Below are 56,460 nucleotides of genomic sequence, written 5' to 3'. Positions count from 1 at the left end.
GCGCCGTCCACCGCCGCGCGCCACGCCGGACCTCCGATGCCGGGCTCCTCGCGCAGCGCGCCGAGCAGGGCGCGCCGGACGCGGCCGGGGAGCGGCGCGCCGGGGAGGAGGAGCAGCTCCGCGGCGCGGTGCGGATCGCGCGGCGCGAAGGCGAGCGCGAGCCGCAGCGGGAGCACCTGGAGCTGCGGCCGGAACCGCGAGGGGGCTCCCGCGCCGAGCGTCGGCAGGCCGTGCCGGGCGAAGGCCGCGTCGAGCGCGCCCTCCTCGGCGGGGACGACGCAGGTGGCGCGCGAGAGGGAGCGCGTCCGCGCGTAGGACGCCAGGAGCTCGGCCGTCTCCACCGGGGTGTCCGCCTCGAGGACGAGCACCGTGCCGTCCCCGGCGAGCGCGGCCTTCGCCTCGCCGCCGGCGAGCAGCGCGCGCTGGAGCCGGCCGAGGTCCGTCGTCTCCGCGGCGCAGGGAGCGTCGGCCGGAGCGTCGCGCACCTCCGCGCCGAGCCGGGCGAGCGACTCGAGGAGCTCGCGGAGGCGCGGCGCGTAGGCCCCGCGCGGCGCGGTGAGCGCGATCGCGAGGGGGCAGGGGAGGCTGGTGCGCGCCGAGGCCGCGGCGGCGAGCGCGGCGAGCACGTCGGCGAGGCCCGGCGGCAGCGCCGGCTCGAGCGCCTCGAGCGCGGAGAGATCGGCGAGGCGCGCCGAGCCGCCGAGGGCCGCGCCGTCCCAGCCCGCGAGCGCGAGCCGGTCGCGGAGCGCGAGGAGGAAGCTCGCGACGCCGAAAGGATCGGCCGCGCGCGAGGCGGAGTACGAGCGGCGGCCGTCGTCGTGCGCCGCGATCCGCCGCCCGTAAGCGGCGAGCCGGTCGGGCTGAGGCGCGGGCTCGGCGCGCAGGCCGAGCATCCGCCCGAGCCGCTTCGCGAGGCCGAGCGGCCCCACCGGCTCGAAGCCGGCGCGCGCCTCGCCCGGCGCGAGCGCGTGGCGCCAGGCCGTGCCGCCGTCGGTGGGTGACAACAGGATGCCGAGCATGTGGAGCGCCCCCGCGAAGGGCGCATTGTAAGCCGGCGGGCGGACACGGACGGAGCACCCGTCCCGCGGCACGCGGATCGTGACGCACCGCGAAAGGTTCCTCGATCCGCCCCGGCCGCTTTGAAAGACTCGGCGCGGTCCGGCTCACCACGTCTCAGGGAGGAGACATGCGCTCGCTCGCACTGCTGCTCACGCTCGGTGTTGCGCTCGGCCCGGCTTCCGGGGCGGCGAAGGAGGATCTGCTGAAGGCCGCGCGCGCTCGCTTCGAGCCCATCCCCGCGAAGCCGCCGGCCCTGAAGAACAACCCGTCCACGCCTGCGAAGGTCGAGCTCGGCCGGATGCTCTACTTCGACCCGCGCCTCTCCTCGTCGCAGCTCATCAGCTGCCAGACTTGCCACAACGTCGGGCTCGCGGGCGCCGACCTGCAGGAGACCTCGACCGGCCACGGCTGGCAGAAGGGGCCCCGCAACGCGCCGACCGTGCTGAACGCGGTGTTCAACAAGGCGCAGTTCTGGGACGGGCGCGCCGAGGACCTCGCCGCGCAGGCGAAAGGACCGGTGCAGGCGTCGGTGGAGATGAACAACACGCCGGCGCGGCTCCTCGAGACCTTGAAGAGCATCCCCGGCTACGCGGCGCCGTTCAAGAAGGCCTTCCCGGGCGAGGCGGACCCCATCACCTTCGACGACGTCGCGAGAGCGATCGAGGTCTTCGAGGCGACGCTCCTCACGCCCGACTCGCGCTTCGATCGCTTCCTGCGCGGCGACCGAAAGGCGCTCTCCGCGAGCGAGCAGGAGGGGCTCGCGCTCTTCCTCGACAAGGGCTGCGTCGCCTGCCACGAGGGGGTGAACGTCGGCGGGCAGGACTACCACCCGTTCGGCGTCGTGGAGGCGCCGGCGGAGGCGGTCCGGCCGGCGGGCGACGTGGGGCGCTTCAAGGTGACGAACACCGAGGCCGACCGCTACGTGTTCCGCGCGCCTGCGCTCAGGAACGTCGCGATCACCCAGCCCTACTTCCACTCCGGCGCGGTGTGGAAGCTCGAGGACGCCGTGAAGATCATGGGCTCGGCCCAGCTCGGCATCGCGCTCTCGGCGGAGGAGGCGGCGAAGATCACCGCCTTCCTCCAGTCGCTCACCGGCAGGCAGCCCGTCGTCGAGCACCCGGTCCTGCCGCCGAGCTCGGACGCGACGCCGCGGCCGGAGCTGAAGGTGGCCGCCGCGAAGTGACCGCGGGCGGCGGAGCCGCCCGATGAACGGTCGTCGCCGCCCTGCGCACGCACGCCCGGTGCGAGCGAGCGTCCCGGGCCGGATCTCGTTGCTCCTCCAAGGGATTGGGGTCTTCGCCGGACCCGCCCCGGCCGGGAACGCGCGGCGCCTCCGGACCCGCTTGGACTTGGCCCCCGACCGCGAGTAGGGTGTCGCCGTCTTCCGCAGGCGCCGCCTCGATCGGGCGGCAGGAGGAGGTCGCGTGGCTCACGTCGACGTCCGTGAGAAGCCGGTGCTCCACGAGGAGTGCTGCAAGGGCTGCGGGCGATGTCGGGAGGCCTGCGCGCGCGGCTGCATCGCGCCCGGCGCCGACATCAACGAGCTCTCGGGCCTCGTCCCCATCGTGCTGAGCCTCGACGCCTGCAACGGCTGCGGGCTGTGCGCCGAGGCGTGCCCCGAGCCGTACGGGCTCGAGATGGCGGGCCCGGAGGCGGAGCGCGAGGCCGCCGCCGTGGCGCCGCGCGCGAGGTTCGTCGCCCCCGCGGACGTTCCCGACGCGCGGGTGCCGCTGCCGCACGCGCGCCCGCTCGTCGTGAAGGGCACGCACGCGTCGGCGATCGGCGCGCTCCTCGCCGGCTGCCGCCACTTCTTCGGCTACCCGATCACGCCGTCCACCGAGGGCGCCGAGCTCATGGCGAAGCTCCTGCCCGCGCTGGGCGGCAGCTTCGTCCAGGCGCCGAGCGAGGTCGCGGCGGTCAACATGATGTACGGCGCGGCGGGCGCGGGGCGGCGCACGATGACGTTCACGTCGTCGCCCGGCTTCAGCCTGATGCTCGAGGGCGTGTCGTACCTCGTCGGCGCGGAGCTCCCCACCGTCTTCGTGAACGTGATGCGCGCCGGGCCCGGGCTCGGGAACATCGGGCCCGAGCAGTCGGACCTGAAGCTCGTCTGCCGCGGCCTCGGCCACGGGAGCACGCACGCGATCGTGCTCGCGCCGGCGACGCCGCAGGAGATGCTCGACTTCACCATGCTCGCGTTCGAGCTCGCCTTCCGCTACCGGAACCCGGTCGTGGTCGCGGCCGACGGGCACCTCGGCCAGATGACCGGCAAGGTGGAGCTGCCCCGCGCGCTCGTGAAGCCCGGGCTCCCGGGCTGGGCGGTGTCGGGTGACGCCGCGCACCGCGGGAACCTCCACTCCTCGATCCTCCTGCGCGAGGCGGACCAGGAGGCCCACAACCTCCACCTCTTCGACAAGTACGCGCGCATGACCGCCGCGGAGCAGCGCGCCGAGGAGCTCCGCTGCGAGGACGCCGACACCGTGGTCGTCGCGTGCGGGACGCCGGCGCGCATGGCCGCGGGCGCGGTGACCGCCCTCCGCGCCGAGGGCGTGCGGGTCGGGCTCTTCCGCCCGCAGACGGTCTGGCCGTTCCCCGTCGCGGCGCTCCTCCCGCTCGTCCGGCGGGCGCGCCGCATCGTGGTGGTCGAGGCGAGCGACGGGCAGCTCGAGGACGAGCTCCGGCTCGCGCTCAGCCATGCGGGCGCCGGTGGCGAGGTGCCCATCGCTCACGTGCGGCGGCACGGCGGGATCCTGCCGTCGCAGCGCGAGATCGCCGACGGCGTACGGAAGGCCGTCGCGGGAAGGGGGGTGACGGCGTGAGCGTCTTCTACGAGCGGTTCGAGCGGCACGACCACGCCGAGGGCATCAAGGGCCGCAGCACCCACTACTGCCCCGGCTGCGGCCATGGCCTCGTGCACCGCTACCTCGCCGAGGCCATCGAGGAGCTCGGCATCCAGGACCGGACCATCGCGGTCTCGCCGGTCGGCTGCAGCGTGTTCCTCTACTACTACCTGGACGTCGGGCACACGCAGGCGGCGCACGGCCGGGCGCCGGCGGTCGCGCTCGGCCACAAGCTCTCGAACCCGGACAGCGTGGTCGTGAGCTACCAGGGCGACGGCGACCTCGCCTCCATCGGCCTCACCGAGATCCTCCACGCCGCCCAGCTCGGCGTGCCGCTCTCGGTCGTGTTCGTGAACAACGCGATCTACGGCATGACCGGCGGACAGACCGCGCCCACGACCCTCATCGGCCAGAAGACCACCACCTCGCCGTACGGCCGCGACGCGAGCATGGGCCAGCCGCTCAAGATGGCGGAGCTGATGGCCCAGCTCGACGGGCCGGTGTACGTGGAGCGCGTCGCGCTCTTCGACGCGAAGCAGCGGGTCCGCGCCTCGAAGGCGGTGAAGAAGGGGCTAAAGCTCCAGGCGGAGGGGAAGGGCTTCTCCTTCGTGGAGGTGCTCGCCGAGTGCCCGACGCACCTGCGCATGGGCGCCGAGGAGGCGGAGCGCTGGGTGAAGGAGAAGATGGTCCCCGTCTTCCCGCTCGGGGTGAAGAAGGACGTCTCGGCGACGGCGAGCTGGGGCGCGTGGCACACGCCGACGTACGAGACGGGCGCGGTGCTCGAGGCGATCGACGCGCGCGAGACGGAGGCGCAGCGCTTCGCGAAGGGCTTCCCCGAGACGCCGTTCGGCGGCGACGAGCTCGGCCTCAAGTTCGCCGGGTCGGGCGGCGACGGCGCGCAGACCGCCGCGATGCTGATGGTCCACGCGGCCGTGAACGAGGGGCTCGACGCGACGCACATCCCGAGCTACGGCCCGGAGTCGCGCGGCGGGACCTCCTACGCCGACGTGCGGATCGCGCGCTCGCAGGTGCTCTCGCCCGACGTGCCGTCGCCGCACGCGCTCGTCGCCTTCAACGCGCCGAGCCTCGCGAAGTTCGGGCCGTCGGTCGCGCCCGGCGGGATCGCCCTCTACGACCGCTCGGTGATCCGCGAGCCGCACGCGCTCCCGCCCGGCGTCCGCGCGGTGGGCGTGCCCCTCTCCGAGATCGCGGCCGAGCTCGGCCAGCCGCTCGTGAAGAACGTCGTCGCGATCGGCGCGCTGCTGGGTGCGACCGGGATCTTCCCCGCCGAGACCGTTCTGGCCGTGATCCGCCAGGCGCTGCAGAAGCGCCCCGCGCTCGTCGGGGTGAACGCCGAGGCGTTCGCGCGAGGCGCCCGCGCCGTCGAGCGCGGGTGGGGCCGGGCGGGGTAGTCGACCCACCGCGCCGGATCAGAGCGCGCTCGGCGCCGGCGCGTCGCCCGCGGCGCTCTCGTGCGCCGGCGCGCTCGCGTCGAGCAGCCCGAGCGCGCGCATCCGCCGCCAGAGCGTGCTGCGCGAGAGGCCGAGCGCCTTCGCGGTGTCCGCCCGGCTCCAGCGGTGGGCGTCGAGCGTCGCCTGCAGGGTGGCGCGCTCGTCGTGCGCGTCGGCGCGGTGCCCGGCGGCGGCGGCGAGGAAGGCCGCCGTCGTGGCGGAGGGCGCCAGCGGCGCCGCGACCGGATCGCGGGGCGGGGCGCCCGCGCCGAGCTCGGGCGGCAGGTCCTCGGGCTGGAGCGTCTGGCCCTTGCACACCGTCGCGGCGTACTCGAGCGCGTTCTCGAGCTCGCGCACGTTGCCGGGCCAGTCGTGCGAGAGGAGGACGCGGAGCGCGTCCGGCGAGAAGCGCAGCGCCCGCGCGGTCCGCGCGCCCACCCGCCCGAGGAGGACCCGCGCGATGGGCTCGATGTCCTCGCGCCGCGCGCGCAGGGGCGGGAGCTCCACCGGGAACACCCGCAGCCGGTAGTAGAGGTCCTCGCGGAAGGTGCCGGCCGCGACGGCGCGCCGGAGATCGCGGTGGGTCGCCGCGATGATCCGCGCGTTCGTCCGGCGCACCGCGTCGTCGCCGACGCGCTCGTAGGTGTGCTCCTGCAGGACGCGCAGGAGCTTCACCTGCACCGCCAGCGGCAGGTCGCCGATCTCGTCGAGGAAGAGCGTCCCGCCCTCGGCCGACTCGAACCGCCCGGTCCGGTCACGGATCGCGCCGGTGAAGGCGCCGCGCACGTGCCCGAAGAGCTCGCTCTCGAGCAGCTCCGCCGGGAGGGCGGCCGCGTTCACCGCGACGAAGGGCCCGTTCCTGCGCGGGGAGTGCGCGTGGATGATCCGCGCCATCACCTCCTTGCCGGTGCCGCTCTCGCCCGTGACGAGCACGGTGGACTCGCTGTGCTGCAGCGTCTCGATGAGCCGGAACACCCGCGTCATCGCCTGCGAGCGGCACATGACGCCGAACCCGGCGACGGGCGCGCAGACGTCGGGGGTCTCGTCGTCGGCGGGGCGGAGGATGACGAGGTAGACGGCGGAGGGGTCGCAGACGCCGTGCGGATCGTGGAGGAGGGGCGCCGCGGTGACCGACAGGAGGCGTGGGCCCCGCTCGCACTGGAGGTAGGCGCGCCAGCCCTCGCGCCGCTCGCCCGCGAGGAGGGCCTGACGGAGCGGGCCTTCCGGCCCGAACAGCTCTGCGCCGAGCACCGTCTCGACCGGCGCACCCGAGATGCGGCCGGCCGCGCCCGGCCCGAGGAGCGCCTCGACGCGCTCCGAGGCGTGGCGGATCCGGAACTGGCCGTCGAGGGCCATGCAGATGCGGCCGAGCGAGCCGAACGCGGCGTTCACGGCGGCGAAGGCGACGTCGCGGTTGGTGGTGGGGCTCTCGGCGGGACTCATCGTGACCTCCGTATCGACGCCACACCCTGGCACGCCGCGTGTCACGTTGAAACGCGGTGTGTCGTCGCACGCGAAACGTGGAGTCGCGTCCGTGAGCCAAACCCGCGATTCGTCGTGCTGCCCGGATGGGCACGCGGCGCGCAATGCCCTCCTGCGACGAGACCTGCCACGGCGTGCCGCCTGGCGACGGACCGCGCGCCGGCTCGGCCGGGCGCGAACGAACGGAAGGGAACCGCCATGAAGAAGAACCGGATCGCCTCGCTACTCGCGGCGCTGTCGCTCCTGGCGCCGGCCGCGGCGCACGCCACGAACGGCATGCGGATGATCGGCTTCGGCGCCGTGCAGGACTCGATGGGCGGCGTCGGCGTCGGCGCGACGCTCGACGGCGCCTCGCTCCTCACGAACCCGGCCGGCATCGCCGACCTGGGCCGGTGCCTCGAGCTCGGCGGCTCGTACTTCAAGCCGTCGGTCAGCTACAGCGCGACGGGGAGCATGCCCGCGATGTTCGTCGCGAACGACGGCGCGTCGCTCGACTCCGGCCGCGGCGCCTCGCCGATCCCGGTCATCGCCTACGTCCAGCCTGTGACCGACCGGATCTCCGCCGGGCTCGGCGTGTTCGGCGTCGCCGGGATGGGCGTGGACTACGCGACGAACCTCTACTACGGGCCGACGCTCACCTCGTACATGCAGGGCCGCTTCACGCCGGGCGCGTCCTACCGGGTGAACGACCGCCTCACCCTCGGCGTCACCGCGAACGTGATGGTGGCGCAGATGAAGTACGACGTCGCCTCCGGCGCCGGCCAGGCGGCGCACGACACCTCGACCACCGTGGGCGGCGGCGCGACCTTCGGCGTCAAGTTCTCGCCGGTGAAGCGCGTCACCCTCGGCGCCGCGTACGAGACGCGCAGCTGGTTCCAGGACTTCTCCTTCGACGTCCCGGCGCGCCCGAACCCGATGGCGCCGGGCACCACCATCCCGGGCGGCACCGACACGCTCGCGTTCGACCAGCCGCAGAGCGCGACGATCGGCGTCGCCGTGACGCCGGTGGACGCGCTCCTCGTCGCGGTGGACGTCCAGTGGATCGACTGGTCGAGCACCATGGGCGCCGGGCTCCCCGCGTACACGAGCGATCCGAACGCCACCGGCGCGATGCCGTTCGACATGCGCTGGAGCGACCAGTGGGTCGTGAAGGTCGGCGCCCAGGTGAAGCCGACGGCGCGGCTCGCGCTCCGCGCGGGCTACAACTACGGGAAGATGCCGCTCGACCCGGACCGGGCGTTCGAGAACATGGCGTTCCCGGCCGTCTCCGAGCACCATGTCACCGCGGGCGCGGGCTATGCGCTCGGCGAGAAGCTGAACGTGAACGTCGCGGCGGTCTACGCGCTGAACGCGAAGCTCGAGGGCGCGAACGCCGCGCCGCCGCCGCCGATGGGCAGCGGCCAGGGCATCGCCGCGTACTCGACGGAGATGTCGCAGCTCCAGATCGACGTCGGGCTCGCCTACCACTTCTAGCGCGCCGGCGCGCGAGGACCTCCTTCCCAGGAGCCGTCAGCGATGACTCTCACCCGCAGGAAGTTCATCCAGATCGGCGGCGCCGCGGCCGGCGGCGCGGCCCTCGCCTCCGGGCTCACCACGCGCTGGTGGGGCCTCGACGCGGATCGCGTGGAGGATCCCGCCACCGAGGGCGACCGCGTCGTCGCCTCGTACTGCGAGCTCTGCTTCTGGGGCTGCGGGGTGAAGGCGCACGTGAAGGACGGGCGGGTGACGAAGGTGGTCGGCAATCCCGACCACCCCCTCTCGCGCGGCATGCTCTGCCCGCGCGGCGCCGGCGCGACCGGCCTCCTCTACGATCCCGATCGCCTGAGGAGGCCGCTCGTCCGCACGCAGAAGCGCGGCGAGGACGTGTTCGAGGAGGTGAGCTGGGACGCTGCCCTGAACCGCGTGGGGGAGGGGCTCCTCGAGGTGAAGCGCCGGCACGGCCCCGAGGCGGTGGCGCTCTTCACGCACGGCTCGGGCGGGACCTGGTTCAAGCACTTCATGAAGGCGTGGGGCTCGCCCAACGTCGGCGCGCCCTCCTACGCGCAGTGCCGCGGGCCGCGCGAGGCGGGCTACCTCCTCACCTTCGGCACGCCGCTCGGCTCGCCGGAGCCGATCGACCTCGCGAACGCGCGGGTCATCACGCTCATCGGCAGCCACCTCGGCGAGAACATGCACAACACCCAGGTGCAGGAGCTCGCCGAGGCGATCGGTCGCGGTGCGGAGCTCGTGGTGGTCGACCCGCGCTTCTCGGTCGCCGCGAGCAAGGCGCGCTACTGGCTGCCGATCAAGCCCGGCACCGACATCGCGCTCCTCCTCGCCTGGATGAACGTGATGCTGGCGGAGAACGCCTACGACGCCGAGTACCTCGCGAAGCACGCGGTCGGCCTCGAGGAGCTCCGCGCCCACGTGGCGGACAAGACGCCGGAGTGGGCCTATCCCATCACCGGCATCCGCCCCGAGCTCATCCGCGACAGCGCGCGGCTCATCGCGTCGGCGCGGCCGGCCTCGCTCGTCCACCCGGGCCGCCACACCACCTGGTACGGCGACGACACGCAGCGCGCCCGGGCGATGGCGATCCTCGCGGCGCTGCTCGGCAGCTGGGGCCGGCGCGGCGGCTACGTGAGCCACTCGAAGCTGTCGCTCCCGCCCTACCCGGTGGCGGCGGAGGCCCCGCACGGCGCGAAGGGCGCCGCCGACCGGCCGAAGAAGGGCGGCTACCCCGTCGCGACCGAGGTCATCGCCTCGGGCCTGTGCGACGCGAGCGTCTCGGGCCAGGCGCTCTACGACCTCAAGGCCTGGATCGTCTACGGCTGCAACCTCCTGCAGGCGCTGCCCGACCGGCGCCAGACGGTGAAGGCGCTCGAGGGGCTCGAGCTCGTCGTGTCGATCGACGTCCTGCCCGCCGAGATCTGCGGGTGGAGCGACGTGGTGCTCCCCGAGGCGACCTACCTCGAGCGCGACGACGACGTCGCCGCGCCGGCGCACAAGCGGCCGTTCCTCGCGGTGCGGCAGGAGGTGGTCCCGCCGCTCCACGACTCGAAGCCCGGCTGGTGGATCGCGAAGGAGCTCGCCGGGCGGGTCGGGCTCGCGGAGCACTTCCCGTGGAAGGACGCGCGCGAGTACGTGGACGCGCGGCTCCGGGCGGGCGGTCACGACGTCGCCCGCGCGCGCGAGACCGGCGTCGTGATGGGCCGCGAGGTCGCGACCTGCGAGGAGGAGGGGCTCGCGGTCGAGGTGTCCCACGAGTCCGGGAAGATCCAGCTGCGCAGCGAGGAGCTCGCGAAGCTGGGGTTCGACCCGCTCCCGCAGTACTACCCGCACGAGGAGCCGCCCCCGGGCCAGTTCCGGCTGCTCATGGGGCGCGCCCCGACCCACACCTTCGGCCGCACCGTGAACAACCGGCTCCTCGCCGAGCCCTACCCGGAGAACGAGGTGTGGGTGAACGCGGACGTCGCGCGCGCGCTGCCCGGGTTCGCGGAGCCGCTCGAGGACGGCGAGCGCGTGTTCCTCGTGAACCAGGACGGGGCGCGCTCCGGGCCGGTGCGCGCGAAGGTGACGCAGCGGATCCGCGGTGACTGCGTCTACCTCGTGCACGGCTGGGGACAGACCGCGAGGCGGCTCGGCTACGCGTACGGCCGCGGCGCCTCCGACAGCGCGCTCGTCACCCGCTACGCCGTCGACCCGATCATGGGCGGCACCGGCATGAGCGTGAACTTCGTGCGCCTCGAGCGCGCCGAGAGGGCGGCATGAGGAAGCGCTACGCCATGGCGGTCGACACCGCCCGCTGCGTCGGCTGCAGCGCCTGCGTCATCGCCTGCAAGACCGAGAACGCGCTGCCGAGCGGCGGGTTCCGCGACTGGATCGCCGAGGAGACGCGCGGCGCGTTCCCGGCGCTCTCGATGGAGATCCGCTCCGAGCGCTGCAACCAGTGCAGCCGCCCGTCCTGCGTCTCCGCCTGCCCGACGGGCGCGAGCCACGTCGCGGACGGCGGGGTGGTGGGGGTGACGCGGGCGAAGTGCACGGGCTGCAAGGCCTGCGTCGCCTCCTGCCCCTACGGCGCGCGCTACGTCCACCCGGAGGGCTTCGTGGACAAGTGCACGTTCTGCCTGCACCGCGTGCGCGAGGGGAAGCTCCCCGCCTGCGTCGAGACCTGCCCCACGCGCGCGCTCACGTTCGGCGACCTCGCCGATCCCGCGAGCCGCGTCGCGGAGCTCACCCGCTCGCGGCGCGTGAAGGTGCTCCAGCCCGGGTCGGGCAACGAGCCGAACGTCTTCTTCCTCACGTAGGAGGCGCCGATGCAACGGAACCCCGACAAGTTCTGGAACCCGTACCTCGCCGGCGTCGCGCTCGGCCTCGTGCTCCTCACCTCGTTCCTGGTGATGGGCTCGGGCCTCGGCGCCTCCGGCGCCTCGCTCCGCGCCGGCATCGCCGCGCTCGACCTCTTCGCGCCCGGGCACGTCGCGAGCACGCCGCCGCTCGCGCGCGCCGCGGCGAGCCCGCACGTCACCTGGCTCGTGTTCGAGATCTTCGGCGCGCTGCTCGGCGGCGTCGTCGCGGCCTACACCTCCGGCCGGCTGCGGGGTGAGGTGCTGAAGGGGCCGCGCATCGGCAACGGCGCGCGGCTCGCGCTCGCGCTCCTCGGCGGCGTGCTCATGGGCGCGGCCGCCAAGATGACGCGCGGCTGCACCTCCGGCCAGGCGCTCTCGGGCGGCGCGCTCCTCTCCGTCGGCGCCTGGGCCTTCATGTTCTCGGTGTTCGGCGGCGGCTACGCGCTCGCCTGGTTCGTGAGGAGGGAGTGGCGATGACCTTCCCCGTCCTGCCGCCCCTCGAGCTCGGGCTCGTCGCCGCGGTCCTCATCGGCTTCGGCTTCGGCTTCGTGCTCGAGCGCGCCGGCTTCGGGCGCGCGAACAAGCTCGCCGCCCAGTTCTACGGGCACGACATGACCGTCTTCAAGGTCATGTTCAGCGCGATCGTGACGGCGATGCTCGGGGTCGTGCTCGCCTCCGCGCTCGGGCTCGCCGATTTCCGCGCGCTCGCCGATCACGCGACGAGCGGCACCTACCTCGTGCCGATGATCGCCGGCGGGTTCCTGCTCGGCGCGGGCTTCATCGTCTCGGGCTACTGCCCCGGCACGTCCTTCGTGGCGATGGCGTCCGGCAAGCTCGACGGGCTCATGACCGTGCTCGGCGTCATCGTCGGGCAGGTGCTCTGGGCCGAGCTCGAGTGGCGGCCCGGGTTTGCGAGGTTCCACGGCGCGGGCGATCTCGGCAACTTCTACCTGTGGGAGCTCTTCCGCCTGCCGGCGCGGTCCGGCCCGTACGTCGTCGCGCTCGCCGTCACCGTCATGGCCGTCGGGTGCTTCGTGGGCGCCGAGAAGCTGGAGCGCGTCCTCGCCGGCCGCTCCGACCCGAGCGCGATGCCGACGCCGGCGGGGCGGCCCGGGCGCTTCGTGTTCGCGGGGCTCGCCGCCGCGGCGGCCCTCGGCCTCGTGGGCCTCGCGACGCCGACCGGGGCGCGCGAGAGCGGGCGCGTGGCGACCGGTCTCGCGCCGCTCGCGCTGGCCCGGCGCGTGTTCGACGAGCCCTGGAAGCTCCGGATCGTCGACTTGCGGTCGCTCGAGGCCTGCTCGGCGAAGCGGATCCCCGGCGCCGAGTGCGTGCCGCAGGACAGGCTCGGCTCGCTCGGGCTCGCCGACGCGAGCCCGGGGCGCGACCTCGTGCTCGTTTCGGACACCGCGCTCGACGGGGTGCCCGCGGCCGCCGCCTCGTATCGAGGCCGGGTGCTCGCGCTCGAGGGCGGCTGGGCGGCGTGGGAGGCGTTCGCGCTCACCCCGCCGGCGCCGCCCACGGCGGGCGCGCCCGCCGCCGAGCTCGAGGCGTACCGGCTGCGCGCCGGGATCCACGCGGCGATGACCGGCATGAAGGCCGCGCCGCCACCCCCCGTGCCCGCCGCCGCGCCGGGCGCGCCGCGCAAGGCGGGCGGCGGCGGCTGCAGCGGCTAACCGCGAAGGGAGACACCATGACCGAGCTCGACATCGCGCGGCACAGCCGGCTCATCGATCCGCAGCTGCACATCTGGGGCTGGGAGATCCCGGTCTACCTCTTCCTCGGCGGGATGGCGGCGGGGCTCATGATCGTGACCTCGCTCCTCGCCGCGCGGCGGCCGGAGCGCTCCGCCGCCGCGCGCTGGCTCGGCTTCGCCGCGCCGTTGCTCGTGTCGGTCGGCATGGGCGCGCTCTTCCTGGACCTCGCCCACAAGATCCACGTCGCGCGCTTCTACCTCGCGCTCCGCCCGACCTCGCCCATGTCGTGGGGCGCGTGGATCCTCGTCGCCGTCTACCCGATGAGCCTGCTCGTCGCGCTCGCCGGGCTCGACGACGCGCAGGCGGAGCGGGTCGCGGCGCTCGCGGGCCGCGCCGGGCTGGGCGGCCTCGTCCGCGCCGCGCGAGCCTACGCGCTCCGCCACGCGCCGGCCCTCCTCCGCGCGAACCTGTGGGTGGGCGTCGCGCTCGGCGTGTACACCGGCGTCCTCCTCTCCACCCTCGGCGCGCGCGCTCTCTGGAGCTCCGCGCTGCTCGGCCCGATCTTCCTCGTCTCGGGCCTCTCCACCGGGGCGGCGTTCCTGCTCCTCTTCGCGCTCGACGCCGAGGAGCGGCGGCTCGTGACGCGCTGGGACCGGGCGGCGATCGCGGTCGAGGCGGCGCTGCTCGTGCTGTTCCTCGTCGGGCTCTCGACGAGCGGCGCGGCGGGCCACGCCGCCGCCGGGCTCCTGCTGGGCGGCCCCTTCACGGCGGAGTTCTTCGCCCTCGTGGTCGTCGCCGGCCTCGCGGTGCCGCTCCTCATGGAGACGCTCGAGTCCCGCCTGCACCTCGGCGCGACCCGGATCGCGCCCGCGCTGGTCCTCGCGGGAGGGCTCGCGCTGCGCTGGATCCTGGTGGTGGCGGGCCAGGCCTGAACGACGCCTCGCGATTCGCGCTCACCTTCGGTGACGCGAATCCTCGGCATTTTCGGAGCACCGCGCCGGCGCCGGGCTACCCCTGCCCGTCCGCGCCCGCCTTCGCCGACGCCTCGACCGTCGGACCCGCGAGGCGGAACGGGTGCTCGAAGCTCAGGTACAGGAAGACGGCGCGCTCGCCGCGGCTCGGCCCGACGCCGAGCGGGACGCTGACGCCCGGGACGATCTGCAGCCCGCTCGGGAAGTCGATGGCGCCTCGCACGCCCGGGTTGACGGTGAACGTCTCGGCGCGGTCGTTCGCGCCGGGACGCGCCGTCTCGGAGCGCGTGTAGAGCACCTCCGTCAGGACGTTGAAGCGCGAGTGCGCCAGCCAGATGAGGCTCTCCCCGGCCGAGAACGAGCCGAGCGGCCCGTGCCCGCCGTCGGAGGCGAGCGCGGACGGAACGTACGTTCCGCCGAAGTTCACGTGCGTGACGAAGTGGCGGCCGAGCATCGCGGAGAGCGGCAGGTTCACCTGGATCCCCGCGCCGCCCAGCCCGAGCCCACGGCTCGCGTCGCCGGTGGGGACGAGGACCGAGAGGCGCGGCGCCAGCGCGACCTCGGTCTCGCCGCTCCCGACCGCCTGCCAGCGGTAGTTGAGCGCGAGGTCGCCGATCCCGGTCGGGCCGCGCTTCTCGAGGCCGGCGTAGTTGAGCGTGACGCTCGCCTGGTGGGTCTGCCCGAGCACCGGCCACTCCTCGGTGAAGGAGTAGAGCCACGCGCCCGTGCCGCCGACGCGGCTGAACGTGCTGATGTGCTGGATGACGCCCGGCTCCTGGTTGTAGGCCTCCTCGATCAGGAAGCTGTTGTCCTGGATCGGGAGGTCGCCGTCACCGAAGGCGAGGGCGGGTGCCGCGAGCGCGGCGACGGAGGTGAGCAGGGCGAGGAGGCGGTTCGGGGACATCATCGTGCTCCGGCGATTCGAGCCGGTCCGGGGGTCCGGTCCGGGGCGAGGGGTTCATGCTGCGAGGTGGGGGTCGAGTGGAGCTGCGAGGACGTGTGCGGTGGAGCGATCGCGGCGGGGAGGCTCATCGGCTTCGCGTTCCCTCACCGTGGACACGCGGTGGCCGATCGGCCCGCTCAGGCCGATGTCCGAGCCGCACCAGCGGAGCGGGCGCGCGTGCCCGCGCGCTGCACGCGCCCCCCGCTCCAGATGAGCAACCGTGGCAGGAGCCGCCGCCCTTCCAGAGCGAGCGGTAGAGGAGGTACAGCGCACCCGCGAGGACGAGCCCGGCGATGACGGCGTCGGCGAGCCCCATGGTCAGGCCCCCAGCCCGAGGAGCCGGCCGCCCTGGTAGATGAGGAGCGCCATCCCCCAGGCGAGCGCGGTCTGGTAGGCGAACGCGACGCCGAACCACTTCCAGCCGCCGAACTCCTGGCGCATCGCGATGGCGACCACCACGCAGGGCATGTAGAGCAGCACGAACACCATGAAGCCGAGCGCGGTGAGCGGTGTGAACGCGCCGCGCACGGCGTCCTTGAGCGGGGAGGGCGCCTCGTCGGCCTTGTCGATGGAGATGGAGGAGAGCCCCGCGGTGGAGACCACGTTCGAGAGCGCCTCCCGCGCCGCGCCCGCGAACGAGGTGCCGATCTCGCGCAGGTCCTCGGCGAACGTCGGCGCCTGCTCCTCGTGGGCGGGCTTCGGCGCGTAGATCTCCGACATCGTCCCGACCACGATCTCCTTGGCGATGACGCCGGTGATGAGCGAGGACGCCGCCTCCCAGGTCCCGAACCCGAGCGGCGCGAGCGCGGGCGCCATCACCTGGCCCGCCTTGCCGAGGTACGAGTCCTTCTTGTCCTGCACGCCCCACGGCAGGTTCAGCATGAACCAGACGATGACCGACACCGCGAGGATGTACGTGCCGGCCTTGGTGAGGAAGTGCTTCCCCTTCTCCCAGGTGTGGAGGCAGAGGCTGCGCAGGGACGGCATGCGGTAGGGCGGCAGCTCCATGATGAACGCGGGCGCCTCGCCGCGGAACAGCGTCTTCTTGAAGACGACGCCCATGGTGATCGCGAGCGCGATGCCGATGACGTACAGCGACCAGATCACCGTGCCGGGGCGGTTCGGGAAGAACACTCCGACGAAGAGCACGTACACCGGGAGCCGCGCGCCGCAGGACATGAGCGGGATGAGGAGCGCGGTGAGGATGCGGTCGCGCCCGCTCTCGAGCGTGCGGGTGGCGTAGACGCCCGGGACGTTGCAGCCGAAGCCGAGGACCATCGGGATGAACGACTTCCCGTGGAGCCCCATCGCGTGCATCGCCTTGTCCATCACGAAGGCGGCGCGGGCCATGTAGCCCGAGCCCTCGAGGAAGGTGATGAAGAACATCATCGCGAAGATGACGGGGACGAAGACGAGGACGAACCCGACGCCCGCGATGATCCCGTCGTTCACGAGCGACACCGTCCAGCCCGGCGCGCCGATCATCCCGAGCAGCGCCGCCGCCCAGCGCTTCACCGGCCCGCTCGTCATGGCGTCGATCCAGTCGCCGAACGGGGCGGAGAGATCGAAGGTGAGCTTGAAGACGATCCACATCGCGGCGAGGAAGATCGGGATCCCGAGGAAGCGGTTCAGGACCACGCGGTCGATCCGCTCGGTGAGCTCGGTCTTCTGGAGGCGCGGCTTCTCGAGCACCTCGCGGGTGAGCCCGGCCGCGAGGCCGTAGCGCGCCTCGGCGACGATCGCCTCGACGTCGTCGCCGTGGGCGGCGACGAGGTGCTCGAGCGGCCTCGCGACGAGCGCGCCCCGGTCGAGCGCGGTCTCCTCGAGCACGCGCGCGTCGCCCTCGATGAGCTTCAGCGCGAGCCAGCGGGCCGGGAAGTGCGCCGTGAGCTCGGGGTGGCGCTCCTCGAGCGCACGCGCCACGCCCCCGGTCGCGGCGTCGAGGTCCGGGCCGTACGAGAGCGGGGCGGGGGTCCGCACCTGGCGGCGATCGGCCGTGGCGACGACGGTCCCGAGCAGCTCGGCGAGGCCTTCCTTGCGCGTCGCCGAGGTCGGCACCACGGGCACGCCGAGCCGCGCCTCGATCCCGCGCACGTCGATGCGGTGGCCCTTCGCCTGCGCCTCGTCGTAGACGTTGAGCGCCATCACCACCGGGATGCCGAGCTCGAGGAGCTGCACCGTGAGGTACAGGTTCCGCTCGAGGTTCGTCGAGTCCACGACGTTCACGATGACGTCCGGCCGCTCGTGGGCGAGGTAGTCGCGCGCGACGATCTCCTCCTGCGAGTAGGGCGAGAGGGAGTAGGTCCCCGGCAGATCGACGAGCCGGATGCGCCGCCCCTCGTGCTCGAAGGCGGCCTCCTTCTTCTCGACCGTCACGCCGGGCCAGTTGCCGACGTGGAGGCGGCTGCCCGCGATCGCGTTGATGAGCGTCGACTTGCCTGAGTTCGGGTTGCCGGCGACGGCGACGGTGATGGTCCGCGCCGCCGCGGGGTGCGCCGCCGAGAACGGGGGGAGCTTCGGGGCCGCGCTCACGGCGTCACCTCCACCGCGATCCCCTCCGCCTCCTTCTTGCGGAGGGAGAGGTGGTAGCTGCGGATCCGCACCTCGATGGGATCTCCGAGCGGGGCGACCTTCTCCACCCGCACCTCCTCGCCGGGCAGGAGCCCCATGTCCATGAGCCGCCGCCGCATGGGACCGATCGCCCCGATCGCCGTGATGCGCCCCTTCTCGCCGGGCGCGAGCTTTGCCAGGTTCATGTCCGTCACCTCGTGACCTTGATCTTCATGGCGACGCCGCGATCGACCGCGATGCGCGACTCGTCCACCTTGACGAGCACCGGGCCCGCGCCGTTGCTGAGCATCACCACGCGCTTCCCGATGCGGAGGCCCATCTCCTCCGCACGCGCCTCGCACCCGCCGCGGGCGGCGACGGCGACGGCGACGATCTCCGCGGACTCTCCGTCGCCGAGGAGGCCGAGGGGCATCGCGGGGCGCGGCGGGGGCGATCCCTCCGCCGCGGTGCTGCTGGAACGAGGCATGTGGAGCGTTCTCCGACGGCGAGGGTCACATCGACTGCGTGAGCTGGAAGGTGAAGACCGGCAGGGCGCCGCCCTGCGAGACCGGGAAGAGCGCGCCGGCCATGAGCGCGCTGTTCTCCGCGAGCGCGACCTTCAAGGTCGGCCCCGCGGAGACCGCCACCTCGCCGGCGGCGACCTCGGACACCACCTCGGCGAGCGCGCGCCAGCGGGCCCCCAGCGCGATCGCGGCCGACGTGCCGAAGTGCAGGTGCGGCGACCAGGAGGAGACGCCGCTCGCGACGCTCGCGCTCGCGCGCAGCGCCACGCGGCCGAGCGCGCGGATGGCGCCGAGCCCGAGCCCGGCCTCCGACTCGTGGAGCGCGTGGGTCGAGCCGAAGAGGTCGAGCGAGGCGGAGAGGCCGGTCCGGTGCGCGTCGGGGGCGCGGAGGAGGAGCTTGAGCGACGCGCCGGGGGCCTCGAGCGCCACGGCGCCCCCGGTGCCGAGCCCCACGTCCGCGGTGAAGCCGACGCGCTCGCCGAGCCCCATCGCGAGCTGGACGCGCGGCGAGGCCTGCAGCGCGGCCTCCCCGCTGACGGGATCCGGCTCGCCCTCGGCGAGCGCCAGGGAGAGGTTCAGGTCGCGCCCGCCCGGAGGGAGCGTGTCGCAGAGGAAGAGCGCCTCGGCCACGACCTCGGGCTCCTCCGCGGCGGCGGGCGCGGCGTGGAGCTCGAGCTCCTGCGAGCGCGCGAGCAGCGGCGCGACGACGGCGAGCGCGGCGAGGACGAGGAGGGCGGCGCGGCGGTGGCGGCGGGAGCGCGGGGAGCAGCAGGAGGGCGTGGAGCTCATGTCGGTTCACCTCGGGCGGGAGCCTGCGTGCGGGCTCCGCTGGCGGGGCGCTGGGCTCGGGGTCCTCTGGCCACCAATCTTGCGAATCATTATCAACTTCGAGCCGGACGATACGCGGTCTCAGTGAGCCGATCAACGGACCCGCAGTGCGCGCAGCTTGATGGAGATCAAGACGGAGAGGCCAAGCGAGCCCCGCATCACGGGATCTTTCGCCGTGGGCGGGCCGTCAGCCTGCGCGGGGGACGGAAACGACGCGTCCCCGGACCCTGGATCGCTGCGGCGCAGCCTCATCCGGCTGTGCCTGCGCTCGCGCTGCCCACGAGCCCCAACGTCGCGCTTCCGGTGCCGCGCCGGATGGGCGATCCCGGAGGCCATGTCCCATCGCGTGTGCCCCTGGTGGCTCGGTTACCTGCTGGTGAACCCGTTCCGGCGGCTCGTCCAGAACCCGCTCGCGCTCCTGCGGCCGTACGTGGCGGAGGGGATGACGGTGCTCGAGCCCGGTCCGGGCATGGGCTTCTTCACGCTCGATCTCGCGAGGCTCGTCGGGCCCTCCGGGCGCGTCGTCGCGGTCGAGCTCCAGCCGAAGATGCTCGAGGCGCTCCGCCGTCGCGCCCGCCGCGCCGGCCTGGCCGAGCGGATCGACCTCCGGCTCGCCGACGCCGACACGCTCGGAGTCGAGGACCTCGCCGGCAAGGTCGACGTGGTGGTCGCGTTCGCGCTCGTGCACGAGCTGCCGAGCGCGGCGCGGTTCTTCGCCGAGGCCGCCGCGGCGCTCCGGCCCGGCGGAAGGCTCCTCCTGGGCGAGCCGAGCGGCCACGTCTCGGCGGCGGAGCTCGAGCGCGAGCTCGTCGCCGCCGCGGACGCCGGGCTCCTCGTCGCAGCCCGGCCAGAGGTCTGGCGAAGCCACGCGGCGGTGCTCGTGAAGGGCTGACGAGGCCGCTTCGCGTCGCGATCCCGACCGCAGAGGGCCACCGGCGACCCCGGCCGCGCGCTGGCGCAGCCTGGCGAGCTGCGAGGTCAGCTCGACGCGGCGGTCCTGGGGGACGGCGCCGCGCTTCGGGAACAGCGCGGCGACCGTGCGCACCTGCCCGGCGAGCCCTCGGTAGTCGGCCTCGCGAGCCGCCTGGAAGAGCGCGATCACCTGATCGTCGGAGAGGCCATCGATGAACCGCGCCTCGACGATGGAGGCCTCGCCGCCGCAGTTCTGCAGCAACTGCGTGATCGAGCCGGCGGGGGTGAAGAACGGCGGGGCCCACGCTCTGACGCGGTGCGGCGGTCCGCCTGCACCGGTCCACGAAGTGCCGCCCGGATTGCGCGATCGGGGGCGCAAAGCCTGCGAGACCCCTTGCCCGGGCGCGCGGGCCTTTGTGAGAATCACACACTTTTTCCGACGAAGCCCCGAGAGCGGTTCGCCGCCAGGCTGACCGGAGCGATCGGCACGCTTTGCACTCACACCCGTCGTTCAGAGGACCGAGCCGCCCATGGCCACGAAGGCGATCAAACCGATCCTGACGAACCCGCTCGATCCCGTCGAGAAGGTCGAGTTCAACATCCCCGGCGAGATCGCCCGCGAGACCGGCGGCTACGAGGAGGCGATGAAGGAGGGGCACGACCTCGTCCAGCGCCCCGTCCGCTCGGTCAGCATCGAGCAGATCGAGAAGCAGCACGCCAAGCGGCGCATGACGGTCTGGGAGCGGATCCGCGTCCTCACGGAGAAGGATCCGATCGTCCTCTACCAGAACTGGGGCAAGAACCTCGACGGCGCCTCGCTCGTCACGGCGGTGCTCAACATCAAGGGGCGTGACGTGGCCTGCTACGGCCACGACTTCACCGTGCGCGCGGGCTCGATGGACGCGACGAACGGCTCGAAGCTCGCGCGCCTCTTCCGGCTCGCGGGCGAGAAGGGCATGCCGCTCATCGGCATGAACGACAGCGCCGGCGCGTACGTGCCGGCCGGCGTCGGCGGCCTCGACGGCTACGCCGAGGCGTTCACCGCGCTGCGCAAGATCAGCGGCGTCGTGCCGTCCATCATGTGCATGTTCGGCTTCAACGCCGGCGGCGGCTCGTACCTGCCGCGCCAGGGCAGCTTCGTCATCCAGCCGAACGACACCTTCTTCGGCCTCACCGGCCCGGGCGTCGTGAAGTCGGTGCTCGGCGAGGACATCACGCCCGAGGAGCTGGGCGGCCCCAAGGTGCACGGCGCCTCCGGCGTGGCCGACCTCACGGTGGCGGACGAGCTCGCCGCGCTCCGCCAGTCGGTGCGTCTGCTCGCCTACCTCCCGGACAACAACGGCGTGGCCGCGCCGTTCCAGCCGACGAGCGATCCGCTCGACCGGAAGACCTGGGAGATCAACACGCTGCTCAAGAAGGCGTTCAACTCGCCGACCGGCTTCAACACGCCGTTCGACGTGTCGATCATCATCCAGCAGGTGTGCGACTACGGCGACTACTTCGAGATCCAGCCGGAGCGCGCCCGCGAGGTCGTGACCGCGTTCGGCCGGCTCGGCGGCAACGTCGTCGGCTTCGTCGCGAACAACAGCGCCGTCGGCTCCGGGCAGATCGACTGCGACACCGCGCTGAAGATCGCGAGGTTCGTGCGCTTCTGCAACATCTACAACATCCCCATCATCTTCATGGAGGACACGACCGGCTTCCTCCCCGGCCGCGAGCAGGAGGCGCGCGGCATCGTGCAGGCGGGCCGCTCGATGCTCGACGCGATCGTGGACGTGCGCACGCCGCGCATCCTCCTCATCCTGCGCAACGCCTTCGGCGGCGCGTACGCCTCGTACAACAACTACCCGACCGGCGCGGACCTCGTGCTCGCGCTCCCGACGACGCGGCTCGCGGTGATGGGGCCGGCGGGCAAGGAGTTCGTCTACAAGGACGAGCTGCGCAAGGTCCGCGGCGCGGCGGCCGAGATGGTGAAGAAGGGCGTCGAGCAGCGCACCGCCGCCGGCATGGAGGGCCCCGCCGCCAAGAAGGACGCGGAGAAGGAGGCGGCGGAGTGGCTGAAGCAGCAGGAGGCCGCGCTCAACCGGCGCTACGAGAAGGAGCTCATGAACCCGAAGGAAGGGCTCGCGCTCGGCTCCATCTCCTCGCTCGTGATGCCCACCGAGCTGCGCAAGGTGCTCGGCGAGAACATGGGCTTCCTGCTCCGCCACTACAAGCCGTCCCCGATGTCCGGCCCGCAGCGCGAGTTCCACTAGGTCCGCGGCTCGACCCCGAATCCAGACTGGAGACTTGAGACCGATGGCTCCGACCGCCGACTACTACAAGACGAACCCGCTCGTTCACCGCGACCGCCGCCTCGGCAAGGCGGGCTCCGCGTGGGTCCGCTCCTTCGCCTGCGAGGACCTGAAGCCGCTCATCGTCTGCCGCGGCCCGATCCGCAAGGAGGCGATGGACGTCTTCGAGGAGATGGGGATCCGCCACTACGGCATCCTCCTCTCCGAGAAGGACTCCATCGTCTACGCGAACGCGCTCGCCCCCGAGCTCCGCCAGCTCACCGACACGAGCCGCGTGCACCGGGTCCCGGACTACACCGGCGCGACGAAGGAGGAGCGCGTCGAGCGGATGAACCAGATCGTGCGGATCGCGCGCGACAACGGCTACGACTCGGTGTTCGCCGGCTACGGCTTCATGGCCGAGGACGAGGAGTTCGTCGCGACGATCGAGCGGGCGGGCCTCGAGTTCATCGGCCCGAACTCGGTGACGCAGGCGCGCGCCGGCAAGAAGGACGAGGCGAAGCGCACGGCGCTCGAGGTGGGCGTCTCCGTGACGCCCGGCGTGAACAACGTCACCGCGCGCACGCTCCTCACGAAGCACAAGACGCGCAAGGCGCTCCTCGCGCTCGTGGAGGCGGAGGAGCTCGGCTGTGATCCGAAGGTGCTCGCGAACGAGAAGCTCCCCCTCGAGGAGCTCGCCGACCACGTCCTCATGGCCTCCTACGCCAAGGGGATCGACCTCTACACCATCGACGAGCTCGGCTGGCAGGTGCAGCGCGAGGTCGCCGAGATGTTCAAGAAGCACCCCGGCACCCGCGTGCGCCTCAAGGCGATCGGCGGCGGCGGCGGCAAGGGGCAGCGCATCCTCGGGGGCGCGCTCCTGACCGCGAAGGCGGCCGACGCGAAGCTCATCGAGGAGGCGGCCGCCGAGGCCCCGACGCTCGTGCGCGAGGTGCTGAACGAGGTCAAGGCGACCGGCGTCGGCGACAACAAGAACGTCCTCATCGAGCTCAACATCGAGCAGACCCGCCACAACGAGATCCAGCTCCTCGGCAACGGGCGCTGGTGCGTGTCGCTCGGCGGCCGCGACTGCTCCCTGCAGATGCACGAGCAGAAGCTGCTCGAGATCTCCGTCACGCAGGAGGGGCTCGCCGCCGCCATCGCGCGGGCCGAGAAGGCGGGCCGCAAGGACGAGGCCCGCGCGCTCGCGACCGACCTCGAGATCCTGAAGCGGATGGAGGACGACGCCGCCCGCTTCGGCGCCGCCGTGGGGCTCGACTCCGCCTCGACGTTCGAGTGCATCGTCGACCGCGATCGCTACTACTTCATGGAGGTCAACACCCGCATCCAGGTCGAGCACCGGGTGACGGAGCTCTGCTACTCGCTGCGCTTCGCGAACCCGGACGACCCGAGCGACGCCTTCGTGGTCGAGTCGCTCGTCGAGGCGATGGCGCTCCTCGCGCGGCACAAGGAGCGGCTCCCGAAGCCCACGCGGATCCCGCGCTTCCCCGCCGCGGCCGAGGCGCGCCTCAACGCGACCGACGCCTCGCTCTCGCCGCACGCGGGCGGCCTCATCCGGTTCTGGTCGAAGCCCATCGAGGGCGAGATCCGCGATGACCAGGGCATCAGCATGCCGAACCCCGACACCGGCATGTTCATGCGCTACCACGTGGCGGGCGCGTACGACTCCAACATCGCGCTCCTCCTCACGAAGGGCGAGGACCGCCTCGACAGCTACCTCCACCTCGCCAAGGTGCTGCGCAAGACGAGCCTGCGCGGGGTGAACCTCGCGACGAACCTCGAGTTCCACTACGGCCTGGTCAACTGGTTCCTCGGCCAGAACGTCATGGCGAAGCCGACCACCCGCTTCGTCGTGCCGTACCTGACGCTCGTGGGGCTCCTCGCCGAGGAGGGGGGCAAGCTCGACACCGGGTTCGCCTTCGCCGAGATGAAGAAGCACTACGCGGCGCAGATCGCGAAGGAGAGCCCGGGCGACCCGTCGGTCACGAAGGCGATGGCGGAGGTGATCGACCGGAAGCTCACCCTGCTCACGCGCGTGATGGACCGGCTGCTCGAGGCGCCGCACCTCCTCGCCGGCTGGCTCAGCCTGAACCGCAAGCACTACCGGCTCGAGAAGGGCAAGGTGTTCTGGATCCGCAACCCGCTCGGCGTGCTCAACGACACGTACGAGTACCTGAACATGGGGTGGGATCCGAGGAAGCCGGCCGCCGAGGTGATCTGGCAGCACGATCACGAGCTGCTCCAGAAGTCGATCCGGTTCTACGTCGCGCTCAGGAAGACGTTCGGCCTCAAGAAGGAGGAGTTCTACAAGCTGAACGAGATCCTGAAGAGCGAGGCGCCGCAGGGCGGTTACGACGCCGAGACCTGGGCGCAGATCCGCGCCGCGCACCTCGGCTACGAGGCGGGCAACGAGCTGCTCGGGCTCCTCTTCATGGCCGCCGAGGCGGTGAAGTTCTTCGACTTCCGCGTCGAGGCGAACCTCGACGTCACGATCCCCGCGCACCTCAACGATCCGGAGCTCCAGGCGCGCATGAAGAAGGTGCTCGTCCCGCCGCCGGCGACGAAGGCCGACGAGCTCGTCGCGCCGTTCGGCGGGATGCTCTACCGGCAGGAGGCGCCGGGGAGGCCCCCGTTCGTCAGCGACGGCGTCCACTTCGAGAAGGGGCAGGCGCTCTACATCATCGAGGTCATGAAGATGTTCAACACGGTCCGCGCGCAGTTCTCGGGCACGATCGACAAGATCCTGATGACCGGGCCGGACGGGACGGTCGTCCAGAAGGGACAGCCGCTCTTCAAGATCACGCCGGACGAGAAGTTCGTCGCCGTCGATCCCAAGCAGATCGAGCGCGAGCGGCGCGCTCGCACGAGCGAGCTGCTCCAGGCGGTGCTCATGACGCCCTACGAGAAGCTGTACGACGTCGAGCCGCGCGAGGTGGAGATCGACCTCGTGCGCGCCGGGGACTACGTCCTCGCCGTCTAGCCGGGCGGGCCGTCCAGCCCGCGCGGCACCTCGGAGAGCCTCGCCCCATCGGGCGGGGCTCTTCTCTTTCCGTGATGCGGAGGCTCGCTCGGCCGGCTGCGCCTCAGTGGCGGCGGCGCCCTTCGCCCGCGACGAGCTCGAGCCGGCGCGCCTCCGCCGTCCCCGCGGCGCGCGCCCGGCTCTCGGTGCAGAAGCTCGCGAGCAGCTGGCCGTCGACGGTCACGCGCCAGAGGTGCGGATCCACGCGCTCGATCGCGACGAGATGCCCGCGAACGGACCGGGTGATGCGCGCGGCGCTCATCCGTGCTCCTTAGTCGCGCCGGGCGTGAAAAGCCCGTCCACGACGGGCCGGATCGCGGCGCGGGAACGCGGGGCTCGGACGTCGCTCCACGAGCGGTCAAGCCGGGTCGGTGCCGAGCGGGTCGGCGCTCGGGGCTTCACAGCGGAGGGCGCAGGGCGTACAAGAGACGCGCGCCGGCCGGATCGGGCGTAGCGACCGGAAACGAGCGAGCGCCCTCCTCGACGGCAGATCCCAAGACCGCGCTCTCCCGCTCTGCGACGCAGGCACCACCGCGTCGGGCGCGTTCGCGCGTCCTCTCGCGTCACACGAGCTTCAGGCTTCTTGCGAAAGGGCGTCGATGGCCGATCTGAAGGAAGGAATGCTGGTGCAGCACGCGTCGCTCGGGGTCGGCAAGGTCGTCGCCCTGGAGCCGAACGCGGTGCACGTCTTCTTCCCGGACAGCGAGAAGCGCTTCGCGGCGAAGCTCCGCCTGCCCGCGGCGAGGGCGCTGCTCTCGACCGACGGCCTCGAGCGCAACTCCTGGCTCGAGGGGCTCTCGTCCTTCGCGCTCGACGCCCAGAGCGGCCGCTACGCGCTCGCCGCGAACTTCCTCACCCACGAGGAGGCCGTCGCGGAGTTCCAGGCGCTCTACCCGCAGGGCTTCGCCGATCCCGCCTACGCCGCGAGCGGCAAGCGCGAGCGCGCGGCGCGGTGGCGCGCGGCGAGCGCCGCCTGGAAGGAGGCGTTCGCGAGCGGGGAGGGCGCCCGGCTCGCCGACGAGGGCGAGGTGGGCGAGCTCGTGAAGCGGATCGCGCGCAGCGCGCCGCTCTCGGCGCTGTTCGATCCCGTGCTCGAGGAGGACGGCATCGCGGAGGTGTTCGAGGACGAGGCCTCGGCCCGCAGCTTCTTCGACGCGCTGTTCAGCCTGCTCTCCGTCCCGGTCCCCGCGCGCGCCCGCTTCGACAAGCTCTTCGCGGCCGCCGCGGGGCTCGCCGTGGCGCCGGCCTCGAGCTGGGCGCTCGCCACCGCGTTCCCGCTCCTCGCCGACCCCTCCCGCCACGTGGTCCTCTGGCCCAAGTCGACGCGCGCCGCCGCGGAGCGGCTCGGCTGCGACCTGCGCTACGACGCGGCGCCCAACTGGGCGACCTACACGTCCTTGAGGGCGTTCGCGACGCAGCTCCGGGAGCGCCTCGCTCCCCTGGGCGCCCAGGACTTCGTGGATGTCGAGGTGTTCCTGAACGTCGTCGCTGCCGCGCGCCGCCCGCAGCCCGCGGCGGCTGCCGCCGACAGCGCGACCGCTCGCCCGAGGAGGACGCGGTGAACGACGGATTCAAGGATCTCAAGGGCCGCATCCGCAAGCTCGAGGAGCTGCTCGTCGCCCGCGGCCACGTCGACGTCGACTTCGCGCAGGCGGTGAGCCGGGTGCGGCGCGCGGTGCGCCACGGCGATCGGTCGCGCGAGCCGAGCCCGGAGCTGCGCGAGCTGCTCGAGCGCGCGGAGCTCCTCTCGCGCAGGATCGCCTGACGCGCCTGCCGCGCCACCGTCCGTCGGGCGGCGGGCGCTGGCCTCGGAGCTTTCCGGGTCGCGCTACGCGCTCGGAGCCCGGCGGAGCTGCGTCCGCATCTTCTTGAGCTTCCCCTGCGCGAGATCGAGCGCGTTGGCCGCCGCGCCGAGGGTGTCCTCGGCCGCCGTGGTCACCGTCTTCCGCGTGAGCCGGGCGAGCTTCTTCCCGGTGTCCTGCAGCACGCGGCCGAGCTCCTCCAGGTCTTGCGCGACCAGGTTCGAGGACCTGGCCGGCTTCCGGGACGCTCGCGCCGCGCTGCGGGTGGTCGTTCGCGTGGTCGCCATGTCGCTTCTCCTTCGCTCGCGAGCGTAGCGCTCCCGCTCGACGGCGCGGCGGGCGTCGCGGGGCACCACGAACGGCGGCGCCCGCGCGACCGTGGCCGCGGCCCCGTCCGCGCGGCGGCAGCTCCTGCCTCGGCGAGGCGAGCAGCCGCTCGATGCCTGCGGAGCCGGGCACTGGACGCTACAAGCATCCAAGGTGTGGCCGTCGCTCGGAGCCGTGGCTCCCTCCCCGGCCGCACGAAGGGAGACGGAGATGGAGCACCCCGAGAAGGCCAGGCTGATCCACCACTACGACCGGGAGCGTGCCGGCATCCTCTGCGGCATCGAGGACCGGACCGCGCACTGGACCACGCGCAGGACCGTCAACTGCCCGCGCTGCAGCGAGCTGCTTCGCGCGCGCGAGCAGCGGCCGTCCGCGCCGGAGGCGACGCACGCGGCCGACGCCGGCTGATCCGGCGCGCGGAACGCCGGCAGCGGCGAGGCCTACTGCTCGCCCGCGCGCCAGCGGCGCTCGAGCTCGACGTAGCTCGGCGGGAACGCCGGGTGCGCGCGCAGCGCGAACGTCGGGATGGGGTAGCGGATGCCCCCCCGGCTCGTTCCCTCGAGCCCGGCGACGATCGCCTCCGCCATCCCGAACGGGAACGTGAACGCCATCTCGTCGTCCGCGGCGAGGCCGAAGACGCGGTCGCCGTAGCAGGGCAGGATGAGCTGCGGCTCCTTCGTCTGGCGCGTGCGGATGACGATGTCGGCGCAGTCCCCACGCCCGGTGAACTCCGTCTTGAAGCTGCCGCCCTTCTCGTAGAGCGCGGCGTTCACGAGCCGGAGCACCTGGGCCGAGTTGCCGTAGACCACCACGGTCTCGGGCTCGAACGTCAAGCGGTCGAGCGGGCCGAGCGCCACCCCCGACACCTCGTTAGGAGCGAAGCGCGGCAGCGCCGACTCGAACGCCGCGCCCGCCTCCTGGCACGACGCGTACATCCCCTCGGCGAGCGAGCCGCGCTCGTAGTATGGGATGCGGTCCTCGAAGCCGAACGCCGCCTTGGCGATGGGGCAGGCGAGATCCTCACCGCTGAAGGCGATCGTCCAGCCGTAGCGCCGCGCGAGCGCGACGCACTGGCAGATCGCGACCTGCGCGCCGAGGTCCTTCGACGGCCGCCTGGCCTTCGCGGGCATCGGCTCGCCGGGCGCGAGCGGGCGGATGCCGACCGGGAAGGTGGCGACGCGGAGGTGCTTCTCGAGGTGTTTCGCGAGCGTGGGGGCGTCCATGGCGGGCTCCTCGGTCTCGTGGGGCGTACCGCAAGATGCCACGCCCCGGGGGCGCCACTCGACGCTCCGCGAGGGACGAGCGGACCGCCTGGCCTCTGCAGACCCCGCCGTCGCGCGTTACAACCCCTGGCAAGCGGGCCCGGTGCTGGGGCGGTCGGTCCCTCACCCGGCCCGCGGGTTCGACGGAGCTTCAATGGAGCAGCACGAGCAGAAGAAGATCGTCCACTACTACGACCGCGACCTGCACCGGATCCTGTGCGGCGTCGTGGACCCCGGGGCGCACTGGACCATCCGAAGCCGGGTGAACTGCGCGCTCTGCAGCGCGCTCCTCCGCGAGCGCCGGCTGCCGGCCGCCGCCCACGCGGCCGTCGCGACGGACGCCTGAGCGGGCGAGGCGCCGCGAGGCGGTGACGGCTGACGGGCGCGCGCGTCAGGAGGGGATGCGCGATCGCACCGTCAGCACCGGGATCGGCGAGAGACGCACGACGCGCTCGGCGACGCTGCCCATGAACGCGTGGGCGAAGCCGCGACGTCCGTGGGTGCCCACCACGACGAGGTCCGCGCCCACCTCGGCCGCGGCCGCGAGGATCTGCTCCCACGGCGCGCCGACCCTCACGGCGCCCTTCACCCCGGGGCACACGTCGCGAACCGACTTGAGCAGCTCCTCGAGCTTCGTCTCCGCCAGGTCGGTGATGGGCGTCACGAGGTCGACCGGGGCGGCGAACTCGGTGTAGGTCGGGACCTCGGCGACGTGCGCGACCGTCAGCCGGGCGCCGGAGTCGCGGGCGATCGTGCACGCCATCTCGAGCGCTCGCCCCGAGGCCTCGCTGAAGTCGGTCGCCGCGAGGACATGCTTGAACGTGGCCATGGCTCCCCTCGTTTCCAGCGCGATCTTCCTCCCGCGTCGCCGGCGATGGATCGCCCTCGGGTGGCGAAAAGAAGGGGTGCCCTCGCCGTCGCGGCCCGGCCGGGCGTGCGGGCGTCCCCCGAGCGGCCGGGGCGGTGATCGCCCGGCGCGGCGCGGTCCGCCGGGGCGAAGGATCATGGGGGAGTGACCGGCGTCGCCACGCACCCCCTCGACCGCCTGCGCGAGTTCTTCGCGGTCCGCATCTGGGACGTCCGCCCGGCGGAGCTGCCCCGGGCGAAGGCCGCGCTCTTCCGCGCGAGCCGGCTCGCCTACTCCACGGTCCGCGGGTTCTTCGAGAACCGGCTCACCGTCCGCGCCGCCGCGCTCACCTACTACAGCGTGCTCTCGGTGGTGCCGTTCCTCGCGTTCGCGTTCGCGGTGCTGAAGGGGTTCGGCGCCTACCGGGCCTTCGTCGACGGCTTCGTCCGGCCCTACCTCGCGGACACGTTCGGACCCAACCCGGCGCTGTTCCAGGCGAGCGAGCGGATCCTCGAGTTCGTCGATCGGACCGACGTGTCGCGCCTCGGCGCGGTGGGGCTCGTCGTCCTCGTCTACACGAGCGTGTCGCTCGTCTCGAGCATCGAGGTGGCGCTCAACGACGTCTTCGGCGTGAAGACGACCCGCCCGTTCCTGCGCCAGATCACCGACTACGTCACGCTCCTCGTGACGACCCCGATCCTGGTCTTCGCGGCGGCGACGCTGTCGACCGCGGCGCAGAGCTCGAGCGTCGTCGTGTTCCTGCGCGAGCGGCTGGGGCTCGGCCCCGCGATCGACTTCGCGCTCGGCTTCACCCCGGTGGCGGTGGTGGCCCTCGCGCTCTTCGCGATGTACGTGATCCTCCCCAACGTGCGGGTCCGCCCGCTGTCGGCGCTCCTCGGGGCGGTGCTCGCCGCGATCGGCTGGCAGGGCTCCCTCGTCCTGCACGTGCAGCTGCAGATGGGCGTCGCGAACTACAACGCGCTCTACTCGGTCCTCGGCGCGATCCCGATCTTCCTCGTCTGGACCTACGTCTCCTGGCTCATCGTGCTCGTCGGCGCGGAGACCGCGGCGAGCCATCAGAACGAGCAGGTCGTGCGGGAGCGGCTGCGAGGCCAGCGCGCGGACCAGGCGCTGAAGGAGGTGCTGGCGGTCGCCACCGCCGCGCAGGTCGCCCGCGACTATCTCGCCGGCGCGACGCGGCGCACGCCCGCCGAGCTCGCCCAGCTCCTCGAGGTCCCGCCGGCGGAGGTCGAGGAGATCCTCGAGGCGCTCGCGCGCGCCGGGCTCCTCGTCCGCACCGTCGCTGGCCCCCGCGTCGGCTACGTCCCCGGACGCGACGTCGACGCCGTGCGCGTGAGCGACCTGCGCGAGGCGCTCCGCCGCGAGCCGCGCGCCGACGACGTGCGCGCCGCGGTCCTGCGCCGCCTCGGGGCCGAGCTGCAGCGGCTCCTCCATGCAGCGGAGGAGGAGCGCCGCTCCTCGCCGCACAACGCCACGCTGCGCGAGCTCGCCGCCCTCGCGCGCGAGCCCGCGCCGAGCGGCGTGGACGGCGCGGGGGCAGGGCGCCCCGGCGGACCAGCCGGCGATCGCCCCGAGGTGCTCGACGCGAAGCAGCCGGAGACGCCGGCGTAAACGTTCGCTCGAGCGCGCGGTACCCGCGTGACCTTCGGGGAGACGGTCTGCCGCCCAGGCGGATCCGGACCGGCACGTCCGATGCTTTGGAGACCCCTCGGAGGAGATCATGGCCAGGCGGGCGACCGAGTGGGTGATGCTGCGGATCCGGTGCTGCCGATGCGGACGCGTCGATCGCTTCGTCGCGCCCGGAGCCTCCGCCTTCACGCTGGCGGACCGGCTGATGCTCGCACCGTGCGCGGGCACCTCCGGGCGCGCAGCGCCGTGCAACAGCCGCGATCGCCGGCTCGACGTCCGCCCCGCGGTGGCCGCCGAGCGCCACGGCGCTGCCGCCCTTCCGGGCTGAGGCTGCCCGTCCCGCCGGCACCCCCCTCATCACCGCGAGCGCGCCTCTCGTCGTTCCTCGTGACGCGCGCGCGAGCGCACGAGCCCTCGAGGGCGAGGCCCGCACGGGGCTCCGCACGCTACTGACGGTCGCACTCTTTCGCGCGACCGCATCCGGACGACCCTGGATCCGTTGCGCGATCGGCGGGGGGTACGAATCCTACACGCCTCACGATGGGTGGGAGGTTCACTCTCGGGCGAACGCGCCTCACGGCGCGCTGCGAGGCGGAATGGCGGGACTGCGCGACGGGATCGACTCACCGGAAGATCCGGCGCCCGGGGGGCGCGAGCCGCCGCCGCGCAGAATGATGACCGGCCGTGCGCTCGTGACGGGCGCGACCGGCTTCGTCGGGGCGAACGTCGTGCGGCTCCTCCTCGAGCGCGGCGCGGAGGTGCGCGTGCTCGTGAGGCCCGGCTCGCCGCGCACCAACGTCGACGGACTTCCGGTCGAGCTCGCCCTGGGGGACCTGCGCGACCGCGACGCGGTGCGGCGCGCGGTGCGCGGTTGCCGCAGAGTGTTCCACGTCGCGGCGGACTACCGCTTCTGGGCCCGCGACCCGCGCGAGCTGTACGCCTCGAACGTGGACGGCACGGTGCACGTCATGGACGCGTGCCTCGCCGAAGGCGTCGAGCGCGTCGTGCACACCTCCACGGTCGGGACCGTCGGGCTCTCCGCGCTCCCCACCCCCTGCGACGAGACGACGCCTCTCGCGCGCGGCCAGCTCACGAGCCACTACAAGCGCTCGAAGCTCGCCGGGGAGCGGGCGGCGCTCGCCTACGTCGCGCGCGGGCTCGCGGTGGTGGTGGTGAACCCGTCCGCCCCGGTCGGCGCGTGGGACGTGAAGCCGACCCCGACCGGGCGGATCCTCGTGGACTTCGCGCGGGGGCGGCTCCCGGCCTTCGTCGACACGGGCCTCAACGTGGTGCACGCGCGCGACGTCGCGGAGGGCCACCTCCTCGCGGCGGAGCGCGGGCGCGTCGGCGAGCGCTACATCCTCGGCCACCGGAACATGACGCTCGCCGAGATCCTCGCCGAGGTCGGCGCGATCCTCGGCCGCCCGGCGCCGCGCGTGCGCCTCCCCTACCTCGCCGCGCTCGCGGTCGGCGCCCTCGACACGGCGGTGTCGCGCCTCGTCACGCACCGGCCGCCGTCGGTCGCGCTCGAGGCGGTGCGCATGGCCCGCCGGCGAATGTTCTTCGACGCCGCCAAGGCGGTGCGCGAGCTCGGGCTGCCGCAGACGCCCGTGCGGATCGCCTTCGAGGACGCGCTCGCGTGGTTCGGGGAGCGGGGCTACCTCCCCCGCTCCGGGGAGGGGAAGGCGGCATGGGCATCCCGCTGAAGCAGGCACTCACGGTCGGCAGGTACATCGTCGCCCAGCGGCTGCGCGGTCGGACGCGCTACCCGCTCGTGCTGATGCTGGAGCCGCTCTTCCGCTGCAACCTCGAGTGCGCCGGGTGCGGGAAGATCCAGCACCCCGACCCCGTGCTGCGGAGCTCGCTCACGCCCGAGCAGTGCTGGGCGGCGTCCGACGAGTGCGGCGCGCCCGTCGTGAGCATCGCCGGCGGCGAGCCGCTCCTGCACCCGGAGATCGCCCGCGTCGCGCGCGGGCTCGTCGACCGGGGCCGGTTCGTCTACCTGTGCACGAACGCGATCCTGCTCGAGAAGAAGCTCGCGCTCTTCGAGCCCCACGAGCGGCTGACGTTCAACGTGCACCTCGACGGCGTGGAGGCGCGCCACGACGCGTCGGTGCAGCGCGCGGGCGTGCACCGGACCGCGGTCGCGGTGATCCGCGCGGCGCGGGCGCGCGGCTTCCGCGTCACCACCAACTCGACCCTCTTCGTCGGCCAGGACCCGGAGGAGGTGCACCGGTTCTTCGACGAGGTGATGGCGCTCGGGGTGGAGGGGATGACCGTCTCCCCCGGCTACGGCTACGAGCGGGCGCCGGACCAGCAGCACTTCCTGCGCCGTGACGAGACGCGCGCGCTCTTCCGCCGCGTGCTCGCGCCCGCGCGCGAGCGCGGCTGGCGCTTCAACCACTCGCCGTTCTACCTCGACTTCCTCGCCGGCCTCCGCGACTACCAGTGCACGCCGTGGGGCAGCCCGAACTACAGCGTCCTCGGCTGGCAGCGCCCCTGCTACCTGTTCGCGGAGGGCGGCCACGCGAAGACCTTCGCGGAGCTCATGGAGACCACCGAGTGGGAGCGCTTCGGGGCCGGGCGCCACCCGCGCTGCGCGGACTGCATGGTGCACTCGGGCTACGAGCCCTCCGCCGTGCAGGACTCGATGGCGACCGTCGGGAACGTCGTCCGCTCCGTGCGGTCGCTCATGCGCTGAGGGATCATGGTCTGGGAGCAGCCGACGAGCGAAGCGAGTCCGCCGGGGCGCCATCGCGTTCGCGGCGAAGCCGCGCGCGTTGGCGCACGGGACCCGGCTGACGGGGTGGGGCGTCAGTCGGTCGCGCGCACGAGCGCGCCGAGCTTGGCTCGGCGGGGCGGGGGCGCAGCCCCCGTCAGAACCTGAGGGAGGTTGCGGATGTCCATCGCCGAGCGGAAGGACAGTCACCTCGCCCTGTGCCTCTCGGAGGAGGTCGAGCTCCCGGGCGGCGACGCGACCGGGTTCGCCGCGCTGCGCTTCGATCACGACGCGCTGCCGGAGGTGGATCTCGCGGCGGTGCGGACGGACGTGGAGCTCCTCGGGAAGAAGCTCGCCGCGCCCATCGTGGTCGGCGCGATGACGGGGGGGACGCCGCGCGCGGGCGAGGTGAACCGGCGCCTCGCGCGCGCCGCGGAGCGCTGCGGCGTCGCGTTCGCGCTCGGGTCGCAGCGGCGCATGCTCCAGGACCCGGCCAGCCGCGACAGCTACGCGGTGCGCGAGGCCGCGCCGGACCTGCGGCTCCTCTTCGGGAACCTCGGCGCGGTGCAGCTCAACCTCGGCGTGGGCGTCCCGGAGGTGAGGCGGCTCGTCTCCGAGGTCGGCTGCGACGCGTTCAACTTCCACCTGAACCCGCTCCAGGAGGCGATCCAGCCCGAGGGCGACACCCGCTTCGCCGCGCTCGCGCCGAGGCTCGCCGCGGTGATCCCGGAGCTCTCCGTGCCCGTGCTGCTGAAGGAGGTCGGGGCGGGGATCTCCCGCACGACGGCGCGGAAGATCGCCGCCCTGCCCGTGGCGGGGGTGGAGACCGGCGGCCTGGGAGGGACCTCCTGGGCCAGGGTCGAGAGCCTGCGCGCGGGCGATCCCGCGCGGAAGAGCCTCGGCGAGACCTTCGCGCGCTGGGGCGTCCCGACCGTCGAGAGCATCGCCGCCTGCCGCGCGGCGCTCCCGGATCGGGTGGTCATCGCCTCCGGCGGCATCCGGAACGGGATCGAGATCGCGAAGGCGCTCGCGCTCGGGGCCGACGCGGTGGCGCTCGCGCTGCCGCTCCTGCGCGCCGCGGAGCGGTCCTCCGAGGCGGCGGCCGAGGAGCTCGAGCGGCTCGTCCAGGAGCTGCGGCTCGCCATGTTCCTCACCGGCTGCACGCGCGTCGCCGAGCTGCGCGACCGCCCGCTCTCCCGCGCCCGCGATCTCACGGCGTTCCCCTGACATGACCGATCCGGACGACAGGGCGCGCGCGCGCCGGGAGGCGCGCGAGGCGGCGGAGGGCCGCTTCGACGCGATCGTCGTCGGGGCGGGGATCGCCGGGCTCGTGGCCGCGTCCGATCTGTGCCAGCGCGGGCACCGCGTCCTCGTCCTCGAGCACGACCACCAGGCGGGCGGGCTCATGGGGGGCATCCGCCGGCGCGGCTTCTACTTCGACGTCGGCTGCCAGTCGTTCGAGGACATGGGCATCGTCTTCCCGCTCCTCGAGCAGTACGGGCTCGCGGATCTCGCGCGCTTCCACCGCGCTCACTACCGGCTCGTCATGCCGGGCGTGGACGTCGACGTGACGTCGCTCGGCGCGGTGAGCCGGGCGCTGCAGCGGGCGTTCCCGGAGAGCGCGGCCTCGCTCGGGCGGGTGTTCGCCTTCCACGAGCGGACCTCCGCGCTGCTCTCGCGGCTGTTCGTCCCCGGGCGCGTGCCGTACGTGCGCGACGAGAGCTCCACGAGCACGGCGCGCTGGGCGCTCGGGGTGCTGGAGCGCGAGGCGGTGCGCTCGCCCGCGGTGCTCGTCCGGCGCCTCCGCGATCTCCGCACGCTGCTCCTCGACGACTCCGCCGCCTGGTACGAGCGCGAGCTCCCGCCCTCCGGCGTGCGCGACCTCCTCGCCGGCTGCGGCTACACGCGCATGAACGTGTTCGTGGCGTCGGCGTTCTGGCACCTGTGGGCGAGCGACTACTGGTATCCGGAGGGCGGGCTGCAGGGGTTCTTCGACCGCTGGGTGGCGCGGCTCGAGGAGCGCGGCGTGCGGTTCCTCTTCCGGCGCACGGTCACGGCGCTCGACGTGAGCGGCGACCGCGCGGTCGCGGTGCGCACCGGGCGCGGCGAGCGGCTCGAGGCGGAGGAGGTCGTGTACACCGGCGACTACCGCTTCGCGGTCCACCGGCTCGTGGGCCGCGAGCGCTTCTCGCCCGCCGCGCTCGCGCGCCTCGACCGCGCGCGCTCCTCCGACGCGCTCGTCTCCGTGTACCTCGGCCTCGACCTCCCGCCCGAGGCGCTCCGCGAGCGGCTCCGCACGCCGCACGTCTTCTACTTCCCCTCGTTCGCCTGCCGGACCGAGATCGATCCCGCCGATCCCGTCGCGCACCGGCACGCCTTCCTCGAGGTGACGGCGCACGGCATCGGGGACCCCTCGCTCGCTCCGGAGGGGAGCTCCGCCCTCGTGGTGCAGGCGTTCACGCGGCACGACTGGCAGGACGGCTGGCGCACGGGGCTCTCCGGCGATCCCGCCCGCGAGGCCGCGCGACCTCCGCCCCGGCCCCCGGCGTACCGCGCGCTGAAGCGCCAGGCGGCGGCGGAGCTCCTCGAGAAGCTCGACGGGCTCGTCCCCGGGGTCGCCGGGCACGTCGTCCACCTCGACGTGGGCGCGCCGCCGTCCACCGTGCGCTTCACGCGCAACGCCTTCGGCGGCTCCTGCGGGTTCGAGCTCAACCTCAGGAACTTCCCGTTCTCGAACCCGCTCGCGCACGTCGAGACGCCGCTCGCGAACTTCCATGCCGCGGGCCACTTCACCGTCTGGCCGGGCGCGGCGCCGACGGCCGCGCTCTCCGGGAAGATCGCCGCGCTCCGCGCCCACGCGCGGCTCGCCCGGCGGACCGGGCGCGCGCGCGCGCGGCCGGCCGCGGCGCACGAGGAACTCGTCGAAGGGGGGACCGAATGGACACCGTGAGAGTGACCGCGGAGCCGTGCGGGCAGACGCCCGACACGGCGGAGCTGGGGCGTCGCGGGCTCGCGGAGTGCTGGGACATCCTCCGCGTCCACGGGAAGACGTTCCACATGATGGCGAAGCTCCTCGGGCCCGAGCGTGGCAGCGACATCGCCGCGCTGTACGGCTTCGCGCGGGTCGCGGACGACGCGGTGGACGTCCCCGGGCCGGACGACACGCCCGACCGCATCCGGGCGAAGCTCGCCGGGATGCTGGAGGAGCTGCGCCGGGCCGTGCTCGGGGAGAGCGTGCAGCCGCGCTTCGTCGCGCTCGGCGAGACGGTGCGCCGCCACCGCATCCCCCTCGAGCCGTTCGACGATCTCGTCGCCGGGCTGCTCATGGACCTCGACGGCGCGCGCTACCGGACGTTCGCCGACCTCGAGCGGTACTGCTACCGCGTCGCCGGGACGGTCGGGCTCATGATCACCCCGGTCGCCGGCTACCGCGCGGGGACCGACGCGCTCGAGCACGCGAAGACGCTCGGCACCGCGATGCAGCTCACGAACATCCTGCGCGACGTCGGCGAGGACCTCGGGCTCGGGCGGGTCTACCTGCCAGAGGAGGACCTGGCGCTCTTCGGCCTCGGCGAGGGCCACCTCTCCGCGCGGCGGGTGGACGGCCGCTTCCGCGCGCTCATGGACTTCGAGATCGCGCGGGCGCGCGGCCTCTACGAGCGCGGCCTCGGGCTCATCCCGCTCCTCGCCGACGCGCGCGGGCGCCTCGCGTTCCAGTTCGCCGTGGACGCCTACTCCGCCATCCTCGGCAAGATCCGCGCGAACGGCTACGACGTCTTCCGCCGGCGGGCGAGCCTCTCGGGCAGCGAGAAGCTCGCGCTCGTGCCCGGCGCGGTCTGGCGCGCCTCGCTCGCCGCCACCAACGGCCACGCGCAATGAGCGGCCACGTCCGGCTGGCGGAGGACGCCCTCGCGCTCGCGGCGCGGCGCGCCGCCCTCGCCGCCCAGGACTTCCTCTACCGCACGCAGCGGCGCGATCACTGGCGGGCCGAGCTCGAGTCGAACGTCACCGTCACGGCGGAGTACGTCCTGCTCCGCCAGGCGCTCGGGCTCGACCTCTCGGGGCGGCGCGGGCCGCTCGTCCGCTACCTCTGCTCCCGCCAGAAGCCGGACGGGAGCTTCGGCATCGCCTCGACCCTTCCCGGCGACGTCTCCACCACCGCCGAGGCGTACCTCGCGCTCCGGCTCCTCGGGCTCGATCGCGAGGACGAGCGGCTCCGCGCGGCGGAGCGGGCGATCCGCGCCGCGGGGGGCCTCGCCCGGGTGCGCGTCTTCACGCGCATCAACCTCGCGCTCTTCGGGCTCTTCCCCTGGGAGGCCGTCCCCATCGTCCCCGCGGAGGTCATCTTCCTGCCGCGCTGGGCGCCGGTGAACGCCTACCGGCTCGCGAGCTGGGCGCGCTCGACGATGGTCCCGCTCTTCGTGCTGTTCCACCACCGGCCGGTCTTCGCGCTCCCGAACGGCCGCTCCGACGCGAACCCCTGGCTCGATCACCTCTGGCTCGATCCCGCCGACAAGCGCGTGCCCTACCGCGAGTCCGTCCTCGCGACGGTGCTCCGCCACGGCCCCGGCTGGAAGGCGCTCTTCAACACCGCGGACGTCCTGCTCCGCGCGCACGAGCGCGCGCGCCGGCTGCCGCCGCTCTCGCGGCTGCGGGGGGAGGCGCTCCGCGCCTGCGAGGAGTGGATCCTGGCGCGGCAGGAGGCCAGCGGGGACTGGGCCGGCATCTTCCCGCCCATGCTGAACGGCGTCCTCGCGCTCCACGCGGCGGGCCACGGGCTCGACTCGGACCCGGTCCGGCGCGGGCTCGAGGCCATCGAGCGGTTCACCTTCTCGGACGCCGAGGGGCTCCGCGTGGAGGCGTGTCAGTCGCCGGTCTGGGACAGCATCCTCGCGCTCGTCGGCCTCCTCGACTCGGGCGCCGATCCCGCCGATCCCCGGCTCGTCGCCGCGCGGCGCTGGATCGAGGGGAAGCAGCTCACGAACGACTGGGGCGACTGGAGGGTCTACGATCCGCACGGCACGCCGGGCGGCTGGGCGTTCGAGTACGCCAACAGCTGGTATCCGGACGTGGACGACACCGCCGCGGTGATCATCGGCTTCCTGAAGCAGGACCCCGCCTCGGGGGAGGGCGACGCCGTCCGTCGCGCGGCGGCCTGGGTCGCGAGCATGCAGAACCGGGACGGCGGCTGGGCCGCGTTCGATCGCGACAACGACAGGCTGTTCCTGAACGAGATCCCGTTCTCGGACATGGACTCGCTCTGCGACCCCTCGAGCCCCGACGTGACTGGGCGGGTGCTCGAGGCGTTCGGCCTCCTCGACGACACGCGCCTGCGCGGCGCCTGCCGGCGCGGCGTCGCCTACCTCCGGCGCGCGCAGGAGCCCGAGGGCAGCTTCTACGGGCGCTGGGGGGTGAACTACGTGTACGGGACGTCGAACGTCCTCGCCGGCCTCGCGCGCCAGGGCGTCCCCGCCTCGGACGCGATGGTCGCGCGCGCCCTCCGCTGGCTCGACTCGGTGCAGAACGCCGACGGCGGCTGGGGCGAGGGGCTCGAGTCCTACGCGGACCGCGCCGCCATGGGGCGCGGCCCGTCCACCGCCTCGCAGACGGCGTGGGGACTCATCGGGCTCCTCGCCTACCGCTCCGGCGAGGACGCTGCCGTCCGGCGCGGCATCGCGTGGCTCGTGGAGCGGCAGCTCGCCGGCGGCGAGGAGGTCGGCTCGTGGAGCGAGGAGGCGTTCACGGGCACCGGGTTCCCGCGCCACTTCTACCTGCGCTACCACCTCTACCGGCACTACTTCCCGCTCATGGCGCTGGGCCGGTTCGTGGAGCGCCTCTAGGCCGTCCATGGCGCTCGCGGACGCGGCGGCGCTGCTCTGGGGCACGGTCGTTCACCGCCCCTACGTGTACGCGTTCTTCGCGTGCTTCCTCGCGTTCGCGCTCCACCAGCTCGGCGCGCGGCGGACGCTCGCCTTCGCGGTCACGTCCTGGCTCCTGGCGTTCGGCGCGGAGTACAGCTCCACCCGCAACGGCTTCCCCTTCGGGCCCTACCGCTACTTCGACGAGACGCGGACGCGCGAGCTCTGGATCTCGAACGTGCCGTTCTGGGACTCGCTCTCGTTCGTGTTCCTCTCCTACTTCGCGCTCGCGCTCGCCGGGGCGCTCCTGTCGCCCGCGGACGAGCGCGACCGCGGCCGCGCCCCGGGCCTCCTCCACCCGCTGGCGCCGCTCCTCGCCGGCGTCCTCATGACGCTCCTCGACGTCGTCATCGATCCCGTGACGCTGCAGGGCGAGAAGTGGTTCCTCGGGCGCATCTACGAGTACCCGCACCGCGGGTTCTACTTCGGCGTGACCGCCGCCAACTTCGCGGGCTGGTTCGTCGTCGGCGCGGCGAGCGCGTGGGTGTTCCAGCGCGGCGTCGCGCGGCTGCCGGGGTGCCGCGGGCCGTTCCGACCGCTGCACCCGCGCTTCACCGCGGGGATCTACGCGGTGTACGCGGGGATCCTCGGCTTCAACCTGGCGGTGACGATCGCGATCCGCGATCTCCGGCTCGCGGCGGCGAGCGGGGCGGTGTCCGCCATCACCCTCGCTGCGGTGGCGCTGCGGCTCCGCGCGCGCCCCCGCGCGGCGGGCATCGTCGTCTGCGCCGCGACCTTCGCCGAGGCGGCGGCCTGCCGCCGCGGGAGCGCGGACGCGGGCGCGAGCGGGATCGAGGTGCTCCGCACCGGCGTCGGACCGGAGCGCGCCGCGGCGGCGCTCGCCGCGCGGCTCGCGCGCGGGCCCCGGCCTTCGCTCGTCGTGTCGTCCGGGTTCGCGGGCGCGCTCTCGCTGGGGCTCGAGGTGGGCGCGGTCGTGACCGCGCGGGCGCTGCACCGGCTCGCCGACGGGGAGCGCGCGCCGCTGGAGCTGCCTCCGGAGCTGCTGCGGCTCGCGCCCGCGGCGCGTCCGGTCGAGCTCCTCTCCGCTGCGGAGGTGCTCGCCGCGGCCGGCCAGGGGCTCCAGCCGCCCGTCGTGGGCGACATGGAGTCCGCCGCGCTCGCCCGCATCGCCGCGGAGGCGGGCCTCCCGTTCTCGGTGCTCCGCGTCGTGACCGACACGCCGGCGGCGCCGCTCCCGCCCGTCGCCCGATGCATCGCGGCCGCGCTCTCGGCGCGCGGGCTCGCCCGCGGCGGCCACCTCGCCCGCACGCTCTCGGCCGCGCTCCGCAGGCCGGCCGAGGCGATCGCCTTCGTCCGCGCCTCGCTCGGCTGGTGCCGGCGGCTGCGCGAGACCTGGCGCGCGATCGCGCCGCTCCTCGCGGTCACCGCGCGCGAGGCGGAGCCGCGGCGCTCCGCGTCGTGAGCCGGCCGGAAGGGCCGCAGCGCTGCCCGAACGCCCCCACGGCCGCTCGCTCCTGCTCAGGCGGCTCGCCGCGAGCCTGGCGCAGGTCGGCCGCCCCCGGGTGGAGCACGAGGGGCATCCGCTCGAGCAAGGTGGCTGCCCACCCGTACTCCTCGAGCCGCTCGGCGCGAAGGTACTCGGGCGCGAGGATCCGGCAGGAGTGCCCGATGGGGACGCCGTCGGCGCGGCGGTGCCTGTTTCCGCAGTAGACGGTTCGCTGGTCGTTCATGCCCGTGAGTCTGACCGGAGCCGCGTGGCGCTGGGCGGCGCGCCGGCGAAGTCTGCGTGACCATCGCGCGACGATGGGGTGCGGGCGGGCGCCCGCCGGGGCTGCTCCCGAGCTGGAGCACGACGAGGGACGTCCTGCGATCGCCGCGGGCGAACCCGGTCCTCAGCGGAGCTTCACCGCGAGCGCGTGCGGGTAGTCCTCGGGGCTCGCGAGCCGCGCGAGCCGGTCGCGCGTCGTGGTCCGGCCGTCGAGCGCGTCCTGCACCATGGCGCACACGGCGATGAACGCGGCGCGGTTCGGGGCGGCGCGGCCCGTCTCCCAGTGCGAGATCGTCTCGGGCGTGAGGTCGAGCAGGCGCGCGAGCTCCGCGGCGCGAAGGCCGAGGGCCTTGCGCATGTGGCGGAGCGCCTCTCCCGTGTCCACGCCGGCGTCGGCGAGCTCGCAGCAGGTGGCGAGGCGGAAGCGCTCGCGCAGCGACGCGTCCAGCTGGACGTCGTCGCAGGCGGCGCAGCGGCGGACGGGGACGGAGACCGAGGCGGTCACCGCCGAGCGCGGGAGCTCGACCGAGAGCGTCTCGGTCTCCTCCCGCAGCTCGCCGTCCCCGCACCGCCTGCAGCGCCTCTCGCCGTCGCCCGCCATCCGGACCTCTCCCCGCTCTGGAGCTCGGGGCTACGCGGCCTCGCGATCGCCTTCGCCTTCCGCCTCGCGGATCGAGCTCAGGTAGCCGTGCAGGAACCGCTTCGTCTGCAGCTCCAGCTGCCGCACGCGCTCGCGCGACACGCCCCAGCGCTTGCCGATCGTCTCGAGGGTGTCGGGCGGGTCCTGCTTGAGCCGCGTCTGGACGATGTCCCAGCCGACCTCGCCGATCCGTCCGCGCACCCGCTCGAGCGCCGAGCGGAGCTTGCGGTCGTGCTCCGCCGCCGCGTACAGCTCGTCCGGTCCGGGCCCCTCGTCCTCCAGGCGGTCGAGGTGCGAGACGTCACCCTCCTCGTCGACCGTGCGGTCGAGCGAGAGATCGGCCATCGCGACGGTGCCGCTCTTCGGGCGCACGGCGGAGCGCCCCTGCTTCAGGTACTTCCAGACGTACGCCCGGATCCACCAGACCGCGTACGTCGAGAACCGCGTCCCGGCGTCGGGGTCGAACTTCTCGATCGCCCGCAGCAGGCCGAGGTTTCCCTCCTGCACGAGCTCGTCGAGGCGCAGTGTGCCGCGCATCTGCTTGCGGGCGATCATCACCACGAGCGCCAGGTTCCTGCGCACGAGCTCGTCCTTCGCTCGCGCGTCCCCGCGCCGCGCGCGGAGCGCGAGCTGGCGCTCCGCCTCGCGCGACAGCGGCCCCTGACGGCGCGACGCCTCGAGGTAAGGCGTCAGCGTATCCAGCTCCCGATTCTTCGTCGTTCCTTTCATCGTTCATTGGAACACATGTCGGTTGAAGAAAATTCAAGTGAACCGATCACTGCCTGCGCGGACCTGGACGAAGCGGTCGCTCACCCGCTCGGAGGACGAGCGGCCGGCCCATGCCAGAGCGTTCGAGCGCCAGCTCGAGGGGAGGTGGCCGCGCTCGGGAGGAGGGGTCGAGGCTCGCCGCGATACCTCGAGCTCACGCCCCTGCCTTGAGCTTGCGCCAGAGCGTGGAGCGCCCGATGCCGAGCCGGCGAGCGGCCTCCGACTGGTTGCCGCCCACCTCGTCGAGCACGCGCCGGATGAGCTCCCGCTCCTGCTCATCGCGGGCGCTCCGCAGATCGGTCGGCCGTGCGCCCGCCGCGCTGCCCGGGGCGCCGGGCGGCTCGCGGCGCACCGGCTGGGGTGGCGCCTCGGCGGGAGGGTCCTCCGCGAACAGCTCCGGCACGATCCGGCGCAGCGCGTCCTCCGCGACGGGGGCGTCCGGGTCGCGGTCCGCGAAGAGCACCGCGACGCGCTCGACCATGTTCTCGAGCTCGCGCACGTTGCCCGGCCAGGCGTAGCCGCCGAGCCGCGGCAGGAGCAGGGCGAGCGCCCGCGCGTGCGCGCCGGGTGCGCCGTGGCGGAGGAGCGCGCGCTGCAGGAGGTCCGCCGCGATCGCGGCGAGGTCCTCCTCGCGGCTGCGCAGGGGCGGCAGGTGGAGCTTCAGGATGTTGAGCCGGTAGTAGAGATCGTCGCGGAACTCGCGCGCCGCGACCGCCGCCTTGAGATCCTTGTTCGTCGCGGCGATGACGCGCACGTCCACGGGCGTCGGGTCGTTCGAGCCGAGCCGCAGCACCTGCCGCTCCTGGAGCACGCGCAGGAGCCGGGTCTGCAGGGTCATCGGCATGTCGCCGATCTCGTCGAGGAAGATCGTGCCGGTGTGCGCCGCCTCGAACAGGCCCGGGCGCCCGCCGCGGCGCGACCCCGTGAAGGCGCCCTCGTCGTAGCCGAACAGCTCCGACTCAAGGAGCGCCTCCGGGAACGCGGCGCAGTTGATGGCGACGAACGGGTGGTCGCGCCGGGTGCTGGCGTTGTGGATCCCCTGCGCGACGAGCTCCTTCCCCGTCCCGCTCTCGCCGGTGACGAGCACCGTCGCGTCGGTGCGCGCGTAGCGCTCGGCGAGGGCGCGCACCTCCTGCATCCCCGGCGAGCCCCCGACGATGCTCGAGAGGAGGTGGCGCGCGACGAAGCGCCGGGGCCGGTAGCGGGAGCGCAGGTTCCGGTCGAGGCGCTGGATCGTGCTCGCGTCCTGGCAGGTGAGCACGGCGCCGCGCGGGCGGCCGCGCTGCCGGAGCGGGATGCGGTGCACGACGAGCGTGCGGCTCCCGACCCGCTGCACGTCGTCGAGCTCGGCGTTGCCGGTCTCGAGCACGCGGCCGAGGGAGAGGTCGGGCGCGACCTGCGAGAGCCGCTTGCCGAGGACCTCGCCCGCGGGGGCCGCGAGGAGCCGCTCCATGGCCGGGTTCACGGACTGGATCCGCTCCTCGGGGTCCACCGCGACGACGCCCTCGACGAGGTGATCGAGGATGCCGCGGAGCCGCTCCCGCTCGGCGTCCTCCGCGCGCACGGCGCGGGCGACCTCGACGGCCTGCTCGATCGCCTCGCAGACCGAGTCGCGGGCGTAGAGGAGGACGGTGCGGAGCCCGGCCTTCTCCGCGACGTCGCACACCGGCCCCGGTCCGACGACGACCTCGAATCCGCGCGCGGCGAAGTCCGCCACCGCTGCGCGCGCGTCCTCGAGCGTCTCGTACGGCCGCTGCTCGAGGGCGACGCCCAGGCTCTCCGCGAAGATCTCCACGCCGGCGAGCGCCTTGCGGAACGGGATGGCCGCGACGCGCCGCGCGAGGCGGCAGGCGTCGGCGAGCGCCTGGAGCACGTCGCTCGCGGAGGGAGAGACGAGCACCACCGGGACCTGCGCGTGATCGCGGAGGTAGGCGGCGTTCCAGCCCGCCGCGACGAAGACGTCCACCTCCTCGCCCGAGTCCACCCGCGCGCGCGCGATCTCGAGCGCCTCCTCGAAGACCTTGTCGAACACGCGGACGTCGGCCGCGGCCGCGTAGCTCGGGGCCACCCCCTCGAACACCTGCCGCAGGCGGCTCGTGCTGAACACCCAGATGATCGGCCGCCGGCTCGGGTCGGGCATCGCGTCTCCGTCGCGCTGTTTCGGTAGCGAAGCATAGCTGTGTCAACCTGGAACAGATAGGCTCGCGCGCGCTCCTGATGAGAATCAGCGCCCGCGCTGAGCCATTCGCCCTCGCGTGCAGACGCCCCGGCACGAACGGCGGCCTGTGTCACCCCAGCGGAAGCCTGTTTCATCCACGAGGCAGGCGCTCGTCCATCCGGCCGCCGCCTCGGCGTCGCCAGGCGGCCGAAAGCCTCGTCGTGCCGGGGGGATGCACGCGGACCTTGGCTCGGGACAAGGCCGCGGTCCACCCGATGCACACCGTCGTGGCATGGAGCTCGAGCTCTCCGCGGCGCAGAAGGCGATCCAGACGACCGCGCGGGAGTTCGCGCAGGCCGAGCTGGAGCCGGTCGCCGCGCAGCTCGATCGGGAGTTCGACCGCCGCGTCTTCCTCGCGAACCTCAAGAAGCTCGCCGACCTCGGCCTCACCGGCCTCGAGGTGAAGCGCGAGCACGGCGGGTCGGAGGCGGGGGCGATCGCCTTCAGCGTGGCGATGACCGAGATCGGGCGCGTCTGCGCCTCCACCGCCACGACCCTGGTCCTGAACGACATGGTGGCGGAGGTCATCCAGGACATCGGCTCGCCGGAGCAGAAGGCGCTCCACCTGCCGAGGCTCTGCGCCGGCGAGTACCCCGCCGCGAGCTTCGCGCTCACCGAGGCGGGCGCCGGCTCCGACGCCGCCGCCGTGGCGACGACCGCGGCGCCCGACGGCGACGGCTGGATCCTGAACGGGGCGAAGCGCTTCACCATGAACGCGCCGTTCGCGGGCGTCTTCCTCGTGTGGGCGGTCACCGACCGGGCCGCGCCGAAGGGGAAGGGCATGAGCTGCTTCCTCGTCGAGGCCGGGACGCGGGGGCTCCGCGTCGGGCGGCCGGAGGACAAGCTCGGCCAGCGCGCCACCGCGACGACCGAGCTCGAGTTCCACGACTGCCGCGTCCCCCGCGGCGCGCTCGTCGGGCGGCAGAACGACGGGTTCCGCATGGCGGTCACCGAGCTCGCGAGGGCCCGCATCGGCATCGGCTCGCTCGCGCTCGGCATCGGCCTGTCCGCCATGGACTTCGCCACGCGCTACGCCTCGCGGCGGGTGCAGTTCGACGAGAGCCTCACCGCGCTCCAGGGCGTCCAGTGGATGATCGCGGACGCGTACACCGACCTCGAGGCGGCGCGGCTCCTGCTCATGAGCGCCGCCTGGCGGAAGGAGCGCGGCCAGCCGTTCGCGAAGGCGGCCTCGATGGCGAAGCTCTTCGCGACCGACGCCGCGAACCGCGCCTGCTACACCGCCATGCAGATGATGGGCGGCGCCGGCTACACGCGCGCGTTCCCCATCGAGCGCTACGCGCGCGACGCGCGCCTCACCTCGATCTACGCCGGGGCGAACGAGCTCCAGCGGGTGATCATCGCGGGGGAGATCCTGAAGGAGCTCGCGTGAGGCGCGCTCTTTCCGCCCCGCGCCGCACGTGCGCCGCTCCGGCGGCGGAGGCCAGACCATGAAGACGCATCCCTCGCTCGACCTCGGCCTCGGCGAGACCGCCGAGCTCCTGCGCCAGACCGTCCGCGACTTCGCCGCGCGCGAGCTCGCGCCGCGCGCGGCGGAGATCGACCGCTCGAACCACTTCCCGATGGACCTGTGGCCCAAGATGGGCGCGCTCGGGCTCCTCGGGATCACGGTGTCGCCCGAGTACGGCGGCGCCGGGATGAGCTACCTCGAGCACGTGGTCGCGATGGAGGAGGTGAGCCGCGCGTCCGCCTCGGTGGGGCTCGCCTACGGCGCCCACTCGAACCTGTGCGTGAACCAGATCTTCCGGAACGGGAGCGAGGCGCAGCGGCGGCGCTACCTGCCGAGGCTCGTCTCGGGCGAGCACGTCGGCGCGCTCGCGATGAGCGAGCCCAACGCCGGCTCGGACGTGGTGAGCATGCGGCTCCGCGCCGAGCGGAGGGGCGATCGCTACGTCCTGAACGGCACCAAGATGTGGATCACGAACGGCCCGCACGCCGACGTGGTCGTGGTGTACGCGAAGACGGATCCCGCCGCCGGGGCGCGCGGGATCACCGCCTTCCTCGTGGAGAAGGGCTTCCCCGGCTTCTCGACCGCCCAGAAGCTCGACAAGCTCGGCATGCGCGGCTCCGACACCTGCGAGCTGCTCTTCGCCGACTGCGAGGTGCCGGCGGAGAACGTGCTCGGCGAGGTCGGGCGCGGCGTGAACGTGCTCATGAGCGGCCTCGACTACGAGCGGGCGGTCCTCGCGGGCGGGCCGCTCGGGATCATGCAGGCCTGCCTCGACGTGGTCCTCCCCTACGTTCACGAGCGGGAGCAGTTCGGCCAGCCCATCGGCACGTTCCAGCTCATCCAGGGGAAGCTCGCCGACATGTACACGACGCTCTCCGCCTGCCGGGCCTACGTCTACGCGGTCGCGCGGGCCTGCGGCGCCGGCAGGACGAGCCGCAAGGACGCCGCCGGCGCGATCCTCTACGCGTCGGAGCGGGCGACCCGGATGGCGCTCGACGCGATCCAGTGCCTCGGCGGGAACGGTTACATCAACGAGTTCCCCACCGGGCGGCTCCTGCGGGACGCGAAGCTCTACGAGATCGGGGCGGGCACGAGCGAGATCCGCCGTATGCTCATCGGCCGCGAGCTCTTCGAGGAGACCGCCGCGTAGCGGCGGCATTCACCCCGCGGCAAGAACGGCGCGCAACCCTTCGGGAGACGGTTCGCATGAGCGTGCTCGAGAGCGCGGTGGACGCGAGGTCCGCGGAGTTCCGGCGCAACGCCGAGGCGATGCGCGGGCTCGTCGCCGACCTGCGCGAGAAGGTGGCGGCGGTCGAGCAGGGCGGCGGCGAGCGGGCGCGCGCGCGGCACCTGGAGCGCGGCAAGCTCCTGCCGCGCGAGCGGATCCGCCAGCTCCTCGACGTCGGCGCCCCCTTCCTCGAGCTGTCGCAGCTCGCGGCGTGGGGGATGTACGGCGGCGAGGTCGCGTCGGCGGGAATCATCGCCGGCGTCGGGCGGGTGAGCGGGCGCGAGTGCGTGGTGGTCGCGAACGACGCCACCGTGAAGGGCGGCACCTACTACCCGATCACCGTGAAGAAGCACCTCCGCGCGCAGGAGATCGCCCGCGAGAACCGGCTGCCCTGCGTGTACCTCGTCGACTCGGGCGGCGCGAATCTCCCGCAGCAGGACGAGGTGTTCCCGGACCGCGATCACTTCGGGCGCATCTTCTACAACCAGGCGAACCTCTCGGCGGCGGGCATCCCGCAGATCGCGGTGGTGATGGGCTCGTGCACGGCGGGCGGCGCGTACGTGCCGGCCATGTCCGACGAGAGCGTCATCGTGCGCAAGCAGGGGACGATCTTCCTCGGCGGGCCGCCGCTCGTGAAGGCCGCGACGGGCGAGGTGGTGACCGCGGAGGACCTCGGGGGCGCCGACGTCCACTGCCGCACCTCCGGCGTCACCGACCACTACGCGGTGGACGACGCGCACGCGCTGCGCATCGCGCGGCGGATCGTCTCGAACCTGAACGTCGTGAAGCACCCGGGCCTCGCGCTGCGGCGGCCGGCCGAGCCGCGCCACGATCCGGCGGAGCTGTACGGCGTCATCCCCACCGACACCCGCAAGCCCTACGACGTGCGCGAGGTGATCGCGCGCATCGTGGACGGCTCCGAGCTCGACGAGTTCAAGCGGCTCTACGGCACGACCCTCGTCTGCGGCTTCGCGCACGTCTTCGGCTACCCGGTGGGCATCGTCGCGAACAACGGGATCCTGTTCTCCGAGTCGGCGCTGAAGGGCGCGCACTTCATCGAGCTCTGCGCCCAGCGCGGCGTGCCGCTCGTCTTCCTGCAGAACATCACCGGCTTCATGGTGGGCAGCAAGTACGAGGCGGGCGGCATCGCGAAGGACGGGGCCAAGATGGTGACGGCCGTCGCCTGCGCGCGGGTGCCGAAGTTCACCGTGCTCATCGGCGGGAGCTTCGGCGCCGGCAACTACGGCATGTGCGGGCGCGCGTACTCCCCGCGCTTCCTGTGGAGCTGGCCCAACGCGCGCATCTCGGTGATGGGCGGGGAGCAGGCGGCGAGCGTCCTCGCCCAGGTGAAGCGCGACGCGCTGGAGGCGCGCGGCGGGCGGTGGAGCGCGGAGGAGGAGGAGGCCTTCAAGGCCCCCATCCGCGAGCAGTACGAGACGCAGGGCCACCCCTACTACGCGAGCGCCCGGCTCTGGGACGACGGGATCATCGATCCGGCCGAGACCCGCACCGTCCTCGGGCTCGGCCTCTCCACCGCGCTCAACGCGCCCATCGAGGCGACCACGTTCGGCGTCTTCCGGATGTGACCCTGGAGGTCCACGGCATGTTCGAGAAGATCCTGGTCGCCAACCGCGGGGAGATCGCCTGCCGGGTGATGCGCACCGCGCGGCGGCTCGGCGTACGGACGGTGGCCGTCTACTCCGACGCCGACGCGCGCGCCCTGCACGTCGCGATGGCGGACGAGGCGTACCGCATCGGCCCCGCCCCCGCGCGCGAGAGCTACCTCGACGGCGCCGCGATCCTCGAGGCCGCCCGCAAGAGCGGGGCGCGCGCGATCCACCCCGGCTACGGCTTCCTCTCCGAGAACGCCGACTTCGCGGAGGCGTGCGCGGCGGCGGGCCTCGTCTTCATCGGTCCCCCGCCGGCGGCCATCCGCGCCATGGGCTCGAAGAGCGCCGCCAAGAAGATCATGGGCGGCGCCGGCGTCCCGCTCGTCCCGGGCTACCACGGCGACGATCAGCGCCCCGAGGCGCTCGCCGCGCAGGCGGAGCGCATCGGCTATCCGGTGCTCATCAAGGCGACCGCCGGCGGCGGCGGCAAGGGCATGCGCGCCGTGACCGAGCCGGCGGCGTTCGAGGCCGCGCTCGCGGGCGCCCGGCGCGAGGCGCTCGCGGCGTTCGGCGACGACCGCGTCCTCCTCGAGCGCTACCTCGCGAAGCCGCGCCACGTCGAGATCCAGGTGTTCGGGGACGCGCACGGCGGCGTGGTGCACCTGTTCGAGCGCGACTGCTCCATCCAGCGCCGCCACCAGAAGGTGCTCGAGGAGGCGCCCGCGCCGGGGCTCGGCGCGGGCCTGCGGGAGCGGATGGGCCGGGCGGCGGTCACGGCCGCACGCGCCATCGGCTACGTGGGCGCGGGCACGATCGAGTTCCTCCTCGACGAGGACGGTCAGTTCTACTTCATGGAGATGAACACCCGGTTGCAGGTGGAGCACCCGGTCACGGAGCTCGTCACCGCGCAGGACCTCGTCGAGTGGCAGCTCCGCGTCGCCGCCGGCGAGCCGCTCCCCTGCACGCAGGAGGACCTCGTCACCGCCGGGCACGCGATCGAGGCGCGCATCTACGCGGAGGACCCGGCGCGCGAGTTCCTCCCCGCGACCGGCACGCTCACGCACCTGCGCGCGCCCACCGAGAGCGCCCACGTCCGGATCGAGACGGGCGTCCGGCAGGGCGACGCGGTCAGCGTCCACTACGACCCGATGATCGCGAAGCTCGTGGTCTGGGACGTCGATCGGCCCGCCGCGCTGCGCCGCCTGCGCGCCGCGCTCGCCGAGTACCAGATCGTCGGCGTCACGACGAACCTCGCGTTCCTCTCCGCGGTGGCCGCCCACCCGGCCTACGCCGCGGGGGACCTCGACACCCGCTTCCTCGAGCGCCACCGCGCGGGGCTCGTCTCGGGGGCGGCGCCGGCGCCCGACACGGTCCTCGCGCTCGCCGCGCTCGACGTCCTCCTCGCGCGGAGCGAGGAGGCGGAGGCCGCGGCGCGCGACTCGTCCGATCCCCACTCGCCGTGGAACCGGACCGACGGGTGGCTGCTCAACGCCGACGCCCACCACGTGCTCACCTTCGAGGACGGCGAGCGGCGCGTCGGCGTCGTCGCGCACTACCGCGCCGGCGGGCACCTCCTCGAGCTCCCCGGCGGTGCGCTCCTCGCGCGCGCCGAGCGCGACCCGGCGGGCGATCTCGTCGCCGACCTCGACGGCGCGCGGGTGAGGGCGACCGTCGTCCGCGGCGGGGACGGGCTCACGATCTTGACGCCCGGCCACGCGCACCGGCTCGGCCTCTTCGACCCGGGCGCCGCGGCGGCGGACCGGGACGTGGACGCGGGCCGGCTCACCGCCCCCATGCCCGGGAAGATCGTCGCGGTGATGGTGGAGCCGGGCGCCGAGGTGAAGAAGGGGGCGCCGCTCATGGTGCTCGAGGCGATGAAGATGGAGCACACCATCACCTCGCCGCGCGACGGGACGGTGGCGGAGCTCCACTACGGGGTGGGGGCGATCGTGGAGGAGGGCGCGCAGCTCCTCGCGCTCGCGGTCCACGACGGGTGAGGGGGCGCGATGGCGACGGTCGCGGAGCTGTACCGGGAGAGGCGCTGCACCCCCGCGGAGGCGGCCGCGATCGTGCGCTCGGGCGACCAGCTCGTCCTCCCCATCTGCGCGGCGGAGCCGACGCTGTTCGTGAAGGCGCTCGGCGCGCGCAAGCACGAGCTCTCCGGCGTCGTCGTGCACCAGCAGCACACCCTCACCGACGCGTACCTCGACCGGGAGTCGGCGCCGCACGTCGCGCTCTGCTCCTGGTTCACGAGCGCGGCCTCGCGGTCGGCGGTGCAGGGCGGCTGGGCGGACTTCGTCCCGAACCACTTCCACGAGGTGCCGCGGCTCCTGCGCGAGCACTGGCCGGTGGACGTGCTCGCCACGGCCGTCTCGCCGATGGACGAGGAAGGCTTCTTCACCTGCGGCCTCTCCGTCGCCTACACGATGGAGGCGCTCCGCAAGGCGAGGAAGGTCGTCGTCCAGGTGAACCCCGCCGCGCCGCGCACCCGCGGGGACTGCAGGATCCACGTCTCCCAGGTGGACCGCGTCGTCGAGTGCGAGGACCCGCTCTTCGAGCTCACGCCGGCGCCGGTGACCGCCGTCGAGCGGGCCATCGGTGGCCACATCGCGGAACTCATCGAGGACGGCTCCACGCTCCAGCTCGGCATCGGCGGGATCCCGAACGCGGTGTGCGCCGCCCTCACCGCCAAGCGCGACCTCGGGATCCACACCGAGATGCTCACCGACGGGGTGGTGGACCTCGTGCGCTGCGGCGCCGTGAACAACTCGCGCAAGACCACGCACCCGGGGGCGTCGGTCGCCACCTTCGCGCTCGGGACGCGCCGGCTCTACGACTTCATGCACGAGAACCCGGCGGTCGAGATGCACCCCGTCGATCACACCAACGATCCATACGAGATCGGCCGGAACGACCGGGTGGTGGCGATCAACGCCACCCTCGAGGTGGACCTCCTCGGCCAGTGCTGCTCGGAGGCCATCGGCCCCGCGCAGTGGAGCGGCAGCGGCGGGCAGGTGGACTTCGTGCGGGGCGCGAACCTGTCCCGCGGCGGCAAGAGCTTCATCGCGGCGCCGTCCACCGCGCGGCAGGGGACCGTGTCGCGCATCGTCGCGATGCTCGAGCCCGGCGCGGTGGTCACCACCGGCAAGAACGACGTGGACCACGTGGTGACCGAGTACGGCGTCGCGAAGCTGCGCGGGCGGACTGCGCGGCAGCGGGCGCTCGCGCTCATCGCGATCGCGCACCCGGACTTCCGGCGCGAGCTCACGCTCGCCGCGCGGCGGATGAACCGGATCTGAGCGAACGCTCGGAGCGGTCGGCGAGCGAGGCGATGTGCGCGGGCCGGGGCGCGGCCCCCTTCAGAGCGCCCCGAGCAGCGCCTCGAGCCGATCGAGCGACGGCGGCTTCGGCAGGTGGGCGTCGAAGCCGGCCTCCCTGGCCTTCTCCAGGTCCTCCCGCTGGGCGTAGCCGCTCAGGGCGACGAGGCGCGTGCGGCGGAGCCGCTCGTCGGCGCGCAGCGCCCGCGCGACGTCGAACCCGCTCACGTCCGGCAGGCCGATGTCGCACAGGACCACGTCGGGCACGAGCTCGCCGGCGAGGGCGATCCCGGTCCGCCCGTCGTGCGCGAGCGCGACCCGGTGACCGGAGAGCTCGAGCAGGTCCGCGAGCGACTGGCCGGCGTCGACGTTGTCCTCGACGATGAGCACGCTCAGGCCGGTCGCCGCGCCGCGCTCCGCCGCGCGGGTCGCCTCCGCCTCGGGCGCCGGCGCGAGCGGCAGGGTGACGACGAACTCCGCGCCGCGGCCCGGACCCTGGCTGTCGGCGCGGGCGGTGCCGCCGTGCAGCTCGACGAGGCCGCGCACCAGGGCGAGCCCCAGCCCGAGCCCGCCGCGCGTCCGCGCGAGGCTGCGCTCCGCCTGCGCGAACGGCTCGAACATGCGGTCGATCTCGCCGGGATCCATCCCGACGCCGTCGTCGCGCACCCGGAGCTCCGCCTGCCCGTGCGCCACGCCGGTGTGGACGAAGACCGTGCCCCCCGCCGGCGTGAACTTCGCGGCGTTCTGGAGCAGGTTCCCGACGATCTGCGAGATCCGCGTCGGATCGGCCTCGATCCAGACGGCGCCCGGCGTCATGTCGATGCGCAGCTCGACGGCGCGCTCGTCGAAGATGGCGCGGTGGTCGTCGCAGGTGCGGCGCGCCACGTCGCGCAGGTCGACGCGGCGGCGCTGGAGCTGGATCTTCCCGCGCGTGACGCGGGTCACGTCGAGCAGGTCGTCGACGAGCCGGGTGAGGTGCTCCGCCTGGCGGTGGATGACCTCCCGCGCGCGCGCCGCCTGGGGGCTGTCCGGGGCGGCGCGGCCGAGGAGCTGGATGCTGCTCAGGATCGGCGCAAGCGGGTTCCGGAGCTCGTGGGAGAGGACGCTGATGAACTCGTCCTTGCGGCGGTCGGCTTCCCGCAGCCGCTCGTTGGCCTCGTGCAGCGCGTCCTCGATCCGCTTGCGATCGGTGATGTCGCGCGAGATGCCGAGCAGGCCGATGACGTTGCCGTCGGCGTCGCGGTAGGGCGTCTTGCGGGAGAGCCAGACGCGCGGGCGTCCGTCCGGAAGTGGGACGGCCTCCTCCACCTCGGCCGGCTCGCCGCTCGCCATGATGTGCCGGTCGGTCTCCATGATCTGCCGGCCCACGGCGGGGTCGGAGAGGAACTCGAGGTCGGTCTTGCCGAGGATCTCGCCGGCGGGCTTGCCGACGAGCGCGGCGGTGCCCGGGTTCGCGAAGCGCATCCGCCCGTCGCGGTCCTTCGCGAAGATGACGTCGCCCGAGGTGTCGCTGATCGCCCGCAGGAGCTGGGTGCTCTCGCGCAGGAGGGTCGTGCTCTCGCGCAGCCGCTCCTCGGTGCGCTTCCGCTCGGTCACGTCGAGGAAGAGGACGGCGAAGTAGCCCGGCTTCGGGCGGTACGCGGTCGCCTCGAACCACCGGCCGAGCTCCGCGAGGTGTCTCTCGTAGTGGACCGGCTCGCCGGTCCGGGCGACGTTGCCGAGGAGCTCGATCCAGCCCGCGGGGTCCTCCCGGAGGCCGGGCAGGACCTCCGAGATGCGGCGCCCGAGGACGGCGTCGCGGCGGAGGCCGGTCTGCGCCTCGAAGGCGAGGTTCGCCTCCTCGTGCACGTAGTCGACCGGGCGGTCGCCCTCGAAGATCACCCGACAGAGCGTGAACCCGTTCGTCATGTGGTCGAACAGCCCGCGGTACTTCGCCTCGCTCTCCCGGAGCGCCTGCTCCGCGCGCCTGAGCTCGTCGACGGTGCGCTCCAGCTCCTCGGCGCGCGCGCGGGCGCGCTCCTCGGCCTCGCGCAGCTCGCGCTCGGTGGGCGGGATCGACGGCGAGGCTCGTGGCTCCGGCATGCACGCTCCGGCCGAGCGAGGCGCTCGACGATCTGCAAGGTCTAGCGCGAAAGCCGTGCACTTCAACCCTCCTCGCGCGGCCTGCCGTGCCGTCGGCGAGCCGGCCGGTCCTGTCCGGGGCCTGGGGCTCGAGCGCGGCGTCAACGCGCCTCGAGCACCACGAGCCCTCTGGCGGGGACGATGACCTCGAGGCGGCCAGAAGTGGATCGCCGCGGCGCCCCGCCGTTTCCGACGCCCGCGCCGCCGAAGACCGCGGCGTCGCTGTTGAGGACCTCGTGCCAGTCCGCGTCCGGGAGCGCGGCGCTCTCGAGGACGTACCCGGCCGCGAAGGGGCGGTTCGCGAGGCTCGCGACGACCAGCAGCTCGGCGTCCCCGCGGAGGAACGCGATCACGCGGTTCGCCTCGTGGCGGTGCACGGTCGCGACCCTGCGCGAGCGCAGCGCCGCCCGTCCGAGCCGGAGGCGGATGAGCTCCTGGTACCAGCGGAAGAGCCGAGCGCCGAGGCCGCGCCGCAGGCCGGCGAGATCCTCGCGGTGCGCGAGGAAGTCGTCGTACCGGTACGGGTTCGCCGCCCCCACCTCCTCGCCCATGAGGAACATCGGCGTCCCCGGCGAGAGCAGCGAGAGCCCGGCGGCGACGCGGCAGCGCGCCTCGGCGCAGTCGCGGGTCGCGCCGACGAGCGGCGCGCCCTGGACGGCGAGGACGATCGTGCGCGCCGAGCCCGGGGAGTTCCCCGCCTCGTCGTGGGACTCGTGGTAGACGACCTTGCGGTCCGCCGCGCCGTGCAGCGCGCCGTCGAAGCGGTCGATGGCGAGCGCCCGGTCGTCGCCGTAGCCGGCCTCCGCGAGGAGCGCGGCCCAGCCGCCCTCGGGTCGCGGCCCGGCGAGGTGGTGGTAGAAGTCGACGTACCAGGCGGCGTCGAACCCGAGGCCGCCCTCGTCGAGCGGCCGCGTCACGTCGCCCCAGCCGGTGTGGTCCTCCGCGACGAGCATCACCGACGGGCGGATGAGGCGCAACGTCCGCGCCCACTCGCGGAGCATCTTCGCGCCGTACAGGTTGGCGCGCGGCACGGGCGGGCCGCCGGGCTCGTTGAGCCGGTTGTCGCGGTGGATGGCGTCGAGGAGGTCCACGCGGAAGCCGTCGACGTGGAACTCGTCCACGAGCATCGCGGCGCTCGAGGCGAAGAGGCGGCGCACCTGCTCCTCGCAGTAGCGCGGCGCCCACCCGGAGGAGCCGTTGTTCACGTAGCCGCCCTCGGGGCGCGAATGCTCGCCGGCCTTGCCCTCGTACCAGTAGTAGATGTTCCGCTCGGGCGCGGCCGAGTCCACCTGCCACTCGGCGCGCGCGGCGTTGAAGTCCCAGTGGTTGTAGACGACGTCCTGGATGACGGCGACGCCGCGGCGATGGCAGGCGCGCACGAAGCGCATGAGCGCGTCGCGCCCGCCGGCGGTGATCTCGATGGCGAGGTGGTGCGAGTTGCCGTAGCCCCACGCGGCGTCGCCGCTGAACTCGGCCATCGGCAGGAGCTCGACCGCGTTCACGCCGAGCGGGAGGAGGTGCTCGTCGAGCAGCGCTATCGCGTCCTCGAGGTTCCCGGCGTCGGGCCGGCCGACGCCGAGCGACCCGACGTGGAGCTCGTAGATGACGAGGTCCTCGAGCCGCGAGGGCACCGGACGCGCCGGGTCGTGCTCCTCGCACCAGAAGTCCGTGCACGGCACGAAGCCGCTGGCCCCGCCCTGGGGCGCCGGTAACGTGTCCGGATCCACCACCGCCGAGCAGCTCACCGCGCCGTCGAGCCCCGCGGCCGTGCCGCCGAAGATGCGCCCCTGCGGATCGAAGCTCCCCTGGCCCACCTGCCAGCGCGAGTAGAGATCGGTCCGGTAGGAGACGGACCCATCGTCGCGCGTCACCCGGAACAGGTAGGGGGTGTGCTCGCAGCGAAAGTAGTCGGCGAGCGCGGGATCGTCGAGGCGCGTCTGC

At 73.5% G+C, this 56,460-nt stretch carries 47 protein-coding genes (2 of these 47 running past the window's edge); 30 read left to right on the top strand and 17 right to left on the bottom strand.

What is annotated here, in order from left to right; genetic code table 11:
• Positions 1-1,019, bottom strand: partial view of a PD-(D/E)XK nuclease family protein gene (locus tag MNY62_RS07225; RefSeq protein WP_242343442.1) — the 5' portion only. 1,750 nt of this gene lie to the left of the window's left edge; 1,019 of the gene's 2,769 nt are visible here — the first part of the coding sequence; the start codon lies at positions 1,017-1,019; the stop codon falls past the left edge of the window.
• 167 nt (positions 1,020-1,186) lie between these two features.
• Here MNY62_RS07225 and MNY62_RS07220 point away from each other — a divergent pair, with 167 nt between their 5' ends.
• From MNY62_RS07220 to MNY62_RS07210, 3 genes are all read left to right on the top strand, one after another.
• A complete protein-coding gene (locus tag MNY62_RS07220) occupies positions 1,187-2,242 on the top strand; it encodes a cytochrome-c peroxidase (protein WP_242343441.1) in 1,056 nt (351 codons plus the stop codon).
• A gap of 241 nt (positions 2,243-2,483) precedes the next feature.
• Positions 2,484-3,878 (top strand): 3-methyl-2-oxobutanoate dehydrogenase subunit VorB, encoded by a 1,395-nt coding sequence (gene vorB, locus MNY62_RS07215; RefSeq protein ID WP_242343440.1) that lies wholly within the window; start codon positions 2,484-2,486, stop codon positions 3,876-3,878.
• Positions 3,875-5,311, top strand: coding sequence for a 2-oxoacid:acceptor oxidoreductase family protein (locus MNY62_RS07210; RefSeq protein ID WP_242343439.1), 1,437 nt, complete (start codon positions 3,875-3,877; stop codon positions 5,309-5,311). The genes vorB and MNY62_RS07210 overlap by 4 nt, the downstream gene beginning before the upstream one ends.
• Positions 5,312-5,329: 18 nt before the next feature.
• Here MNY62_RS07210 and MNY62_RS07205 read toward each other — a convergent pair whose 3' ends face one another.
• Positions 5,330-6,793 carry a sigma-54 interaction domain-containing protein gene (locus tag MNY62_RS07205; RefSeq protein ID WP_242343438.1) on the bottom strand — a complete coding sequence of 488 codons (1,464 nt, stop codon included), beginning with the start codon at positions 6,791-6,793 and terminating at the stop codon, positions 5,330-5,332.
• A gap of 237 nt (positions 6,794-7,030) precedes the next feature.
• Here MNY62_RS07205 and MNY62_RS07200 point away from each other — a divergent pair, with 237 nt between their 5' ends.
• The 6 genes from MNY62_RS07200 to nrfD are packed head-to-tail and all read left to right on the top strand — an operon-like array spanning position 7,031 to position 13,786.
• Entirely contained in the window at positions 7,031-8,305 is a 1,275-nt protein-coding gene (locus MNY62_RS07200; RefSeq protein WP_242343437.1) for an OmpP1/FadL family transporter, read from the top strand.
• A gap of 42 nt (positions 8,306-8,347) precedes the next feature.
• Positions 8,348-10,582 carry a molybdopterin-containing oxidoreductase family protein gene (locus MNY62_RS07195; protein WP_242343436.1) on the top strand — a complete coding sequence of 745 codons (2,235 nt, stop codon included), beginning with the start codon at positions 8,348-8,350 and terminating at the stop codon, positions 10,580-10,582.
• Entirely contained in the window at positions 10,579-11,118 is a 540-nt protein-coding gene (locus tag MNY62_RS07190) for a 4Fe-4S dicluster domain-containing protein (RefSeq protein ID WP_242343434.1), read from the top strand. The genes MNY62_RS07195 and MNY62_RS07190 overlap by 4 nt, the downstream gene beginning before the upstream one ends.
• A gap of 9 nt (positions 11,119-11,127) precedes the next feature.
• A complete protein-coding gene (locus MNY62_RS07185; RefSeq protein ID WP_242343433.1) occupies positions 11,128-11,637 on the top strand; it encodes a YeeE/YedE thiosulfate transporter family protein in 510 nt (169 codons plus the stop codon).
• Positions 11,634-12,833 carry a YeeE/YedE thiosulfate transporter family protein gene (locus tag MNY62_RS07180; protein ID WP_242343432.1) on the top strand — a complete coding sequence of 400 codons (1,200 nt, stop codon included), beginning with the start codon at positions 11,634-11,636 and terminating at the stop codon, positions 12,831-12,833. Before MNY62_RS07185 ends, MNY62_RS07180 begins: the two co-directional genes overlap by 4 nt.
• A 17-nt stretch (positions 12,834-12,850) precedes the next feature.
• Positions 12,851-13,786 (top strand): NrfD/PsrC family molybdoenzyme membrane anchor subunit, encoded by a 936-nt coding sequence (gene nrfD / locus MNY62_RS07175; RefSeq protein ID WP_242343431.1) that lies wholly within the window; start codon positions 12,851-12,853, stop codon positions 13,784-13,786.
• A gap of 76 nt (positions 13,787-13,862) precedes the next feature.
• Here the strand turns inward: nrfD and MNY62_RS07170 are convergent, their stop codons facing one another.
• The 5 genes from MNY62_RS07170 to MNY62_RS07150 all read right to left on the bottom strand — a co-directional run bounded on the left by MNY62_RS07170 (position 13,863) and on the right by MNY62_RS07150 (position 18,631).
• A complete protein-coding gene (locus tag MNY62_RS07170; RefSeq protein WP_242343430.1) occupies positions 13,863-14,729 on the bottom strand; it encodes a hypothetical protein in 867 nt (288 codons plus the stop codon).
• 357 nt (positions 14,730-15,086) lie between these two features.
• Positions 15,087-17,300 carry a ferrous iron transport protein B gene (feoB, locus tag MNY62_RS07165; RefSeq protein WP_242343429.1) on the bottom strand — a complete coding sequence of 738 codons (2,214 nt, stop codon included), beginning with the start codon at positions 17,298-17,300 and terminating at the stop codon, positions 15,087-15,089.
• Entirely contained in the window at positions 17,297-17,524 is a 228-nt protein-coding gene (locus MNY62_RS07160; protein ID WP_242343428.1) for a FeoA family protein, read from the bottom strand. The genes feoB and MNY62_RS07160 overlap by 4 nt, the downstream gene beginning before the upstream one ends.
• Positions 17,525-17,529: 5 nt before the next feature.
• Positions 17,530-17,805, bottom strand: coding sequence for a FeoA family protein (locus MNY62_RS07155; RefSeq protein WP_242343427.1), 276 nt, complete (start codon positions 17,803-17,805; stop codon positions 17,530-17,532).
• A gap of 25 nt (positions 17,806-17,830) precedes the next feature.
• Positions 17,831-18,631: a hypothetical protein gene (locus tag MNY62_RS07150; RefSeq protein WP_242343426.1), complete on the bottom strand. Its 801-nt coding sequence runs from the start codon at positions 18,629-18,631 to the stop codon at positions 17,831-17,833.
• Between the two features lie 373 nt (positions 18,632-19,004).
• Between MNY62_RS07150 and MNY62_RS07145 the strand changes: the two genes are divergently transcribed.
• The 3 genes from MNY62_RS07145 to MNY62_RS07135 all read left to right on the top strand — a co-directional run bounded on the left by MNY62_RS07145 (position 19,005) and on the right by MNY62_RS07135 (position 24,856).
• A complete protein-coding gene (locus MNY62_RS07145; protein ID WP_242343425.1) occupies positions 19,005-19,562 on the top strand; it encodes a class I SAM-dependent methyltransferase in 558 nt (185 codons plus the stop codon).
• A 550-nt stretch (positions 19,563-20,112) separates the two neighbouring features.
• Positions 20,113-21,837 (top strand): acyl-CoA carboxylase subunit beta, encoded by a 1,725-nt coding sequence (locus tag MNY62_RS07140; protein WP_242343424.1) that lies wholly within the window; start codon positions 20,113-20,115, stop codon positions 21,835-21,837.
• 43 nt (positions 21,838-21,880) lie between these two features.
• Positions 21,881-24,856 (top strand): ATP-binding protein, encoded by a 2,976-nt coding sequence (locus MNY62_RS07135; protein WP_242343423.1) that lies wholly within the window; start codon positions 21,881-21,883, stop codon positions 24,854-24,856.
• A gap of 103 nt (positions 24,857-24,959) precedes the next feature.
• Here MNY62_RS07135 and MNY62_RS07130 read toward each other — a convergent pair whose 3' ends face one another.
• On the bottom strand, positions 24,960-25,157 hold the full coding sequence (locus tag MNY62_RS07130) for a hypothetical protein (RefSeq protein ID WP_242343422.1): 198 nt from the start codon (positions 25,155-25,157) through the stop codon (positions 24,960-24,962).
• A gap of 337 nt (positions 25,158-25,494) precedes the next feature.
• On the opposite strand from MNY62_RS07130, the gene MNY62_RS07125 reads away from it, so the two are divergent.
• Together MNY62_RS07125 and MNY62_RS07120 are read left to right on the top strand one after the other, a co-directional pair.
• Positions 25,495-26,457: a hypothetical protein gene (locus tag MNY62_RS07125; RefSeq protein ID WP_242343421.1), complete on the top strand. Its 963-nt coding sequence runs from the start codon at positions 25,495-25,497 to the stop codon at positions 26,455-26,457.
• Positions 26,454-26,660 carry a hypothetical protein gene (locus MNY62_RS07120; protein WP_242343420.1) on the top strand — a complete coding sequence of 69 codons (207 nt, stop codon included), beginning with the start codon at positions 26,454-26,456 and terminating at the stop codon, positions 26,658-26,660. Before MNY62_RS07125 ends, MNY62_RS07120 begins: the two co-directional genes overlap by 4 nt.
• A gap of 63 nt (positions 26,661-26,723) precedes the next feature.
• Here MNY62_RS07120 and MNY62_RS07115 read toward each other — a convergent pair whose 3' ends face one another.
• Positions 26,724-26,984, bottom strand: a complete 261-nt coding sequence (locus MNY62_RS07115) for a hypothetical protein (protein ID WP_242343419.1) — start codon at positions 26,982-26,984, stop codon at positions 26,724-26,726.
• A gap of 250 nt (positions 26,985-27,234) precedes the next feature.
• Here MNY62_RS07115 and MNY62_RS07110 point away from each other — a divergent pair, with 250 nt between their 5' ends.
• A complete protein-coding gene (locus MNY62_RS07110; protein ID WP_242343418.1) occupies positions 27,235-27,432 on the top strand; it encodes a hypothetical protein in 198 nt (65 codons plus the stop codon).
• Positions 27,433-27,464: 32 nt separating this feature from the next.
• On the opposite strand, the gene MNY62_RS07105 is transcribed toward MNY62_RS07110, so the two are convergent.
• Positions 27,465-28,247, bottom strand: coding sequence for a DUF169 domain-containing protein (locus MNY62_RS07105; protein WP_242343417.1), 783 nt, complete (start codon positions 28,245-28,247; stop codon positions 27,465-27,467).
• A 193-nt stretch (positions 28,248-28,440) separates the two neighbouring features.
• Here MNY62_RS07105 and MNY62_RS07100 point away from each other — a divergent pair, with 193 nt between their 5' ends.
• Positions 28,441-28,632, top strand: a complete 192-nt coding sequence (locus tag MNY62_RS07100) for a hypothetical protein (protein ID WP_242343416.1) — start codon at positions 28,441-28,443, stop codon at positions 28,630-28,632.
• 45 nt (positions 28,633-28,677) lie between these two features.
• Here MNY62_RS07100 and MNY62_RS07095 read toward each other — a convergent pair whose 3' ends face one another.
• Positions 28,678-29,115, bottom strand: a complete 438-nt coding sequence (locus tag MNY62_RS07095; protein ID WP_242343415.1) for a universal stress protein — start codon at positions 29,113-29,115, stop codon at positions 28,678-28,680.
• A 183-nt stretch (positions 29,116-29,298) separates the two neighbouring features.
• Between MNY62_RS07095 and MNY62_RS07090 the strand changes: the two genes are divergently transcribed.
• The 9 genes from MNY62_RS07090 (at position 29,299) to MNY62_RS07050 (ending at position 40,843) form a co-directional block, all read left to right on the top strand.
• The gene (locus MNY62_RS07090; RefSeq protein ID WP_242343414.1) at positions 29,299-30,765 is read left to right on the top strand and encodes a YhjD/YihY/BrkB family envelope integrity protein; all 1,467 of its coding nucleotides are present in this window, start codon (positions 29,299-29,301) and stop codon (positions 30,763-30,765) included.
• Between the two features lie 109 nt (positions 30,766-30,874).
• Positions 30,875-31,111: a hypothetical protein gene (locus MNY62_RS07085; protein WP_242343413.1), complete on the top strand. Its 237-nt coding sequence runs from the start codon at positions 30,875-30,877 to the stop codon at positions 31,109-31,111.
• Between the two features lie 343 nt (positions 31,112-31,454).
• Entirely contained in the window at positions 31,455-32,489 is a 1,035-nt protein-coding gene (gene hpnA / locus MNY62_RS07080) for a hopanoid-associated sugar epimerase (protein ID WP_242343412.1), read from the top strand.
• A complete protein-coding gene (hpnH, locus tag MNY62_RS07075) occupies positions 32,474-33,484 on the top strand; it encodes an adenosyl-hopene transferase HpnH (protein ID WP_242343411.1) in 1,011 nt (336 codons plus the stop codon). The genes hpnA and hpnH overlap by 16 nt, the downstream gene beginning before the upstream one ends.
• 198 nt (positions 33,485-33,682) lie before the next feature.
• Positions 33,683-34,729, top strand: coding sequence for a type 2 isopentenyl-diphosphate Delta-isomerase (fni, locus tag MNY62_RS07070; protein ID WP_242343410.1), 1,047 nt, complete (start codon positions 33,683-33,685; stop codon positions 34,727-34,729).
• A 1-nt stretch (position 34,730) separates the two neighbouring features.
• Positions 34,731-36,452 carry a phytoene desaturase family protein gene (locus MNY62_RS07065; protein WP_242343409.1) on the top strand — a complete coding sequence of 574 codons (1,722 nt, stop codon included), beginning with the start codon at positions 34,731-34,733 and terminating at the stop codon, positions 36,450-36,452.
• The gene (locus tag MNY62_RS07060) at positions 36,440-37,381 is read left to right on the top strand and encodes a phytoene/squalene synthase family protein (protein ID WP_242343408.1); all 942 of its coding nucleotides are present in this window, start codon (positions 36,440-36,442) and stop codon (positions 37,379-37,381) included. Before MNY62_RS07065 ends, MNY62_RS07060 begins: the two co-directional genes overlap by 13 nt.
• Positions 37,378-39,342: a squalene--hopene cyclase gene (gene shc / locus MNY62_RS07055; RefSeq protein ID WP_242343407.1), complete on the top strand. Its 1,965-nt coding sequence runs from the start codon at positions 37,378-37,380 to the stop codon at positions 39,340-39,342. Before MNY62_RS07060 ends, shc begins: the two co-directional genes overlap by 4 nt.
• Before the next feature lie 7 nt (positions 39,343-39,349).
• Positions 39,350-40,843, top strand: a complete 1,494-nt coding sequence (locus tag MNY62_RS07050) for a carotenoid biosynthesis protein (RefSeq protein ID WP_242343406.1) — start codon at positions 39,350-39,352, stop codon at positions 40,841-40,843.
• On the opposite strand, the gene MNY62_RS07045 is transcribed toward MNY62_RS07050, so the two are convergent.
• From MNY62_RS07045 to prpR, 4 genes are all read right to left on the bottom strand, one after another.
• Positions 40,803-41,111: a hypothetical protein gene (locus MNY62_RS07045; RefSeq protein WP_242343405.1), complete on the bottom strand. Its 309-nt coding sequence runs from the start codon at positions 41,109-41,111 to the stop codon at positions 40,803-40,805. The two genes, MNY62_RS07050 and MNY62_RS07045, sit on opposite strands and share 41 nt — an antisense overlap.
• A 162-nt stretch (positions 41,112-41,273) precedes the next feature.
• A complete protein-coding gene (locus MNY62_RS07040; protein ID WP_242343404.1) occupies positions 41,274-41,750 on the bottom strand; it encodes a type II TA system antitoxin MqsA family protein in 477 nt (158 codons plus the stop codon).
• Between the two features lie 30 nt (positions 41,751-41,780).
• Positions 41,781-42,518, bottom strand: a complete 738-nt coding sequence (locus tag MNY62_RS07035) for a sigma-70 family RNA polymerase sigma factor (RefSeq protein ID WP_242343403.1) — start codon at positions 42,516-42,518, stop codon at positions 41,781-41,783.
• Between the two features lie 193 nt (positions 42,519-42,711).
• Positions 42,712-44,697 (bottom strand): propionate catabolism operon regulatory protein PrpR, encoded by a 1,986-nt coding sequence (gene prpR, locus MNY62_RS07030; protein WP_242343402.1) that lies wholly within the window; start codon positions 44,695-44,697, stop codon positions 42,712-42,714.
• Positions 44,698-45,007: 310 nt separating this feature from the next.
• Here prpR and MNY62_RS07025 point away from each other — a divergent pair, with 310 nt between their 5' ends.
• The 5 genes from MNY62_RS07025 to MNY62_RS07005 are packed head-to-tail and all read left to right on the top strand — an operon-like array spanning position 45,008 to position 52,380.
• Entirely contained in the window at positions 45,008-46,165 is a 1,158-nt protein-coding gene (locus MNY62_RS07025; RefSeq protein ID WP_242343401.1) for an acyl-CoA dehydrogenase family protein, read from the top strand.
• Positions 46,166-46,223: 58 nt separating this feature from the next.
• Complete coding sequence (locus MNY62_RS07020) at positions 46,224-47,393, top strand: isovaleryl-CoA dehydrogenase (RefSeq protein ID WP_242343400.1); 1,170 nt, start codon at positions 46,224-46,226, stop codon at positions 47,391-47,393.
• 56 nt (positions 47,394-47,449) lie between these two features.
• Positions 47,450-49,057, top strand: coding sequence for a carboxyl transferase domain-containing protein (locus MNY62_RS07015; protein WP_242343399.1), 1,608 nt, complete (start codon positions 47,450-47,452; stop codon positions 49,055-49,057).
• Between the two features lie 17 nt (positions 49,058-49,074).
• Positions 49,075-51,078, top strand: coding sequence for an acetyl/propionyl/methylcrotonyl-CoA carboxylase subunit alpha (locus tag MNY62_RS07010; RefSeq protein WP_242343398.1), 2,004 nt, complete (start codon positions 49,075-49,077; stop codon positions 51,076-51,078).
• A gap of 9 nt (positions 51,079-51,087) precedes the next feature.
• Complete coding sequence (locus MNY62_RS07005) at positions 51,088-52,380, top strand: acetyl-CoA hydrolase/transferase family protein (RefSeq protein ID WP_242343397.1); 1,293 nt, start codon at positions 51,088-51,090, stop codon at positions 52,378-52,380.
• Between the two features lie 60 nt (positions 52,381-52,440).
• Here MNY62_RS07005 and MNY62_RS07000 read toward each other — a convergent pair whose 3' ends face one another.
• Positions 52,441-54,480, bottom strand: coding sequence for a PAS domain-containing protein (locus MNY62_RS07000; RefSeq protein ID WP_242343396.1), 2,040 nt, complete (start codon positions 54,478-54,480; stop codon positions 52,441-52,443).
• A gap of 140 nt (positions 54,481-54,620) precedes the next feature.
• Positions 54,621-56,460, bottom strand: partial view of an alpha-amylase family glycosyl hydrolase gene (locus MNY62_RS06995; protein ID WP_242343395.1) — the 3' portion only. The gene runs 539 nt beyond the window's last position; 1,840 of the gene's 2,379 nt are visible here — the last part of the coding sequence; its start codon lies beyond the right edge, outside the window; it ends in the stop codon at positions 54,621-54,623.

The sequence above is a fragment of the Anaeromyxobacter terrae genome (assembly GCF_022690685.1).
GTDB lineage: Bacteria > Myxococcota > Myxococcia > Myxococcales > Anaeromyxobacteraceae > Anaeromyxobacter > Anaeromyxobacter terrae.
The sequence above is the reverse complement of the archived record's forward strand: the minus strand, read 5'-3'. Positions and strand labels throughout refer to the sequence as shown.

Excerpts from the sequence above, each read along its gene's own strand:
- MNY62_RS07150 (WP_242343426.1), bottom strand. The coding sequence starts at position 18,631 with ATGAGCTCCACGCCCTCCTGCTGCTCCCCGCGCTCCCGCCGCCACCGC.
- fni (WP_242343410.1), top strand. The coding sequence starts at position 33,683 with ATGTCCATCGCCGAGCGGAAGGACAGTCACCTCGCCCTGTGCCTCTCG.
- MNY62_RS07145 (WP_242343425.1), top strand. The coding sequence starts at position 19,005 with ATGTCCCATCGCGTGTGCCCCTGGTGGCTCGGTTACCTGCTGGTGAAC.
- MNY62_RS07130 (WP_242343422.1), bottom strand. The coding sequence starts at position 25,157 with ATGAGCGCCGCGCGCATCACCCGGTCCGTTCGCGGGCATCTCGTCGCG.
- prpR (WP_242343402.1), bottom strand. The coding sequence starts at position 44,697 with ATGCCCGACCCGAGCCGGCGGCCGATCATCTGGGTGTTCAGCACGAGC.
- MNY62_RS07060 (WP_242343408.1), top strand. The coding sequence starts at position 36,440 with ATGGACACCGTGAGAGTGACCGCGGAGCCGTGCGGGCAGACGCCCGAC.
- MNY62_RS07185 (WP_242343433.1), top strand. The coding sequence starts at position 11,128 with ATGCAACGGAACCCCGACAAGTTCTGGAACCCGTACCTCGCCGGCGTC.
- MNY62_RS07045 (WP_242343405.1), bottom strand. The coding sequence starts at position 41,111 with ATGAACGACCAGCGAACCGTCTACTGCGGAAACAGGCACCGCCGCGCC.
- hpnH (WP_242343411.1), top strand. The coding sequence starts at position 32,474 with ATGGGCATCCCGCTGAAGCAGGCACTCACGGTCGGCAGGTACATCGTC.
- MNY62_RS07160 (WP_242343428.1), bottom strand. The coding sequence starts at position 17,524 with ATGAACCTGGCAAAGCTCGCGCCCGGCGAGAAGGGGCGCATCACGGCG.
- MNY62_RS07125 (WP_242343421.1), top strand. The coding sequence starts at position 25,495 with ATGGCCGATCTGAAGGAAGGAATGCTGGTGCAGCACGCGTCGCTCGGG.
- MNY62_RS07000 (WP_242343396.1), bottom strand. The coding sequence starts at position 54,480 with ATGCCGGAGCCACGAGCCTCGCCGTCGATCCCGCCCACCGAGCGCGAG.
- MNY62_RS07065 (WP_242343409.1), top strand. The coding sequence starts at position 34,731 with ATGACCGATCCGGACGACAGGGCGCGCGCGCGCCGGGAGGCGCGCGAG.
- MNY62_RS07095 (WP_242343415.1), bottom strand. The coding sequence starts at position 29,115 with ATGGCCACGTTCAAGCATGTCCTCGCGGCGACCGACTTCAGCGAGGCC.
- MNY62_RS07085 (WP_242343413.1), top strand. The coding sequence starts at position 30,875 with ATGGCCAGGCGGGCGACCGAGTGGGTGATGCTGCGGATCCGGTGCTGC.
- MNY62_RS07140 (WP_242343424.1), top strand. The coding sequence starts at position 20,113 with ATGGCCACGAAGGCGATCAAACCGATCCTGACGAACCCGCTCGATCCC.
- hpnA (WP_242343412.1), top strand. The coding sequence starts at position 31,455 with ATGATGACCGGCCGTGCGCTCGTGACGGGCGCGACCGGCTTCGTCGGG.
- MNY62_RS07005 (WP_242343397.1), top strand. The coding sequence starts at position 51,088 with ATGGCGACGGTCGCGGAGCTGTACCGGGAGAGGCGCTGCACCCCCGCG.
- MNY62_RS07110 (WP_242343418.1), top strand. The coding sequence starts at position 27,235 with ATGGAGCACCCCGAGAAGGCCAGGCTGATCCACCACTACGACCGGGAG.
- MNY62_RS07020 (WP_242343400.1), top strand. The coding sequence starts at position 46,224 with ATGAAGACGCATCCCTCGCTCGACCTCGGCCTCGGCGAGACCGCCGAG.
- MNY62_RS07115 (WP_242343419.1), bottom strand. The coding sequence starts at position 26,984 with ATGGCGACCACGCGAACGACCACCCGCAGCGCGGCGCGAGCGTCCCGG.
- MNY62_RS07015 (WP_242343399.1), top strand. The coding sequence starts at position 47,450 with ATGAGCGTGCTCGAGAGCGCGGTGGACGCGAGGTCCGCGGAGTTCCGG.
- MNY62_RS07050 (WP_242343406.1), top strand. The coding sequence starts at position 39,350 with ATGGCGCTCGCGGACGCGGCGGCGCTGCTCTGGGGCACGGTCGTTCAC.
- MNY62_RS07170 (WP_242343430.1), bottom strand. The coding sequence starts at position 14,729 with ATGTCCCCGAACCGCCTCCTCGCCCTGCTCACCTCCGTCGCCGCGCTC.
- MNY62_RS07155 (WP_242343427.1), bottom strand. The coding sequence starts at position 17,805 with ATGCCTCGTTCCAGCAGCACCGCGGCGGAGGGATCGCCCCCGCCGCGC.
- shc (WP_242343407.1), top strand. The coding sequence starts at position 37,378 with ATGAGCGGCCACGTCCGGCTGGCGGAGGACGCCCTCGCGCTCGCGGCG.
- MNY62_RS07190 (WP_242343434.1), top strand. The coding sequence starts at position 10,579 with ATGAGGAAGCGCTACGCCATGGCGGTCGACACCGCCCGCTGCGTCGGC.
- nrfD (WP_242343431.1), top strand. The coding sequence starts at position 12,851 with ATGACCGAGCTCGACATCGCGCGGCACAGCCGGCTCATCGATCCGCAG.
- MNY62_RS07100 (WP_242343416.1), top strand. The coding sequence starts at position 28,441 with ATGGAGCAGCACGAGCAGAAGAAGATCGTCCACTACTACGACCGCGAC.
- MNY62_RS07195 (WP_242343436.1), top strand. The coding sequence starts at position 8,348 with ATGACTCTCACCCGCAGGAAGTTCATCCAGATCGGCGGCGCCGCGGCC.
- MNY62_RS07135 (WP_242343423.1), top strand. The coding sequence starts at position 21,881 with ATGGCTCCGACCGCCGACTACTACAAGACGAACCCGCTCGTTCACCGC.
- MNY62_RS07010 (WP_242343398.1), top strand. The coding sequence starts at position 49,075 with ATGTTCGAGAAGATCCTGGTCGCCAACCGCGGGGAGATCGCCTGCCGG.
- MNY62_RS07035 (WP_242343403.1), bottom strand. The coding sequence starts at position 42,518 with ATGAAAGGAACGACGAAGAATCGGGAGCTGGATACGCTGACGCCTTAC.
- MNY62_RS07200 (WP_242343437.1), top strand. The coding sequence starts at position 7,031 with ATGAAGAAGAACCGGATCGCCTCGCTACTCGCGGCGCTGTCGCTCCTG.
- MNY62_RS07040 (WP_242343404.1), bottom strand. The coding sequence starts at position 41,750 with ATGGCGGGCGACGGCGAGAGGCGCTGCAGGCGGTGCGGGGACGGCGAG.
- MNY62_RS07105 (WP_242343417.1), bottom strand. The coding sequence starts at position 28,247 with ATGGACGCCCCCACGCTCGCGAAACACCTCGAGAAGCACCTCCGCGTC.
- MNY62_RS07180 (WP_242343432.1), top strand. The coding sequence starts at position 11,634 with ATGACCTTCCCCGTCCTGCCGCCCCTCGAGCTCGGGCTCGTCGCCGCG.
- MNY62_RS07205 (WP_242343438.1), bottom strand. The coding sequence starts at position 6,793 with ATGAGTCCCGCCGAGAGCCCCACCACCAACCGCGACGTCGCCTTCGCC.
- MNY62_RS07220 (WP_242343441.1), top strand. The coding sequence starts at position 1,187 with ATGCGCTCGCTCGCACTGCTGCTCACGCTCGGTGTTGCGCTCGGCCCG.
- MNY62_RS07025 (WP_242343401.1), top strand. The coding sequence starts at position 45,008 with ATGGAGCTCGAGCTCTCCGCGGCGCAGAAGGCGATCCAGACGACCGCG.